We start from the raw sequence: 57,671 nt of genomic DNA, 5'->3' as shown, positions 1-57,671 counted from the left end.
CGCGGTACACACCATCGTGCTGGTCCGCACCCGCATCGCCCCGGCGGCATACATTCAGCGCCAAGCCCGGCGCTGCCCGAAACGCACCGTCGCACGGCGGCCAGGCAAGCTCCTGGAGAACCGGTCAGCCGACGGCCCCTCATCCTCACAAGAGATGCGCCGCCTCCTGTGAGGGGCCGTTCGGCGCGGTCAACCGAGTCCGGAGTGGAGTACACCGTGACCCTGTCCGCGAGTGCCAGCGAGCACTCGCCCGCGCGCAGAGCACGGCCGCTTCGATCGGGTCGCCGACCCTGGTCCCGGTGCCGTGGAGCTCGACGTACTGCACCGCCGCCGGGTCGACTCCGGCGCGGTCGTAGGCCGACCGGGAGCACCTCTTGCAGAGCCTGCCGGTCCGGTGTGGTGAGGGTACGGCCGCCTGCCGTGATCACGCAGTACAGCCGGTCGCCGTCCTCGACCGCTCTGGAGCGCGGCTTGAGGACCACGACGCCGCCGCCTTCGCCGCGAACGTAGCCGTTGGCCCGCGCGTCGAACGTGAAGCAGCGGAAGTCGGGAGACAGCGCTCCGAACGCCGCGACACGGCCCGTATCGTCGGAGGCGACACCGAGGAAGACACCGGTCCGACCGTCGGCCAGAAAGGACGGGCCGAGTGGCGCCGTCGTGGCCGACCACTGCGGTACCGCCGACCCGAGTGCATCGGGCCGCCCGGTGCCCGTGCTCGGCCCGCAGGTCAAGATGCGCCTGCAGCAGCTCACTCCCTGCTGTTGGAGGAGTTCCTCCAGGCCATCGTGTGTCCAGGTCGCGGTGACCGGGTCGGCGAGCCTTCCGAGGAGACACCTGAAGGTGTTCTTCGCGACCGCAGAACCGACCCTCTGCCAGCAAGATCTTTCCACATCTGAAGGTACAAGCTCATCCGGTGGAACGGATCGGGTGGAGCTGCGGGCGCGAGCCATCGGTATGGCCATCGGCGTGAAGGCGACGCATTATGGAACGATGCTGTTCCGTAGGCGGCGCACCCCAGAACGCAGCCAGGACGTGCTGGCTGCTGCCCTCTACGGGCGCAACAGCCGCGCCCGTGAGCGGATCGACCGGTGGTGGGCGGCCGGCGGAGCCGATCGCGACGGGGTCTGGCGCGGCGCGTGGTTCCTGCTGAGTGCGGCGTCCTTCAGGTTCGGCAACCACGAGCGGCCGGAGCGAGTCGTTCCGGTGCTGGAGTTCCTGCTCGAGGCCGACCCCACGTCCCCGTACCGGCCGCGGGTCCGGCTGACAGCCTGTCTCCCGCCGACCGCCGCCCGCCCGCCGGTCGGCGTGTACAGGGGCGATCCGGAGGTTGGACGGCTGGTCGAAGCCGCGCTGGGGTTCCCCGATCCCACATTGCGCCAGCGGTTGGCCGACCTGTTGTCCGTCACCGACCAGCCCGGCCTGCTGGACGCCCTGGAAACCGCCTTCCGGCCGCGTGCGCGGCTGGGCCCGACCTACCTCGGTGCGGCACCGCCCGGCCATGAGACCCGCTGCAACCTGTGGCGCAGCGGCGAGCCGAATGCGTTCCTGAAGATCGTCTGCGCCAACCCCAACCTGCCGCGGCCCCCTGCCCAGACCGGCGACATCGACCTGATGCTGCTCGCGCTCCTGAAGGACCGGCCCGATCTGCTGCCGGCATTCGAACAGGGCGCCTTGGCCGTGCGGCTGCTGGAGTATCTCGGTACCTGGCTGCCCGAACAGGTCCACGACCGGTGCCGCCGCGCGTTGCGTGACCTGTCGGCCCGGGAGGACGTCACGGTGGTGTGCGACCAGGCCATGCTCGGTGACGCCGAGGCGATCGCCGCGGCGCGCGACGCCGGGCACCGGCCGGCCGACCCCGCCTGGACACCCGTCTTCCTGCTGCTCACCCGGCAGTTCGCGGCCTATCGCGAGGCCGATCCGGACGAGCGGGTCCTGCAGTTGATGTGCTCCAGCGACGGGTCGACCATCGGGGAAGACGCCATCCTCGACCGGATCCTGGGAATTCTCGACACGGACCTGCCGGACGACGTGGCCGCAGCCGTGCGGCGGTCCTTGCGCGACCTCGGTCCCTTGGACGGCCCCTCGGTCGAGGACCTCAGACGCCGGTGGCTGCGAAGGACCATTCTGGCCCGCGCAATCAAGCGTGAGCCGGAGGCGGTCGCGGCCGTGGTCGACGCGGGCTATCTGCCCGAAGACGACGACCAGGATCTGCTCCCGCTGCTCTTCCTCACCGAGCAGTTCGAGCGGTACGACCGCGAAGATCCGAACGGCACAGGGCTGCGCGCCGTCCTCGCCGAGAAGCGTTACCGGTACGAGCACCGGCATTTCCGAACCGTCGCGGAACGGGCGGGACGCCCAGATCCCTGGCCGCCCAAAGAGCCGTCGCCGTCGGGCAACCGGATGTCGACCCGGCACGCCACCACGTGGCCGAGCAGCTTCGGCGGCGACGGCTTTGGCGGTCACTTCTGATCACCCGGTGCCAAGAGGCGTCAGTGAATGCTCTCCGGCACCTGCCTTGTCGCCCGGGCCATGAGCAGCAAGGGATGTCGGCCTCCCCGGATCCGTCGCGAAGCACGCGATTGGGCCTCAGAAGGTGATGACGACCTTGCCGAGGAGGCCACCGGCTTCGAAGCTCTCGTGGGCGGTACGGATATCGGCGGTCGGCGATCCGATCGACGTGGGCGTCGGCCCTCTGGAGCACGCCCGCCGCTGAACACCGTCAAACGGTACGCCCGGAACGACAAGCCTCCCAGGCTCGATTTCACACGCCTCCGCTACCCCTGCGACAGAGCCGACCTCAATCGGCCCCCGCCTTCGGGCTCCCTGACGCCCTCAGCCGCAGTGAACGTCGTACAGATCGATTCCGGCGCCGTCGACGCCACCAATGACGTCGATGCAGGCGCCCGGTGCCGAGACATATACCGGACCCGCGTAGTAGGTGGAGTCCCCGTAGTCGTGATCCCACGGGGTGATTCCGGTTGCGGAACGGCGTATGCCGACCGACTTCCAGTTCTCCGTATTGGCCCAGGCGCCGTATCCGTAGGTGAGAGCGCAGTTCTTTTTCGCTCCTGAGCTGTAGTAGACCTCGAGGGTTCCCTTTCTGGTGCCGTTCTCCGGGATGGCGTAGACGCCGACACGGCTGTAGCCGCTTCCACAGGGGCCGGCCGCGCTGGCCGGGGACGCGCCGACCACCAGCGCCGCGGACGCCACCCCGGCAGATGCCAGGATCGCGAGCACACTCCGAGTGTGCATGCCTTGCCCTTCGCTCGATCGTACGGTTCCGTTGACAGCCATGACCGTCCGCATAGAGCGGCGATGTGCAAGGCGGAGCGGCTCACGGCTCGGCCCGGTTCGATCACCTCCCCCGTAGGCCGTCGGGTCGCGTCCGCAACGCTTGCGTGCGTATTCGTTGACGATCCCGCCCAGACGTTGCCTTCTTCGTGTCCAAGCTGACGATTCGGTCGGGGCTGGTGACCGGTGAAGGCGGCGGCCTCGACGGGGGCATTGGCGAAGATCTGATGAGGCCGGTGCTCGTTGCAGAAGGTCTCGAACTCGCGGAGCGCGTGCCGCACGGGGGCGTCACCGCACCATGCCGGTCACCGTCGAGGGACTCGCGCTTGCCTGATCGTCGCCGCGAGACGGCAGACAACGGTCAGGTGCCGCGGCGCTGCTTCTCGCGGTAGCGGCGGGCCTTCACGATGTTGCCGCAGCCGCGCATGCTGCACCAGCGGGCCGTGCGGCTGCGCGACTCGTCGTAGAACAGCCAGCGGCATTCAGGGTTGGCGCAGGACTTCAGTCGTGTCCACGTTCCGGTGAGCACGGCCTGGTGCACTGCGGCCGCCAGCACCGCGATGGCCCCTCCGGCGCCGTCCTCCCGTGGTCGCAGTGAGGCGGCCACACCGCCGTGCAGGACGTCGAGGCGGACCACGGCGGCGTGCCGCGCCGCCAGATCGTTGAACGCCTCGACGGCCTCACGAGGCGCCTCCTCACCCGCGGTGTTGGCCGCGGCCAGCGTGCGCACGGCGCCGCGCAGGTTTCGCAGAGCGTCCAGGCCACCGGCCGTGATCGGCCGATCGTTGCTCAGCACGCCCTCGCCTGCCAGCCACGCGGTGGCGGCCTCGATGTCCGCCAGAGCATCGCGGCCGTTGTAGAGGTCCTCGGTGTCGACGAACCTGCGCACCAGTTCCAGCATGCCGGGCGCCGCGTTGCCGGGGTCGTCGGTCACGTTCACGGCTCTCTCCCCATCACCATCGTCTTCGACTTGATTGTAACGACGCGACCATCTACGGTCACCAGTGTATCGCTTTTGGTGGTGACGGTTCAGAGAAGCTCCTGCTAGGGCGAAGGGAACTCTTCGATGACCCACGACGTGGACACCGTCAAGGAGGCGAGCGCCGAGCGCTCCGCCGCGCTCGGGCTGCTGGCGATCTGCGCCGCGCAGTTCCTGGTATCGCTGGACCTCTCCATCGCGAGCATCGCCGTGCCGCACATGAGCGCCGAACTGGGCCTCGCGCGCGACTCGTCGGGCTGGGTGCTCTCCGCCTTCGCGCCGGCCTTCGCCTCGATGCTGCTGCTGGGCGGACGCGTCGCCGACCTGTACGGGCGCAAGCGGGTCTTCGTCACCAGCCTGCTGGTCCTGGGCACGGCGTCACTGCTGGCCGGCGCCGCCTGGAGCCCGGCCACGCTGATCACGGGACGGGTCCTGCAGGGTCTGGCCGCCGGCTTCATCGCCCCCTCGGCCCTCGGGCTGCTGACCGCCACCATTCCCGAGGGCCCGCAGCGCGAACGGGCCTTGGGGATCTACGGGGCGGTCCTCTCCGCCGGGTTCGTCAGCGGGATGATCGGCGGTGGCCTGCTCACCGAGTTCCTGACCTGGCGCTGGACGATGTACATCAACGTGCCCGTCGTGCTCGCGGCGGTGGCGCTGACCGTGCGCCACCTGCCCGAGAGCCGCGTCAGCGGAGGGGGCCGGCTGGACGTTCCCGGCGGCCTCCTGTCGGCGGGGGCGATGGTGTGCGTCGTCTACGCGCTCGAGGAGGCCGGCGCCGGAACGGCGTGGGCGTCCACGGCGCTGATCCTCGCCGCCGGCGTGGGCCTCATGCTGGCGTTCGTGAGGGCCGAACGCCGGACTCCCTCGCCCATCCTGCCCATGTCGCTGTTCAGGATCGGAGCCGTGGGCGGGGCTAACCTCGTCGGCCTGGTGATGGTCGCCGCCTACGGTGGGATGCTCATCATCCTGACCCTGTACCTGCAGGAGGTTCTGGGCTACGGTGCGCTGCCCGCCGGGCTGGTGTTCGCGGTCTCGGGCGCCATCGCCATCATCACCAGCACGTTCACCGGGAAACTCCTGCAACGCCGGCGCCTGGACCACGTGCTGCTGTTCGGCATCGTCGTCGCCGCGCTCGGCCTGCTGTCGCTGATCTTCCTGCCGGAACGCGGCGGGCTGTGGCTGGTCATCGGGGGCACCTCGGTCAACGCCCTCGGGCACATCATCGTCCTGGTGGTCGTCAGCATCGCCGCCAACAACGGTGTGCCGGCCGACCACAAGTCCGTCGCCGGGGCCGTGCTGAACACCGCACAGCAGCTGGGCATCGCCCTGGGCGTGGCCCTGCTGACCTCGCTGGCCGCCGCCGTAGCCGAGGCCCAGCCGGAGCCCGACTCCGCGGCGGCGCTGGTCACCGGCTGGCGATGGGCGCTGGCGCTGAGCGCGGCACTGGCCCTCTCGACCGTCCCCCTCACCCTGGCACTGCGCAAGAGGCTGCGGATGTGACCCGGTCGCCACGGTGTCGCCGCGCCGATCGCGGGTATCGAGTGTTCTCGATTAGATGGTTACGAAGGCAGGGAGGTTCGAGCATGGCGGATTTCACGACGGCACCGCTCACACCCGAGACGTGGCCGGACTTCGAACAGGTCATGGGCTCGAACGGCGGCGCGCGGGGATGCTGGTGCATGCACTGGCGGCTCTCGTTCAAGGAATGGGAGGCCGGACAAGGGGACGGCAACCGGGACACGCTCCGCAAGCGCGCGGAGCAGCAGCCTCCTCCCGGCCTGGTGTGTTACGTGGACGGCGAGGCCGTGGGCTGGGTCGGGGTGGGCGATCGCTCGGAGTACCCCCGCCTCCAGCGTTCGCCGGTCACCAAGCCCCTCGACGACACCCCGGCCTGGGTGATCAGCTGCCTGTTCGTGCGACGCGGCCACCGCCGGCAGGGACTGCAGGCGAAGATGATCGCCGCTGCCTGCGACTTCGCCGCCGACCACGGCCGGCACACCGTCGAGGGCTTTCCCGTCGCGCCCGCACCAGGACGGACGGCGGGCGCGGACAACGCCATGACCGGAATCGAGTCGGCGTTCTGTGAAGCCGGGTTCACCGAAGTGGCGCGCCGCAAGAAGGACCGCCCGGCGATGCGCCGTACCGTCGCCGACGGCTAGGCGTACCGACCACGGAGGTCGTGGAGTCGGCGGGCCGGTCAGATGCCGCCGGGCGGCCCGCTCGCCTGGAGGCCCGCTCCTGAGCGAGCGCGGCATCGCACCGCCGCGCGGTACCTGGCACTTTCAGGCCCTAGGTCTCCCGGCGCTCGAGCCGCAGTTGGGCGGGCGTCCCGAGCCGCACCGACTCGACCGCCGCCCGCCGGTAATACAGTTGGGCGTCGTTGTCGGACCGCATGCCCGCGGCGCCGTTGATCTGCATGGTCTGCGTCGTGACGGTGCGGGCCAGGTCCGACGCCGCCGCGAGATCGGCCGCCGCGTGCGCGGCCGCGTCGGGGTCGTGCACCAGCATGCGCGTCGCGTCGATGTGCATCGACATCTCGCTGAGGCGGAACGCCAGGCCCTGGAACTTGCCGACCGGCTGGCCGAACTGGCGGCGCGTCTTGGCGTACTCGACGGCGTGATCGAGCGCGGCCTGGGCGAGACCCACCAGAAACGCCGCCTGGCGCACACGCGCTCCGGCCAGCGCCGTCTCCCACTCGGCGGAGGAGTCGGCCCACGCGGTCACGGGGGTGCCCGCGAACTCCACCTCGTACGCCTCGCCGCGGCCCGTTTCCTCCAGCCGCCGCATCGTGATGGACGGGTGGTCGGCGGGCACGAGCGCCAGCCGCAGCCCGGCGGTGTCGACGCCGCCCACGAGAAGGTGGTCCACCTCCGTCGCGAACCCGACGAAGGACCGCCGGGCGGTGATCGCACCGTCCTGGCTGGACCATGGTTCGGCCGCGACCGCCAGCGCCACCGGCGCCTCCCCGACAGCGTCGTCCGGCAGCAGATCCCGCGCGGTGAGCGTGTCGAGCAGCGGCCCCTGGTACAGGACCGACCCGAGCAGCTCGGCGAGCCGCACGGTGTCGGCGGTGTCGAGCGCGCCGAGCCCGACCAGCCCCTGCCACACCATCCCGCGGATCCCGCGACGGTCGTCGTCGTCCCCGCCGCCGGCGCGCGGCCGATCGGCCATCCGCCGCACCAGCGGCGCCAGATCCTCGTCGAAGAACTCCGCGATGGCTGCGGTCATGACGGCAATCCCAACTTCGAGGTGGCGACGAAATAGAGCATGATCTCCGACGAGCCCTGGGCGAGGGTGAGCCCCGGTGCCTCGCGCAGCGCGGCGTCGAAGACGCCCCCGGCGATCGCCTCGGGGTCGCGTGCGTCCAGCAGCGCCCGCGGCCCGAGCAGTTCGACGGCCGCCAGCGACACTTCCTTGGCGGTCTCAGAGGTGTACCACTTAGCGGTCGCCGAGTGGACCTCGTCCGGCCGTCCGTCATGCAGGTTGGCCACGCACCGCCACGCCAGCAGCCGCGCGGCCCGCACCCGCGTCTCCAGTTGAGCCAGCCGCTGCTCGCTCCCGGGCGGCGCGTGCTCCCGCAGCGCGGCCAGCGTGCGCTCCGCCTTGGCGGAATGGTCCAGGCCGGTGCGCTCCAGCGGAAGCACCTTGCCCAGCACCTGCCACCCGTCGTCGACGTCGCCGAGGACGTCCTCGGGCCCGACCCGGATCCCGTCGAGCGTCACCAGGTCGAACCGCTCCTCCGACAGGTTCCACACCGGTTCGATGACCACGCCCAGGCTCCGCAGCGGGACCAGGAACAGCGTGATCCCGAAGAAGTTCACCGGGCCGGTCGACGTGCGGGCCGCGCACAGCGCGAAATCGCTGTGCTGCGCCTTCATGTTGTAGATCTTCCGGCCGTACAGGCGCCAGCCGTCGCCGTCCGGCTCTGCGCGGGTGGTCAGCGACGCCAGGTCCGATCCGACGTCCGGTTCGCTGAACAGCACGTTGGCCGTGGTCTGGCCGCGCGCCAGGCCCGGCAGGAACCGCTCCTTCTGCTCCTGCGTGCCGAACAGGTGGACGGCCATCCCCACGATGTCGATGCCCAGCAGGTGCACGTTGTCGGGCACGCCGTGGCGGATCATCTCCTCGGTGAGGATCGCCTTCTCCACGATCGTGGCGTCGGCTCCGCCGTACCGCTTGGGCCAGTTGATCGCGAGCCAGCCGAGCTCGCCCAGCCGCCGGTGCACGTCGAGCAGGCCGCTCTCCTGCCCGTCCGGCATCCGCCAGGCCTGGGCGATCTCCGCGCGGACCGCGTCTTCGCACAGCAGTGCGCAGACCTCTTTCCGGAAGCCGGCCTGTTCCGGCGTGGAAGCCGGGATCATCGCACGCTCACCTCGCTCAGTCTGTCGCGCATCACGTCCGCCAGCGCCTCGATGTGCGGTGGCCGGAGCATCGTGTAGTGGTCGCCCCGCAGCACGTGGATCTCATCGGCGCAGGCACGCCATCGGTCGAGCTTGCCGGGCTCGGAGTCCTCGGCGCACAGCACCACCACCCGGCCGTCCACGGGCGAGGGCTGGAACATCAGGAGCGCGCGCACGTTCGCGGCGAACACCGGGAACCGTTCGGCCACCTCGGCCTCGCCCGGTTCGGCGCCCATCGCCGCGACGTCGTCGGCGAACCGCGCGCGCAGCTCCTCATCGCCGGGACGGTACGGCGCGTCCGGGATTCCGGTGTCGATCACCAGCGTCACCGCGGCATCACCGTCCTGGCGCGCCATCTCGAACGCCACCGCTCCGCCGACCGACCAGCCGCCCAGGTGCAGCGGCCCCTCGGGCTGGACCTCGCGGACCGCGGCCAGATAGGCGGCGGCGAGGCCGGGCAGCCGCCGCTCCTCCGTCGCGCCGCCGTGCAGGCCCGGATCCTCCAGCGCGTAGACGGGCTGGTCGTCCCCCAGCAGTGCGGCCAGCGCGACGTAGGGCGCCACCGATCCGCCGGCGGCGTGCACGAGGAACAGCGGCGGCTTGGTGCCGTCGGTCCTGAGCGGCACGATCGGAGACGCCGTCTGCTGATCGGCGCCCGGCAGCCGCCCCTCACGTGCGGAGGGAGCGCCCTTGCGCCGTGCGAGGGCCTCCTCCCGTTCGCGTTGCAGCCGGAGCCGCAGCAGCGCACGCCGCTTCTCCTCCAGAGTGGCCGGGGGCGAGCCGTCCATCAGCTCGACTCCCTCAGCAGCCGATCGACTTCCTCTTCGTCCAGCCCGGCGATCTCGGCCTCCAGCCGCGCCACCTCCTCCTCCCCCAGCAGCGCACGCTGCGCCTCGTCGATCTGCGCGGCGAACTGGCTGAGCACCGGGTAGCTGAACAGCCGCCGCGGGTCGAGCGTCACCTGGAAGGCGTCGCGCACGCGCGAGACCATCTGGGTCACCTGGAGCGAGTTGCCGCCGAGGACGAAGAAGTTGTCCAGCGCACCGACGCTGTCGGCGTCCAGGCTCAGCAGGCCCTGCCAGATCTCGGCCAGCCGGCGCTGCGTCTCGGTGGTCAGCTCGGCCTGGGCCACGCCGCCGTCGGGACGCGGGTCGGGCAACCGCGCGTGGTCGATCTTCCCGGTGGAGGTCAGCGGGAGCTGCTCCAGCTTCACGTAATCGGTGGGCACCATGTGCAGGGGCAGCCGCCGGGTCAGGTGCTCGCGCAGCGCGTCCGGCTCGAACTCGCCGACCACGAAGGCGGCCAGCCAGGCCGACGCCGTGTCCGGGTCGCGCACGGTCACGACGCTCTGCCGGACGCCGTCGAACCCCTCGATGGCGTGCTCGATCTCGCCGAGCTCCACGCGCAGCCCGCGCAGCTTCACCTGGCGGTCGACGCGGCCCAGGAACTCCAGCTGGCCGTCGGCGTTCCAGCGCACCAGATCGCCGGTGGCGTACATGCGCTCGCCCGGCGTGAGGGCGAACGGGTCGGGCAGGAACTTCTCGGCGGTCTGGTCGGGCCGGCCGAGGTAGCCGACGGCCAGACCGGCGCCCGCCATGAACAGTTCCCCGGGCACGCCGACCGGCACCGGCCGCAGCCCCTTGTCCAGGACGTAGGCGCGCTGGTTGGCCATCGCCCGGCCGATCGGCGGCGGGCCGTCCAGCGGCTCCGGGGGGCACAGGTAGTCGACGCACGTGACGGTGACCTCGGTGGGCCCGTACCCGTTGTGGAACTCGCGGCCCGGCTTGCGCCACCGGTTGACCAGGTCGGGGCCGAACGGCTCCATGCCGATGAAGCACACCCGCAGATCGTCCACGGTGGACGGATCGAGCAGCCCGAGCACCGCGGGCGGGATGTCCACCAGCGTCACCCGCTCCTCGGCCAGCAGCGCCTGGAGCTTGTCGGGATCGAGCAGCTCCGTGCGGGGCGCGCCCACGATGGTCGCGCCGGCGGTCAGCGTCGAGAACACGTCCGACACGCTCACGTCGAAGGCGGGGTTGGAGAACTGCAGGATCCGGTCGTCCGGGGTCACCGAGAACATCTGCTGGAAGGTGGTGCAGAAGTTCACGGCGGCCCGGTGCGGGACCATGACCCCCTTGGGGGTGCCGGTCGAGCCCGACGTGTAGATGACGTAAGCCGTGTCCTCCTGCGCCACGCGTACCGCAGGCGGCGAAAGAGGCCGCCCGTCGAGCGCGTCGGTGTCCAGCAGGATCCGCCCCACCTCCGCGGGCACGCGGTCGGCGAGATCCGACGTCGTCACCACCGCCGCCACATCGGCGTCACCGAGCTGGTAGGCCAGCCGCTCCGGCGGATACTGCGGGTCGAGCGGCAGCCACGCCCCACCCGCCTTGAGCACGCCGAGTTCGGCGGCCGGCAGGTCGAAGCCGCGCTCGAGCAGGACCGCGACCACGCGCCCGGGCCCCACCTTGAAGTCGTCGACGAGCGCGTGCGCCAGGCGGCTGGACCGCTCGTCCAGCTGCGCGTAGGTCAGGTCCTCCCCCGCGAAGCGCATGGCGACCGCGTCGGGCGCCTCGGCCACGCGCGCCGCGAACAGCTCGTGCAGCAGACGCTCGTCGCGTTCGCCGGGCACGGGATTCCACTCGGTGAGCACGCGCAGGTATTCGCTGCTGGGCATGATGTCCAGCGTGTCCACCCGGGCGTCCGGCCTGGACAGCGCGTCGGCCATGACCGTGGTGAAGTGCCCGACCAGCCCCTCGACCCGCTCGTGGTCGAACAGCTCGGAGGAGTACTCGATCCATACGCCCAGGCCGCCGTCCGGCAGGTCGTTGATCTGGAAGGTGAGGTCGAACCGGGTCGTCTCCGGCTGCGGTGTCAGCATCTCGACGTCCACGCCGGGCAGGCGCCAGCGCGCGATCATCGGCTCCGGCAGCAGCGTGAACAGGTGCGCGACCAGCGGATTGCGCCCGGACAGCCGCTCGGGCTCCAGCTCCTTCACCAGGCGGCCGAACGGCACGTCCTGGCGGGCCATCGACTCCAGGATGGTGGTGTTGGTGGCGTGCGCCAGGTCACGGAAGCCGGGATCGCCCTCGAGGCTGCCGCGGACCACCACCGTGTTGGCGAAGAACCCCATCATGGGTTCGGTCTCCGAGCGCGTCCGCCCCGACAGGACGGACCCGAGCGCGATGTCGTCCTGGCCGGTGTAGCGGTTCAGCACGACCTGGTACCCGGCCATCGTCAGGGCGAGCAGGGAAACGCCCTCGGCCTGGGCCAGATCACGGATCCCCCGTGCGAGATCGTCGGGCAGGCGGGTCTCGTAGATGCGCCCGGCCCCGGTGGGCGCCGACGGGCGCTGCCGGTCGCCGCGCAGTTCCAGCGACTCCATCCCGTCCAGCGCGGAGCGCCAGTAGTCGATCTGCTTGGCCGGTTCCTCGCTGAGCATCCAGAGCCGTTGCCACGCCGCGTAGTCGGCCGGCTGGAGGTCCACCGGGGGGAACTCCGCGCCGCTCGGATCGGTGTAGCGGGCCGTCAGTTCCTCGGCGAACTGGCGCGACGACCATCCGTCGATGACGATGTGGTGCCAGACGATGGACAGCACGTGGTCCTCGGGGCCCAGGCGCAGCAGGGCGAACCTGTGGGGCGGGCCGTTGCGCAGGTCGAACTCCTCGCGCACCTGCCCGTCGATCCAGTCCTGAACCGACTCCTCCGTCCCGTCGGTCACGGGCAGTTCCCACGTCTCGGGCACCGGGTCGACGGCCTGGAAGGGCACGCCGTGCTCGTCGCCGAACCGGGTGCGCAGGCTCTCGTGCCGCGCGACGATCCCGCGCAACGCCTCGGAGAGGGCGGCCACGTCGAGCGGCCCGCGCAGCCGCATCGCGAACGGCACGTTGTAGACCGGTGCCCCGCCGACCATCTGGTGCAGGAACCACAGGAACCGCTGCTGCTCGGCGATCGCCATCTTGCCCGTGCGCGGGACGGCGACGATCCGCTCCCGATCGGCCTTCTCCGCCACGCGCTGGCGGACCTTCATCTCCAGCAGGGCGCGCCTGATCTCGGCGACGTCCCCGGTCTTGGGTGAGGTCATGATCTCCGTCTCCTCCTTCACCGTCGCACGCTCAGCGGGCGCAGGTCGGTCCACACCCGGGCGATGTGCTCCAGGCAGTCGCCCCGGCCGCCCGCGACGCCGGCCTCGCGCCAGCCGGCCGGGATCTCCCGGCCCGCGGGCCAGATCGAATACTGCTCCTCATGGTTGATCACCACGACGAACGTCTCTTCCATGGCTCTCACCTTTCCTGTGCCGCCAGGGCGGGAATGTCGGCCAGCTCGCCGAGGTAGCGATCGAGCGTCTTGAGCCCGTCCGTCGCCGGCCGCGCCAGCGAGACCGCGTGCCGGCTGAACCGCTGGGTGTCGAAATGCCGGGAGCTGTCGGTGAACATGTGGTCGAACTCGGCCGGAGCCGCGTCGCCGCCGCCGGACGGGGGCGGCAGCATCAGGCACAGCCCGGCGAGCCTCGCGTCGGTCTCGGCGCCCCCTTCGTCGGGCTCGGCGCCCTCTTCGTCGGCCCCGGCGAGCCTCGCGCCGGATTCGGCGACGGCCCCCAGGCGGTCGCGAAACTGGGCGTAGCCGACCCGCTCGAGTCCGCACCGGTCCGCGAGCACGTCGAAGGCCTCGGCGAAGCGCAGCCTCGCGGGCCACAGCACGTGCATCGGGCCGTCGGGCACCTCGATGTCGCCGATCGCGGCGCCCGCCACGAACTGGCTGACCGCGTCCACCGGCGTCACGTCGGTCTCGGCCGCGGTCGGGAACACGCATCCGGTACGCGCGCACGCGTACAGCAGGTTGTGGGCCAGCGAATCCGGGTTGGCCACGCCGGTCTCCCGGTGCGGCCAGACCTCGCCGAGGCGGTGCACCACCGAGCTGACGCCCTGCCGCTGCGCGTCGGCCAGCAGGCTTTCGGCGACGTACTTGGATCTGTTGTAGCCGTCCGCGGCGACCCCGTCCGTCTCCGGGATCTGGTCCTCGGCGATGCGCTGGGCGGCCGGCCCGGCGGGCGGGAAGATGCTCAGGGTCGACAGGGTGTGCACGCGGGCGCCGCCCGAAGCGAGCTTGATGAGCTGCTGCACGCCGATCACATTGGCGGGGCGGTGGTCCAGATAGCCCGACAGGAAGTTCACCGCGCCCGCGGCGTTGACGACACCGGACACGGTCGAGGCGATCGTGTCGAACCGCCGCTCCGACAGGCCCAGCAGATCGCTGCCCAGGTCTCCGGGGAGCACCTCGACCCGTCCGGTCTTCAGCGCCATGGGCAGCATCTGCCAGGCGGACGTCAACTGGTACCGCTCCAGGACCTCGGTCAGCCGCCGGGCCCCGTCAGGAGCGTCGGCGCACCGCACCAGGCAGATCAGCCCGGCATGGGAGTTCACCAGCAACTCGGCGAGGATGTGCGCCCCGACGAACCCGGTCGCGCCGGTGAGCAGCAGCGTCTGCGGCGGACGCCACGCCAGGTCGTGCTTGATGTAGGCCAGTTCGGCGCTGTCGTCGTCAACGCCCTTGGACAGCCGTTCCGCCTGTTCGCGCACGGTCGGCGCGACGAGCAGATCCCTGGGCCGCACCGGCCTTCCCAGACGGTGGCCGACCGCGGCCGTGAGCCGGTAGGCGATCAGCGATGTGCCCCCGTAGTCGGAGAACGGCACGGACACCGAGACCAGCTCCCGTCCCAGCACCTCCCGCCACGCCGAACAGACCAGCTCCTCCATCGGGTTGGCGGGCGGCTCGATCCGCTCTGCCGGGCCCGCCTGCCGCGCCGTCTCGGCCGCGATGAGCGCGGCCAGCGCCCTGCGGTCGGCCTTGCCGTTCCGGTTGAGCGGGAGCGCGTCGAGCACCACGATCTGATGCGGGACCTGCTCCGCCGGCAGCTTCTCCGCCGCGTACATGCGCAGCAGCTCCACCGACGGCGCGTTGCCCGCCGATCGCGGCGTGACGCACGCGACCAGCGTTGACTCGGGCCCCTCACCGAGCACGACCGCCATCGCGCTGCCCACCAGCGCATGGTCGGCCAGGGCGGACTCGACATCGCCGAGCTCCACCCGCACCCCGCCGAGCTTGACCTGCTCGTCGCGCCGGCCCATGAAGTACAGCAGCCCGTCATCGCCGACCCGCGCCAGATCGCCCGTCCGGTAGAGCCAGCCGCCCGGGATCTGGGGGAAGGGATTGGCCACGAACACCTGCGCGGTGCGCTCGGGATCGTTGAGATAGCCCGCTCCAATGCACTCCCCGCCGAGGTACACCTCGCCGGTCGCGTTCATCGGGGCGGGCTTGAGGTCGTCGTCGAGCACGATCGCGGCGGTGTTGTCGATGGCGCGCCCGATCGGGATCCGGTCGACGTCGGCGTCGGTGACCTCGTGGAACACCGACCCGATCGAACACTCCGTCGGCCCGAAGGTGTTGGTGACCTTGAGCTCGGGCAGCAGCGCGCGCAGCCGGTGCACCACGCCGGGACCGGACGCCTCCCCGCCGATCAGCATGCGCCGCAGGCTCGACGTCGCCTCGCGCAGGTCCTCGCGCACCTCCAGCAGCGTGACGAACACCGCGAGCACGGACGGCACGAAGTCGGTGATCGTGACTCCGTGGCGGCCGATGGTCATCGCGGTCTCCTCGAGGTCGAGGATCCCGTCGCGGTGCGGCAGCACGACCTGCCCGCCCGACACCAGCGGCCACAGCACCTGCCACATCGAGGAGTCGAACGTGGACCGGCTGTTCTGCAACGTCACGTGATCGGCTCCGTCGCCGAACCGGCGCGACATCGTGGTCAGCCTGTTGACCAGGCCGCGGTGGTCGTTGAGCGCGCACTTGGGCGTGCCGGTCGAGCCCGAGGTGTAGAAGCCGTAGATCAGGTCCTGGGGTGCCGGCCTGCGGTCGGCCGGCGGAGGCGTCGGGCCGGCCGGATCGTGCGGCGGCTCCGCGCAGTCGACGATGACCGTGGGGAGGGCCAATCCCAGGTCGGCGATGGCGTCCGCGGTCGCCGGGGACGCCACGACGGCGGACGGCGCCAGCTCGGACACCACCGTCTTGAGGCGTTCCGCCGGCCAGGCGGGATCCAGCGGAACGAACGCCGAGCCCGTCTTCATCACCCCGAACAGCGCCGCCGGAAATTCGGGCCCGTCCGCTATCAGCACGGGTATCAACTGCCGCGTCGACACACCGCTGCCGATCAGCTGATGGGCCGTCGAGTCGGCCGCGGCATCGAGGTCGGCATAGCTCATCGTGGTGTCCCGATAGCGGATGGCGGGACGGTCCGGCGCGTTCTTCACCTGCTCGCAGAACAGGTCGAGGACCGTGCTGTTCCGGGGGAACGCATGCCGCGGCCCAAGGGACAGTTGAATGGCGCTTCGGGCAGGTTCGCTCAGGTGCGCCTGCTGATGGCTTCGCATCGTGCTCCCGTGGTCTCGACTGGCAAGAGCTGCCTTGTGCGGGGCAGATCACTAGTCAGGTCGGTGAGTGTCAGGTAGCCAGGGCCGACCTTCCGCAAGCATGACGAGGGCGTCGAAGAAGTGTGCGCCGCGTGTGACGGCCGTGGATGGGCAGGCGCGGCTCACACAGAATGGTCAGGCTCCGGTGAGTGAACCTTCTTCATCCCGTCTTCCGGTCGAACAGGACGTGGGATGGCCATGGGGACGAGCCTGCCGGAGCGCGGTTTCCGGCTGGTTCTCAGGTGGTTCTCATGCAGTTCTTGCCGCGAGAACCACCTGAGAACCGCCTGAGAACCGCGCAGAAACCGCGTTTTGCCACGCTCGGCCCCGTGATCGTTCAGACAGGAGCTCAGGGTTCACTGAGTGCCGGATCGCGCCCGCCCGACAGCGCAGGGAGAATTCGTGGGGCCTTCCAAGAATGACGAACGCATCGGACTCCTCCAGTCGGGCGGGCTTTCCTCCCTGGCCGTCGGAGTCTGGCTTCATGAACTGCCCGCCCCGGCCAGGCATTACATAGCCGACATCGGCCAGTCGGACCGCGCGGAGATGGACGCGCTCGCCGCTTCGTTGCGAAGATTCGGCGACGAGGTCTCCGTGATCGACCTGAGATCGTCCATGGCCGCGGTGGCGTCGGATCTGCTCCGGTATCGCGCCCGTCACGACGGCGGCTACTGGAACACCACCGGTGCCGCGCGCTTCGTGCTCGTCAGCGAGGTCACGCCGCTGATGCGGGCCGACGGATGCCGGCGGTTCGCCCACGGCTGTGTCGGCGGGGGCAACGACCAGCGCCGCTTCGCGCGCTACGGCGCCCAGATCGCCCCGGAGCTGCCCATCATCGAGCCGTGGACGGACCCGCAGGCGCTCGAGCGGTTCCCCGATCGCCGGACCATGCTCGAGGCCGTCGTCGAGCACGGGCTGGATCTCGACCCGGGCAGCGGCGCCGAGCGGTCCACCGACGCCAACCTCGCCGGGATCTCGCACGAGTCGGCCGAGCTGGAAGACCTCGAAACGCCGGTCACCCGGCTCGATCCGCGGTGGAGCAGATGGCCCGGGCAGACCCCGGACGAGCCCGAGACCGTCACCGTCGTCTTCCGCGACGGACGGGTCGCCGACGTCGACGGCAGCGGGCCCGACCCGGTCGAGTGGATGGCGCGGGCCAACCAGGTCGGTGCGAGGCACGGCATCTGGCTGCGCGATGTGGTCGAGCGCCGCATCATCGGCACGGTCTGCCGGGGCATCTACGAGGCGCCCGGCCTGGAGCTGCTGGACCGCGCGTGGACCCGCGTCCTGCAGGCCGGCCTCGACCCCGCGGGGCGCGATCTCTACGATCGGCTGGCCTCGACCCTGGGCGACGCGATGTACGAGGCGCGCTGGCTCGAGCCGGCAGCGCACGCGGCGCGGGACGCGATCGACCGGCTCGTCGGCGAGCTCGACGGCAAGGTGACCCTGTCCGTCCACCGGGGCATCGCCCGGGTCGATCGGATGAAGGTCGTCGCCCGCGTGCCCCAGCAGACCCGGTTCGGCTCGGGCGGCAACCGCTGGAGCCGGATGGCCGCCGTTTAGGCATGGAAGGAGACAGCGATGCGCGAGCGTCGATTCGGCCGGTTGGACTGGACGGTCAGCGAGATCGGCCACGGCATGTGGGGCATAGCCGGCGGCGAGGGCGGATGGTCAGGAGCCGAGGACGAGGCCGGCAACCATGCGCTCGACGAGGCGGTGCGGCTCGGGTGCACCTTCTTCGACACCGCCTGGATCTACGGCCGCGGGCACAGCGAAGAGATGCTCGGTCATCTGCTCAGAAGGCACCCGGAACACCGGCCGTACATCGCGACCAAGCCCCCGCCCAAAGACCTCAAGTGGCCCTCCACCCGCGACTCCGAACTGTCTGACGTATACCCGCCGGATCATCTCTGGGAATACCTGCACCGCAGCCTCAAGGGGCTCGACGTGCCATGCGTCGACCTGTTCCAGTTCCATGTCTGGGAGGACGCCTGGGCGGACGACAAGGCCTGGCAGGACCCCATCATCGAGATGAAGGAACGCGGGCTGATCAAGGGGGTCGGCATCAGCGTCAATCGCTGGGAGCCCTGGAACGTCCTGCAAACCCTGAACACCGGCCTGATCGACACGGTCCAGGTCATCTACAACATCTTCGACCAGGCCCCCGAAGACGAACTGTTCCCGGCCTGCCGAGAACTGGACATCGCGGTGATCGCACGGGTTCCCTTCGACGAAGGCACGCTCACCGGCACCCTCACCCGTGACACCCGCTGGCCCGAAGGCGACTGGCGCAACTCCTACTTCGTGCCGGAGAACCTCGCCGCGAGCGTGGAGCACGCCGAACGACTGGCGCGGATCGTACCCGAAGGAATGACCATGCCCGAACTCGCGCTGCGCTTCATCCTTCAGAACCCTGACGTCGCCACGGTCATCCCCGGCATGAGCAAGGTCGCCCATGTCCGTGCCAACATCGCCACCAGCGACGCCGAACCTCTGAGCGAAGAACTGATGGCGCGGTTGCGCGAACACCGCTGGGACCGCCAACCCACCGCGTGGTCGCAATGAGCGCCGCGCCGAAGCCCATCGTGTTGTGGGCCGTGCCCCGATCGCGGTCGACGGCGTTCCTGCGCATCATGCTGGAGCGCGGCGATCTCGAGGTCGTCCACGAACCGTTCTCGTACCTGCAGATGGACGGCCACTTCGATGTGGCGGGCAGGCGGGTCACGTCGACGACCGAATTGCTCGACGTGATGTTCGAGGTCAACGCCAACAAGCGCCGGGTGTTCGTCAAGGACACCTCCGACTACGACTACACGCCGCTGCTCGAGGACGAGCGCCTGTTCGGCGACGTCGTCAACACGTTCATGATCCGGGAGCCGGCGGGCGCGATATCGTCGCACTACGCGATGAACCCCAAGGCCACCCTGGACGAGTACGGATTCGAATACCTGCACACCATCTTCGAGGCCGTGCGAACGACCACCGGCGAGGTCCCCCTGGTGGTCGACGGCGACGATCTCGTGGCCGATCCGGAGGCGACGGTCCGGGCTTATTGTGAGCGGGTCGGGCTCGAATTCATGCCCGAGGCGATGCGCTGGGATCCCGGTGAACGAACGAACTGGCAGCGCAAGGCCGCGTGGCACTCGGAGGTCGCCGAGAGCAGCGGGCTGGTGGCCAAGGCACCTCCCAAGCAACGCGAAACGCCCGACACCAACGAACACCTGCGCCGCGTCGCCGAGCACCACCGACCATTCCACGACGCCCTCGCCCGCCACCGCCTCGCCGGCTAGTGGCCGCGTTCACCTCCGTGCCTTCGCTCGCGCGGCGGCTGAGGCAGAAGGCCATGCGTCCCGCTAGTCCCCCAGGCGCATCTAGGGGGCTAGTCGGGTGAGTATGGTGGCCGGAGGATCCAACGCAGGATCGTTGACGAGAATCGCCTGTTCCAGCTCGCGAAGCTCCGGGCCCACGTCCAGGCCCAATTCCTCGACAAGAACACGGCGGCCTGTTCGATAGACCTCGAGCGCTTCGGCCTTGCGGCCCAGCTGGTAAAGCGCGAGCATGAGCTGGGCCCGCAGCCGCTCCCGGAAGGGGTTTTCGGCGACGAACCTGTAGAGGTCGCCGATGATGTCCGCATGGCAGCCCCGGGCCAGCTCGACCTGCATCAGCTCTTCCACGACCGCCAGACGCTGCTCGGTCAGCCGCGCGGACTCGTCGCGCGGGGTCGGCAGATGTTCTTGACCTACATACGCCGCACTTTGCCACAGGGTCAGCGCCTTTCGGAACTTCTCGGCGCCTTCCGCGGCATGCCCGGCGCTGACCTTCGCGCGCCCATGCTCCACGAGCTCCTTGAAGTGGAGCGCGTCCAGTTCTCCGGAATTCACGGCGAGGACGTAACCCGGCGGGCGGTGTTCGATCCGCCGTATTCCGTCCAGCCTACGGCGCAGACTGTGAATCTTGACCTGCAGGACTTTGCCGGCGGTCCGGGGAGGACGCCCTCCCCACAGCTCCTCGATCAGGCGATCGGCCGGTACGACGACATTCGGTGTGCACAGCAGAACGGCCAGCAGGTCACGCATGTGGGGTGACAGCCGGATGGCGCGCTCTCCATTCCACACCTCCATCACCCCGAGAATGCGAAACTGCATCTTCACCTCACCCTCCATGAGTCCACGATGTCACCCCGCGACCTCGACCGGCAGTCGTCGATGGCGGCACAGCCCCAGGCTCCGCGGCGATCCGTACTCCGTCGACGAGGAGGGAGTCCCGCCGCTGGGCGATGCGGCCGAATTCGTCGATCCGACACGCACAGTCATCCGTGCGACCTTCCGTCGAGACCTCAAACGACAGAGAGTTACAACGGAAGTATCGGCGACGCTACGCGCCTCCATCTCCCGAAAATCACGGGAACACTCCCCAGCCATGAACGACCCAAACTTGTTGGTCAACATGATGTCAACTTGATTCACCTAGACCGACTCCCCCATGCCTTTCCTTGTGCCATCACCCCTGGTCAGACTGCTCCAAGAGAAGTGGATCTTCCACCCGCCAAGCGACGGCCCGCCCAGAAGCCGACTCGGCGTCCTGGACGATGGCAAGAGAGATCACCGTGACGCAGTGACTCACCTTCCAAAAGTGATCATTCAGTTTTCACCTAGGGTGATGTCTGCACGCCAGGCCCACGCCGCAGGTGATCCCGAGTTTCGCAACCGTCCGCAATTACCGCGTCACGCACCGCACACCCGCAAGACGAATGCCTATTTTGCCCACCTCCCTCTGAGATTCGGCAGGCTCGATGCACGGAACCGACGACCTAAACAAGATGAACGACTCCTTTAAAACGCGACGAATAGACAGTGAACCCATTGCATCCCTCGGCGGTCCGGTCGATTTCACGCAGGCTGCGACCACATTCGTGCGGTGTCGCGCCGCGTTGCGTCACGCTCTCCCAGTCAGGCCCAGCGGCGAGGACGCGGATCGCGAGCCAGTTGTCGCCGTGCGGGTCCACCGGGGCCACGACGCCCTGCACGAGGAGGATCACGGCGTGCCGGGTGTCGACGAAGCTGGTGCATGTCAGGGCCAGGTCGCACTCCCCCGCCCAGCGGAGGGGCTGAGCGGTTTCCGCCGCGAAGACCATCACCATGGCGAGGCCGATCCGCAGCGCCGGGCTAGATCCTGTCCCGCGACGGTCAGCATCGGGGACTGAGCACAGCGTCTTCACCGGTTGCCAGTCGGTTCCGGCCAGGCGGGTGATCGCCGCGTACCAGGCGTTGGAGCCGCCCGGGCCATTCGCCGAAGCTCACACTCTGCCACCAGCTGATGAAGTACAGCGCCCCGGCGACCCGGAGCCGCCCGGGCGGCGGCGTACGTGAGGAGCAGCCGGCGTCGTCGGACCACAGCTAAAGCGATCGATCACAGAGTTCTTCACGTCCGCCTACTTGCTCAGCGCGCGGCGTCACAAGGAACCTGCGGACAGCCGTTGCCACTGAGAATGATCTCGGTGTCCTGAACCCACGATCTGGGCGGACGGTTTGTTCGTCGTGGTCCTGGAGCATGCGCATGACGGTTGCGGGTGAGGAGTGCCATCCCCTCTCCTTGCCGGTGGTGATGACGAACCGGGCGGCCATGTCGAGCAGACTTGGCTTCTGATCGCGCACGTGGAGGGCGTGAGAGGGCACGCGGCGACCGGGCGCTTCCACCGCTCTGCAGCGACGCCTGACGGCAACTACTTCTTTCAGCTCCCCAAACTGCCCAGCGGACTCGGGCCACCCCACCCCGCGTGAGTGCGCTTCAAGATCGTCTCCCCCAGACGGGGGCAGGTGGAAAGATCCACGCATGAACGTCCCATTGCGTTACGCCGCTCTCGGCAGTTCGTTCGCCGCCGGCCCGGCCATCGCTCCGGTTGTGGACCCCAACGCCATGCGGTCGGGCAGGAACTATCCGCATCTACTGGCAGGGCGTCTCGGCGCGGAGCTGACCGATCTGACCACATCCGGCGCGAGCACGGCGACGATTCTGGACCAGTCGCAGGTGACCATAACGGGTGCGGAGTATCCGCCCCAGCTGTGGTCAGTGCCGGAGTCGGTGGATCTCGTCACGGTCACCGCCGGCGGCAACGACCTGAACTATGCAGGGTCGATGCTGTTCACGGCGTGGCAGCGCGTTCAGCCGGACGGCCCGTTCACGACAATGATGGCCGCCGGTTTCGCGGACGGTATTCCGGTGCCGACGGCGGACGATGTGGAGCGGACGGCGGCGGGGCTGGCGCAGATCGTCGAGCGGGTCCGTGTTCGCGCGCCACGGGCGCGGGTGCTGCTGGTCGACTATCTGACCGTGATCGGCGGCGACACGGCGCCAAGCGATGAGGTGCCGTTCGAGCCGGGGGAGATCGAGGCATTCCGGGTGATCCAGTCGGCGTTGGAGGCGGCGTACACGGCGGCGGCCGACCGGACCGGGGCAGAGCTGGTCGCGGTGTCGCAGGCCAGTCGCGATCACGCATTGGGTACGGCCGAACCATGGGTCGCGTCCTTCGCACCGGACTTGATGGAGACCGCCGGGTCGTTCCATCCGAACGCGGCAGGCATGGCGGCGGTCGCCGACCTGCTTGGAGAAAGACTCCATTAAGAGGACATAACAAAATGCGTGCGTAGCGCTACGCGCCGTGATGGCTGGTGTGTTGTCGGGGCATGGGCATGGGCGGGCGCGTGCCGCCGGGTTGAATAGCGCATTGGCGAATCTGGTGAGCGCGGAGGCCGGGATCAGCGCGGGCACGGTGGTGGAGCAGGCGACGGCTGGGCCCTGACGGCCGTCATCGCCACCGACCGGTGTCGCGCTGCAGCTGGTGAGCCGTGACCGGACCGGCGGCGAGGCGGTGCCGGCCCACATCCTGACCCTGCTCACCGCCGACGCCCGCTGACGCTTCCCCAACGGATCCGAGCGCGATCGATGACGCGGAGCCAGGCGTTAGGCAAGTTCGCCTGCGGGGTCCGGCGCGGCGACGAGGCAGGGACGCGCCGGTGGTGACCCGGCTGACGGACGGCACGGTGTGCGGCGATCGGGTCGAGGTCAGCAGCCAATTCCTGGCCTTGCCGGAAAACGCCGTCGACCTCCAGCAGCGCCCGCCGTTCCAAGGCCGAGCCCCTGGAAGCAGGGGGCTACTGCCAACTCATCGATCCTGATCAGCCCCTCCGCCACCCGATCCGGCCCGACCCGGGCTGTGGCATCGGGATAGCACCGATCGGACGGGAAAGGCGCCTGCGTCGTCCATGCCGTTCCGGAACGGTCAACGCCGTCCGTCCCGCTGAAGGCTCCGGGCACACCACCCGGGTCCTGCTGGACGTTCCCGGCTTACCGCCGAGCTGGCGGTGTTCGTCGATCCGCACACCGCGCAGGTACGCGGAAAGCTGGAGAGCTACGGCAACTCAGGGGGCACTGCTCGTGCGAGCCTGGATCTCCAACCTGCACCGCCACCTGCACCTGGGCGAGACGGGGCGCTTCTACAGCGAACTGGTGGCCTGCTGCTGTGGCTGGGCCCGACGCCGCCGCGCCGGCCGCAAGCTCCGCGGCCTCCTGACCCCCGAGCGCGGCACGCCTGGGCGGCGACGGCCGTGTCCGGGCACGGCGCCATCGGTCTCCACCGGCCTGACCTGGTCCAAGCACGCGGGCACCAACGTCGAGGACCTGCGCTGGTCGACGCCGGAGCCCACGTCGACCACGCGGCCTCCGACGTCGGGATGGAGAAGGTCGCAGGCCGCCGCGGGCAAGAACCTGTGGCAACCGCGCAAGATCACCTGGCCGGACGGACCGGGCGGCGACTACGTCGTCATGAAGATCGACAAATAGTGGCCCCAGCGCCTCCCGCAGGGCAGGGACCGCCGAACCCGCCGCAGCTCCCCCACAGAACAAAAGACCCAGCCCGCAGGCACCGGCAGCTGACACGGCCCGGCCGCTGGACGATTCTCGCAACGTCTCCAGCGGCCGTTCGGGACACGATCCGCACCACGGCACACGACGGGTGTCGGGGCGACGGGCATGTTTGGCCGCCTTCTGTGCCATCGCTGTGCCGGTGCGGTCCCAGGCCATGCTGCCGACAGCCGGGCCCGGCGACTCACCATTGTCCGGCAGTTCTTCCGCTCCGCTCGAACCCACAAGATCGTGCTCGTCATCGTGCAGAACAGCACCCTCGACCATCAGCGGCGCTGTTCCGGCATCGCTGCCGTCGACCGGACGGTCCAGCTCGGGCGGCGGCCGCCCCGGGTGCCACTGGACCCGGCGAGCCGGATGATCCTGCGGTAATGCCTGCCAGGTCGCCAAGGGCACCAAGGCCGACCGATCCCCTTCACCGCCTAGTACTACAGTCGCGTTCATGACGCGCGTGTCCGCGTCGCTGGTACGCACGACCGTCTTCCACGACGGCCCCTGCAAGACGATCGCAGACGTCGAGTACGCGATGTCCGGTCGACCGGCGCAACAACCAGCGCCTGGGACTTCAGATGCCACCCACCGTGTGGTGACTGCTCAGATCTGGTTCGCGCCTCCGTCAACGTAGAAGTTCGCGCCGACGACGTAGCTGCTCTGTTCCGAGGCCAGGAAGGCCACGACTGCGGCGGCCTCCTCAGGCTGACCCATGCGGCCCCTGGCCACGGTCGCGGCGACATTCTCCTTGACGGCCCTAGCGGTCTCCTCGTCGCCGAAAGCGGCGGTGCCCCCGGGAGTCTCGATCCATGCCGGCGAGACCACGTTGACCCGGATGCCACGGCCCTTGAGCTCGTTGGACCACGTCCGTGCGAAGGACCGGACGGCCGCCTTCGACGCCGCGTACGCGCCGAACGCCTCTACTCCGCGGTCGCCGGCGGTCGAACCGACCAGGACGATCGAGGCTCCGTCGTTGAGCAGCGGCAGGGCCTTCTGCACGGTGAACAGCGTGCCTCGGACGTTGACCGCGAAGGTCTGGTCGAAGTGCTCCTCGGTGGTCTGCTCCAGCGTCACGAACGCACCGACCGCCGCGTTCGCCACAAGCACGTCCAAACCCTTGCCTCGCGCCCGGACCGCCTCGTAGAGCCGGTCCAGGTCCTCCGGCTTCGAGATGTCACCGACGACCGCGGTGGCCCGGTCCGCTCCGATGGTCTTGACGGCGGCCTCCAGTTCGGCCTCGCGCCGGCCGGTGACGAACACGTACGCGCCCTCGTCCGCCAGCCGTACGGCGGTGGCCAGACCGATCCCGCTGCTTCCTCCGGTGACCACCGACGTCTTGCCATTCAGCTGTCCCATGGGGGTGTCTCCATCACTCTCTCGATGCCGATCCGTGCGACATCGATACTGCGGGAGATCGGGGATACTATCCATAATGCAGCGTCCGGCGTTCTTTACGTATCGTCCAGGAGGTGTCGTCGGTGCTCGGCTTTGGGGATCCAGTGGCTGACGCGATCGGCCTGCTCAGGCCCCGCACGGTGATCGGGCCCAGCCTCCGGGCCGTGGGTGAGTGGGCGTTGCGCTTCGACACGTTCTTGCACGTGCGGGTCGGCGGCCTCGTGCGCGGCACGTGCTGGTTGATCCTCGAAGGGCACGAGCCGGTGCTCCTGCAGGCGGGTGACACCTTCATGCTGGGCAACCCGCCGCCTTACGTGCTGGCCGGCACGCTCGACGCAAGCCCGCGCCCCGCGGAGCCGGTGTGGGCGGGCGCCGAAGACGGGTTCGTGCGGATCGGCCCGGAGTCCGAGGACGACCTCTACCTCTGCGTCGGGCACATCGCGTTCGACGACGGGAACGCGGCCCTCCTGACCGATCTTCTGCCGCCGCTCGTGGTCGTCCGCGTGGCCGATCCTCACGGCAGGCGGCTCGCGCAGCTGATCGATCTCCTGGCCACCGAGGTCGGGGCCGCCGCCGTCGGCGGCCCGCTGGTGCAGAACCACCTCGCACAGATCCTGCTCGTGCACATGCTGCGCGCTCACGCCGGTCAGACAGACCGGCCCACAGGCTGGCTGGGCGCCCTGAACGAGGACGGCATCGGTGCCGCCCTGCGCGCCATGCACGCGGACGTGGCCCACTCCTGGAGCCTCAAGGAGCTCGCCGAGATCGGCCACATGTCGCGTTCCGCGTTCGCCCAGGCCTTCAAGAGCCACGTCGGGGTCCCGCCCCTGGAGTACCTGATCCAATGGCGCATGAGCCTCGCGCGCGACGCCCTCGCCCGCGACACTCTGTCGATCTCCGAGCTCGCACGGGCCACGGGCTACCTGTCCGAGAGCGCGTTCAGCACCGCGTTCCGCCGCGTGGTCGGCTCATCGCCCGCACAGTTCCGGAACCGGGCACGGCAGCCACCGCGTTCGGCCGCGAACGGAAGCTGAAGGAGGCGTCCTGTGCTCAGCAGTGAGCTCGCCGGGCTGGCCGGCGTGACCGTGCCGTTCGGCCGCCATACCTGCGATTAGTTCCGGCGCTCCATCGGGTCTCTACTCTGGACGACCGCTACGACCAAAGAGGAGTCTCATGGGCAAGGTCATCTACTGGATGAACACCTCGATCGACGGCTACATCGCGGATCCTGACGGCGGCATGGACTTCATGGAACCGGCCGAGGACTTTCGCCTGGCGGCCAACGACCATGTCCGCCGGATCACGGCGTTCCTGTTCGGGCGGCGGCTGTTCGAGGCGATGGAGAAGCCCTGGACTCAAGACCTCGGCCAGGAAGGCGCCCCGGCCATCGAGCGGGAGTTCGCCCAGCTCTACAAGGAGACGCCGCGGTACGTCTTCTCCGACACCCTCCAGACCGTCCCCGAAGGGGTCACGATCGTCCGTCGGAAGGACGCCGTGTCCGCGGTGACGCGCCTCAAGCAGGAGATCGACGGCACCCTCCAGCTCGGCGGCCCAGAGCTGGCCGCCTCCCTGGTGGACCTGATCGACGAGTTCTGGGTGTACACGTTCCCCGTGATCATCGGGGAGGGCAGGCCATACCTGCCCGTAGGGAAGAAACTGCTGCTGCGCCCGGTCGAGCACCGTTCCTTCGCCTCGGGAACCACGTTCCGGCGCTACGTACGGTCCTGACCGCCCAGGAGCGGACCCCGCACGGGCGTACAACACAGCGGCTGTACGCCCGTGCGTGCTCCTGGACGAAGTGGCGCGCGCGTCACTGAACCAGCTCGTTGGAGACGATGACCAGACTCCTCACGCTCGGTGAGACCTGGAACAGCAGCCGGGGGCGCCCCTGCCGAGACGGTCATGATCTTCCGCTAGCCGTACCAGCAGCGGCAACGGGTGCAAGCGCCGTGTCGTCGGGCCAGGGGTACGGCTCGCCGCGGGTGTCTCGGTAGCGGTCGACCGTGGTCATGTCGGGTCGGCGCTGAGCCGCGGCGGCGACCGGTGGGGTTCATAGGCCGCTTCTGGCGATCGGGTGCGAGGGCGGCGTGGCGTGGACAGGCTCATCGATGGTGGCGATGCCCAGGCCGCGGGTCTCCGGGAAGACCCAGGCCCACAGGGCCACACCGGCGTACAGGACGGTGGCGGCGAGGAAGATCGGCGTGTAGCCGGAGCGGTCGATGACCGCTCCGGCGATGATCGGCGGGAGGGCGGAGGTGCCGCGCGCGATCTGCAGGGCCGAGGAGACCCCGGTCGAGCGGAACGCCGTGGGGAAGACCTCGGTGAACAGGGTGCCGAAGATGGTGGGGGCGTTCGACCCGAAGTACAGGACGAAGAACGGCACCAGGATCCACGCCGTGTCGAGCAGCGTGGCCCCTCCCAGGTAGACGATCAGTCCGCCGGTCGCGGCCAGCGCCATGATCAGGGAGAGGGTGGGGCGGCGGCCCCATCGGTCGCAGGCCCAGGAGCCGAACAGGCAGCCGACCAGCCCGGCGAACGCGGTGAAGAAGATCCACCAGGATGCGTCGGACATGCTGAACCCGCTCGAGACCAGGTAGTCCGGGAGCAGGGTGGTGACGCCGTAGTAGGCCCAGAAGTACATGATCGCCGCGATCAGGCACTTGAGGAGCGGGACGACGAAGGAGCGGCGGGCGTACTCGCGGGGGGCCGGACGGGCCGCCGCGGCCGTTCGTTCCCAGGCGGGCGACTCCGGTGTGTGCGCCCTCAGGTAGATGACGAGCAGGACGGGCAGGCCGGAGATCGCGAACGTCCATCGCCAGCCGACCGCGGGCAGCACGTGCCCGCCGACGACCGAGGCGAGCATGATCGAGAGGAAGGCGCCGCCGTAGAACAGGCCGCCCCACCAGCCGCGCCGCTTGGGGCCGATCGCCTCGGAGATCAGCGACTGGCCGACACCGTACTCGCCGCCCAGGCCCATCCCGGCGATGGCGGTGAGCACCAGCAGGACCTCGTAGTTCGGGCTGAGCGCGCGGGCGAACGTCGCCAGCGTGAACATCAGCACGGTGATCACCAGGACGCGGCGGCGGCCGATCCGGTCGGCGAGCACCCCGAAGAGCACCCCGCCGACCGCCATGAAGATCAGCGAGGTGGAGACGATCCACGCGCCCTGAGCCCCGGAGAGCCCGAACTCCTTCTTGATCGGGATGAGCATGAAGGTCAGCAGGAACACTTCGTAGTAGTCGAAGAGCCAGCCGAGGAAGGCCCCGAGGAACGCGCCGCGCTCCTTCTTGCCGAGGCGCAGCCTGCCTTCGCTAGTGTCCGGCATCGCGGCCTCCTGTCACAGGCCGGGTGAGGATGAGCGTTCCGGCGGCGGCGGGACGGGCCCGCCAGCCGGATCGGACGAGGATGGTCGTGTCGTCCTGCGTCACGATCGCCGGGCCCGCCAGCTCCCCCGTGACGCCGGCCCGGGACAGCACCGGAACGGTCGCGAAGCCGCCGGTCTCGGGCAGATAGACCTGCCGCTCGGTCCGTGTGGGTGCGCCGCCGTGCCCGCCGACCCGGTGGTCGGTGCCCGGCGCGGCCGCGGTGGCGCGGACCGCGGTGATCTCCACGCGGCCGTGCGGGTCGTCCTGCCCGTAGAGGCGGCGGTGCAGGTCGGCGAAGTCGGTCTCCAGGCGGCCCACCATGTCGGCGCCGCCGGTCACCGGTACGGTCAGCTCGTGCGACTGGCCGACGTATCGGGCGTCCACGGCGAGCCGGACGGTGATGGCGGACGGGTCGGCGCCGGCCCGCTCGATGTCGCTGCGGGCCGCCGCGGCGATCTCGTCGAGCCGGGCGCGCAGGTCGGCCGGGTCGAGATCGGCGGTGCCGTGCTGGAAGGTGCGCCAGCGCGGCACCTTGACCTCGGCGGTCAGCAGCCCGTACGCCGACAGGACGCCGGGGTGCGGGGGGACGAGGATCTCGGCGATGCCCAGGTCGGCGGCGATGGTGCAGGCGTGCATCGCGCCCGCTCCGCCGGAGGCGACCAGGGCGAAGTTGCGCGGGTCGTGGCCGCGGCCGACCGACACGACCCGGACGGCGGCGGCCATCGCGGCGCAGGCGATGCGATGGACGCCCCAGGCGGTGGCCACCTCGGTCATGTCCAGCCGTTCGGCGACCTGCCGGATCGCCTTGGCCGCGAGGTCGCGGGACAGCCGCAGGCTGCCGCCGGCCAGTCCTTCTTCGCCGAGGAACCCGAGCAGCAGGTTGGCGTCGGTCACCGTGGGCTCGGTGCCGCCCCAGCCGTAGGCGGCGGGCCCGGGGGCGGAGCCGGCGCTGCGCGGGCCGACGCACAGGCTGCCGGCGGCGTCCACGTAGGCGACGCTGCCGCCGCCGGCGCCGATGGTGTGCACGTCCACGGTGGGGAGCCGCAGCGGCTGGCCGCCGATCTCGCCCTCGTCGTGGGTGAGGGCCTGCCCGTCCACGATCATCGCGACATCGGTGCTGGTCCCGCCCATGTCGAAGCCGAGCACGTCGGGACGGCCGGCGGCGCGGCCGATGGCCGCGGCGCCGGCGGCGCCGCCGGCCAGGCCGGACAGCAGCGTGCCGACGGCGCGCTCCTCGATCAGCTCGCTGGCGACGATGCCGCCGTGCGACTCCATGACCTGGAGCGGCACCCGTACGCCGGTGTCGGCGAGCCGGGTGCGCAGGCCGGCGATGTAGCGGCCGATGAGCGGGCGGATGTAGGCGTCCATCGCGGTGACCACGAGCCGTTCGAACTCGCGGAACCGCGGGTCGATCCGGGACGACAGGCTGACGATCACGCCCGGGTGGCGCTCCTCGATGATCTCCCTGGCGCGCTGCTCGTGCCGCGTGTCGACGAACGAGAACAGGAAGGAGACGGCGATCGCGGTGACGCCGTGCCGCAGGACGAGCTCGTCGGCGGCACTGGCGACGGCGTCGGTGTCGAGCGGTTCGATCTGGGTGCCGTCCGGGGCGATCCGTCCGGGGACGCCGTACACGCGCTCGGGCGGGCAGAGGAAGTCGGGCGTGTCGGAGCCGGTGAACAGGTCGTACATCTGCCGCCGCTTGCCGCGGCCGATGTGGAGGGTGTCCTGGAAGCCCTCCGTGGTGATGATCCCGATGCGGGCGCCGTCGTGCTGGAGGACCGCGTTCGTGCCGACCGTGGTGCCGTGCACGATCGAGGTCACCTCCGCCGGGGAGGCGCCGGCGGCGTCCAGGGCCTGGCACAGGCCCTCGATCAGGCCCACGCCCGGGTCGTGCGCCGTGGTCGGGACCTTGGCGATGGTCGCGGCGCCGCCGTCGTCCGGGCAGACGATGATGTCGGTGAAGGTACCGCCGATGTCGATTCCAACCGAGACGGTCACGCGTCGCGCTCCTTGTCCTCGAGGTCCTCACGGTCGTGCCGGGCCGCGGACGAGCGGGCCCGCTCGGTCGCCGCGGCGTCCACGTCGCCGTCGCCGGTGACGACGACGCCGTACAGGTCGCGCGCGGCGTCCCGGGTGACCCGGCGGTCGCGCACGTCCCGGGCCACGTCCTCGGCCGGACGGGTGTGCGGGTCCCCGTAGCCGCCCCCGCCGGACAGGCGGACCCGCAGCCGGTCGCCCTCGCGGAGGTGCACCATCGTCTTGGACGGCAGCGACTCGGCCGTGCCGTCGGCACGTTCCACATCGCCGTGGCTGAACGGGGCGCCGAGGCCGCCTCGCAGGCCCCAGGCGTGCGTGGTGTGCCGCTCGCCCCGGTAGTTGGCGCTGGCCGAGCCGGCGGTCAGGGTGAACACCTTCTCCGTGCCGCAGCCGCCGCGCCAGCGCCCGGCGCCGCCGGAGTCGGCCCAGATCCGCCAGCTCAGCACCCGTACCGGCGACTCCATCTCGATCGCCTCGGCCGGAACGTTCATGCAGTTCGAGGCGCTGGCCTCGACCGCGTCCACCCCGTCGAGGCCGGGCCTGGCGGCCATCCCGCCCATCCCGATCTCGCTGGTCACGTACGTCCTGCCGGTCGCCGGGTCGGTGCCGCCGAAGTTCATGACCAGGAGCTGGCCGCTCTGCGCGGCGGGCATCCGGTCCGGTACGGCCTGGGCGAAGCAGCCGAACAGCGCGTCGCACAGCCGCAGCACCGTCGCGGTGCGCGAGTTGACCGGTGCCGGCTCGTGCGGGTTGACCAGGCTGCCGGGCGGCAGCGTGATCTTGACGCCGCGGTAGCAGCCGCTGTTGTTCGGGATGTCGGGGCCGGTGACGGCGCGCAGCACGTAGTAGACGGCGGCGATGGACGAGGCCGGGACGCAGTTGTAGGGGCCCTTGGCCTGCGGTGCCGTCCCGGTGAAGTCGACGTGCAGGTCCGAACCGGCCACGGTGACGGTCGCGCGGATCTCCACGGGGCGGCCGATGTCCACGCCGTCGTCGTCCATGAAGTCGGTGAAGGTGTACGCGCCGTCGGGGATCTCGGCGACGCGGGCCCGGGTCAGCCGTTCGGAACGGTCCAGCAGCGCGGCCATGACCTCCTCCAGCACGGTGAGGCCGACCTCGTCCACCAGCTCGCGCATCCGGTCCTCGGCGAGGTGGCAGGCGGCGAGTTGGGCGCGCAGGTCCCCGAGCACCACGTCCGGGGTGCGGACGTTCGCCCTGATCATGTCGAAGATCGGGGTGACCGGCTCGCCCGCGTCGAACAGCTTCATCGGCGGCAGCCGCAGGCCCTCCTGGTACAGCTCGGTGGCGTTGGGCGGCAGGCTGCCGGGCACCATGCCGCCGATCTCCTGATGGTGCGACATCGTGGCGGCGATGCCCACCATGTCCGCACCGTGGAACAGCGGCCGCAGCACCGCGATGTCGGGCAGATGGGTGCCGCCCGCGTACGGGTCGTTGAGGATGAAGACGTCCCCCGGTCGCATGGTCTCCGCGGGCCAGCGTTCCAGCACCGACCGCACGGACGGGATCATGCAGCCCAGGTGGATCGGGATCGCCGCCGCCTGGGCGACGTTGTCGCCCGACCGGTCGAAGACCGCGGCCGAGGCGTCCAGTCCCTCCTTGACGATGGCCGAGTAGGCGGCGCGCAGCAGCGCCGTCTCCATCTCGTCGGCGATCGCCGACAGCCGGTATCTGACGACTTCCTGGGTGACGGGGTCCACATGCACTCCTGTCGGATCGCGAACCGGGGAATCGGCCTGGCGGGCGCGGCCACGTGTTCTTGACGGTCGATACTCACGGTGGGTCCCCGAGCCCAGCAAGATGCAGAACGTGCAACGGGCACCGCCCCGACTACACGTTCTGCCGCGCCATCGTTCAGCCCATCCGGCCGCGGGTGCGGCGGCGGAAGTCCCGGCCGCGCAGCGCGACCAGCAGCCGCAGCCGGGTGTCGGTGTCGTCCAGCGGGCCGTTGACCAGATCCGCGAGGCGTTCCAGCCGGTAGTAGAGGGTGCGCCGCTCGATGTTCAGCGCCCGCGCCACCTCGGCCTTGCGCCCGCCGTGCTCCAGGTACGCCGCCAGCGTCGGCAGCAGCGGGGAGCCCGCGGTCGCGTCGTGGTCGAGCAGCCGGCCCAGTTCCCGCGCCACGTGCCGGGCCAGCGCGGGGCCCTGGTCCAGGTCCATCAGAAGGCGGTCGATGCCGAGGTCGTCCGGGGACAGCACGCCCCGCCCGTGCCCGGTGCGCAGTCCGTACCGGACCGCCTCGCACGCCTCGCCGTAGGCGCGGGGCAGGCCGTCCATCCCGACCGGGTCGCCCAGGCCGACGAGCAGGTCGACGCCGTGCCGGGCCGCGCACTGCTCGACGACCTCGGCGGTCCGCTCCCGGGGCTCGCCGCCGGGGGCCGGCAGGACGGCGATGAGCTGGCCGCCGTCATAACCGATCAGCGGCCTGGGCTGGACGCCGAACACCCGCCCGGTCACGGTCGTCACCGCCCGCAGCGGGCGGCCCAGGCGGTCCCCGCGGCCCTCCTCCGGCAGCTCGGTCGCCAGCGGGCGCATGACCAGCACGAGCAGCGGCCCGGACAGGTCGGCGCCGAAGGTGCTCGCCTTCAGCCGCATCTCCCGGACGTCCTCGTACCGGCCGCCGAGCAGGTCGTGCACGAAGGTGCTGCGCGCGTCCAGCCGCTGCCGCTCCAGGTCCGACACCGACGCGAAGGCCAGCCCGATCGCCGCGGCGGCCCGGTCCAGCGCCAGCCGGTCCACATCGTCGATCGGACGGGGACGGGCCAGCATGTGGATGGTCCCCCACAGCTCGCCGCGCGCGACGATCGGCACCCATGCGCAGGCCAGCCCGGCGGACTCGGCGGCGACCGGGGAGCCGTCCGGCGGGCTGGGATGGCCGACCCGCGCGTGCGCGGACCACCCGTCCACCCAGCCGCGCAGCTCCGGGGTGTCGGGCGCGTACGCGATCACCTCGTGCGCCTCGTCCGACAGGACCACCGGATGATCGACCGCACGGGCCAGCTCGGCGATCATCTGGGGCAGCCCGGCGCCCTCCATCGCCAGCCGGGAGAACCGGCGGCTGATGCCCTCCGCGCGCTGCAGCATCCCGTAGTGCGCGTTGACGATCACCGAGTGCACGGCCTGCGTCATGTCCATGAAGTACGCCGGCGTCCGCAGCGCGATCAACGGCAGCCCCGCCTCGTCCGCCGCCTCGACCAGGGCGTGCGGCACCGCGGCGAAGGTCACCCCGACCTCGATCGCCACGCCGGCCAGGCCGGTCCGGGCCAGCGCCCGCACCCACGCGCGCTGCGCGTCCGCGTCCCGGCTGATCCCCATGCCCTGCGTCAGCAGCAGCTCGCCGCCGGTGAACAACCGCGCCGAGTCCGGCATCTCGGAGATGTGCACCCACCGCACGGCGCGGTCCAGACCGTCCTCACCGGCCAGGACGCGGGCCCCGGCACGGCGGAACGGTTCGTAGCGCAGCACGTCCCTGAGGATCAGGCTCATCGCCTCAAGGTACACATTCCGCGAAATAGAACGACGTTCCGCGTCATAGTCCGCTCATTGCCGCCCGTCCGGACCGCAACGAAGATCGCAGAGCCACCTCGAAAGCACACGGACGGAACGAACTCATGCACCTGGCACGGCAGGACGCCGGAGCCGCCGTCATCATCGGCGGCGGGATCATCGGCGCCGCGGTCGCGTACGAGCTGGTCCGGTACGGCCTCACCGCGACGCTCGTCGAAAGGGACGCGATCGGCCGTGGGCAGTCCGGCCGCAACTGGGGATTCGTGCGCCAGCAGGGCCGCAGCCCGGCCGAGCTGCCGCTGATGCGCGCCGCGACCCGGCGGTGGGGCGAACTGGAAGAGGAACTGGACGCCTCGTTCGACTGGGTGCGCGGCGGGAACCTCGCGCTGGCCACCGACGACGACGGCGCCGAACGGTACCGGACCTGGGCCGGGATCGGCCGCGAGCACGGCGTCGACACCGCCTTGATCGGCGCCGCCGAGGTGCAGCGGATCGTCCCCGGGCTGCGGCTGCCGTACACCGCCGCACTCTACGCGGCCGGGGACGGGCACGCCGACCCGTTGTCGGCCACCCGCGCGTACGCCTCGGCCGCCGAGCGCGGCGGGGTGCGGGTGCTCTGCGGGCACACCGCGCGCGCGATCGTCCAGCGGGGCGGACGGGTGCGCGGTGTGGTCACCGACGGGGGCACGCTGGACGCCGACGTCGTGGTGTGCGCGGCTGGATCCGCGTCCCGGCGGCTGCTGCGTACCGCGGGGCTGTCGCTGCCGCAGAACCTCGTCCGCGGAACGGTCGCGATGACCGAACCCGTGGAGCCGCTGACCAGGGCGAGCGTCTGGGCACCCGGCCTGGCGTTCCGGCAGCGCCCGGACGGACGCCTGGTGGTGTCCACCGGGGGCGGCGGCGAGGTGGACCTCACCCTGGAGACCATGATCCAGGCGCGCCGCTTCCTGCCCGCGTTCCGGCACAACGCCCGCCGCCTGCGCCTGCGCGTCAACGGCGCGGCGCTGCACGACCTGCGCCGCCGGTTCGGCGCCGAACTGCCGGACCCGGAACCGCGCCCGACGTACGGCCGCGTCCGCGACAGCATGCTGCGGCTGCGCGAGGCCGTCCCGGCGCTCTCCTCGGTCCGCTGCGAGCGGGCCTGGGCCGGCCAGATCGACTCCACTCCCGACGCGCTGCCCGTCGTCGACCGGTTGCCGGACCCCGCCGGCCTGGTGGTGGCGACCGGCTTCAGCGGTCACGGGTTCGGCCTGGCCCCCGCGATCGCCGAGTCCGTCGCCGATCTGGTCGTCGGCGCGCCCCCGCGGCACGAGACCGGCACGTTCCGGTTCAGCCGCTTCGCCGAGGGCGACTTCAAGGCCCCGGACGCCATCCTCTGAGCCCGCCGGCGGACCCCGCTCGGCTGTGCGGCCAACCTGAATCCGCCGTCGGCCAGACGATGCGGACTGGCCCGGTGTGGGCGGCGGCGGGCGACCCCATGCACAGGGCGCGGATTCCGGACTCCTCGGCGGCCGGTGATGCTCGCGACGGCCCCGCCCATGCTCATGCCGAGCATGCCGATGCGCTCGGAATCGGCGAAAGGCGAGCGTCCGCACGGAGGCTGTCCGTGTCATGTCGCCCGGTCTGTTCCCTCAAGGGGGAAGCAACTTTCCGCAGGTCGCTGCTCTGGTAGCCCTCCCTCCGATCGTCCCCGCGAGCGAACCGCGCGAAGCGCGTTGTGATTGCGCGTTGCGGGGGGCGGCGGGACGCGGACGGTTTCGGCTGTGGCCGATGCCCGAAGGTTGCCGGAAGGGGGAAGCGGATGCAGCCGATCACGACTGACGATCCCGTCGGCATGGGGGCGTATCGGGTGCTGGCGCGGCTGGGAGCCGGCGGCATGGGCCGGGTCTATCTGGCGCGTTCCCCGGGTGGACGCTTTGTCGCCCTGAAGGTCATCCGACCGGAGTTCGCCGGGGACGCGGAGTTCCGTGCCCGGTTCCACCGCGAGGTGGCGGCGGCCCGGCTGGTCAGTGGGGCGTTCACCACGCCGGTGCTGGACGCCGACACCGAAGGCCCGGTGCCATGGCTGGCGACCGCCTACGTCGCGGGCCCGTCCCTGCAGGAGGCGATCGACGGGTACGGGCCGCTGACCGAGGCGGGGACCCGTGCGCTGGGTGCGGGGCTGGCCGAGGCTCTCGTGGCGGTGCACGACGCGGGGCTGGTGCACCGGGACCTGAAGCCGTCCAATGTGCTGTTGACCGCCGGCGGTCCCCGGGTGATCGACTTCGGGATCAGCCGCGTCCTGGACGGAACGGCGGTGACGCAGGCCGGTTCGGTCCTGGGGACGCCCGCCTACATGTCGCCCGAGCATGTGAACGGCGGGGTGTCCGCCGCGAGCGATGTGTTCTCGCTGGGCGGCGTGCTGGTCTTCGCGGCGACGGGAAAGGGGCCGTTCGGTTCGGGCCCGGCGGACGCGCTGCTGTACCGGGTCGTCCGGTCGGAGCCGGTTCTGGACGGCGTCCCGCACGCCCTGCGCCCGTTGGTGGCCGCGTGCCTGGCCAAGGACCCGGGCGGGCGGCCGGGGCCGTGGGATCTGCTCGACGCGCTTGCCCGGGGCGCGTCGGCCGACGCGTCCAGCTGGCTGTCGGCCGGGATCCGCGCGGATCTGGCGCTGCGGGAGCGCCGGCTGGCCGATCTGGAGACCTCGCCGCCCGTCCCACTCCCTGAACCCTCGCGGGCTGGGCAGGAGACCCGGCCGGCCCTCCGCACCGGGATAAGGCGGCGCCGTGTGATCGCGCTGGCGGGCGGGGCCGCGCTGCTCTCCCTGGCCGGCGCGGGCGCCGCCGCCTGGCGCTCGAGCATGTCGGGCCACGACCCCGACGCGCCGGGGACGGGGAACCCGGGGTCGCTGGTGGGAGCCAGACAGGGCCCCGCCCCCACGTGGACCTTCGCCTCCGAGCAGCCGTACACGTTCGCGCAACTGGTCATCGGTGAGGGGACCGTCTATCTGGCGGGCCCCGTACTGGAAGCGATCGATCCTTCGACCGGTCGGCGGAAATGGTCCGTGCGGACCGCCTCGTCGAGAATGCTCCTGTCGGGGTCCCAGATCTTCACCGCCAGCCCCAAGCAACGGCTCAGCGTGCTCGACGCCGCCACCGGCCGGCAGCGGCGCCAGGTGGAGAGCGGCGAACTGTACACCGCCCTCTCAGGGGCCGTGGAGTTCATCGGAAGTTCCGGGGACCTGCTCGTACTGGGAGCCTTCGGTGGTTTCCTGACCGTCTTCGACACCCGGACGGGGCGCATGGCCTGGAGGAAGAACCCGGCCGTCGACACCCGGCAGATCGCCGTCGACGAGGACGCCTGTTACGTCCGCACCGACCGGGACCTGTACGCGCTCGCCCTCGACAACGGACGGGAGTTGTGGCGCACGCCGCTCAACCCGGCCACCGGGATGCCGAACCTGGTTCGGTCCGGCGGCTCGCTCATCACCTCCACGGCGGAGGGCGCGGTCGCCCTGGATCTCGCCGGACGGCGGCTGTGGGCGAGCGCCCTCCAGGATCCCAGGGAAATCCGGCTGTACGCGCGGATCACAGTGAACACGGACACGGTGTTCTGCTTCATGGTCGACACCATCGTCGCGCTGGACCCGAGGACCGGCGCGCATCGCTGGCGCGCCCAGGCTCCCGCGCCGCTCGACTCGCTCCAGGGGCAGGGGCCCGCCGTGTCGCCGGCGGTCATGGCCGTGCCCCTCGACCAACAACGCACCTCGGCGGGCTTCAGCGTGCTGGACGCCCGGACGGGAGCATCCCGGTGGAGGGTCCAGACACCGGGCGACCGCTCCACCCACTGGATATTGGCGGTGGACGCCGGAACCGTCTTCGCCTTCGACGGGACGCGACTGCACGCGTTCCGCGGCTGACGTGGCCGACACACCCCTCAGGAGCTCACACATTGCACCCCCTTGAACCGGGAGATCCCGACAAGATAGGCCCGTACCGCCCGCTCGCCCGATTGGGCGCGGGCGGCGTGGGGATCGTGTTCCTCGCCCGGTCCCGCGGGGGCCGGGCGGTCGCCGTCAAGGTGATCCGTCCGGAGCTGGCCGACCAGTCCGGCTTCCGCGACAGGTTCGCCCGGGAGATCGCCGCGGTCCGCCGGGTCGGCGGCGCGTTCACCTGCGCGGTGCTCGACGCCGACGCCGACGCGCCCCGGCCGTGGCTGGCCACCGAGTTCGTCGCGGGGCCGTCGCTGCACCAGGCCGTCGCGTCCCATGGCCCGCTGCCCCCGGCCGCCCTGCAGCGCCTGGCGGCCGGTCTGGCCGAGGCGCTGTCGTCCATTCACGCCGCCGGGGTCGTGCACCGCGACCTCAAGCCGTCCAACGTGCTGCTCGCCGGTGACGGCCCCAGGGTGATCGACTTCGGCATCGCCCGCCCCGCGGACGAGTCCGCGCTGACCGCCACGGGGGTCTTCGTCGGCTCGGCCGGGTACATGGCGCCCGAACTGGTCCTCGGCACCGAGATCGGCCCGGCGGGCGACGTCTTCTCCCTGGGCGCCGTGCTGGCCTTCGCCGCGACCGGGCAGGGGCCGTTCGGGACGGGCCCCGCCCCGGTGCTGCTGCATCGCGTCGTGCACGAAGCTCCGGACCTGGCGGCGGTGCCCACCGAGGTGCTCCGTGCCCTCATCGCCGCCTGCCTCGACAAGGACGCGCGCCGCCGTCCCCTTCCCCGGGACGTGGCCGCCGCACCGGTTCCCGTTCCCGTTCCCGGCGCGGCGACCTGGCCTTCCGGACCGCTGACCGGCGACATCCGCGACCGTGAGACCGAGCTGACGACCATGCTCCGCCGGGGGCCCTCCGCCCCCGGACGCCGCCGGTTCCTCGTCGCGGGCCTGGCGGGCGCGGGCCTCGCGGTCGCCGGAGGCGCCGCCGCGTGGACGACGTGGCGGCTCGGCGGGGCAGGCGAGAAGCAGATCAAGCACCTGTGGACCGTGCGCGCGAAGAGCCGTGACGCCGAACCGCGCATCAGGCTGGGCAACACCTTCCTGTACCTGGAAGATCAGACGCTGCAGGCGCTCGAAGCCGCGAGCGGCGAACGCCTGTGGCAGCACTCCGCCGGCCTGGGTTCGACCAGGCCGGCGGTCGCGGCCGGTCCGTCATCGATCCTGCTCTGCGAGCTCGACCTCACGGAACTCGATCTGACCACGGGAGAGGGAAGGACCATCTTCCGATAGGAACCGCTGGCCGAGCATACGCCCAGGGAGGTTCTCGGCCTGCGAAACGGCGTGGTGTTCCTCCGGCAGGACAACGCCTCCGACGCCGAGGACTCGATCAGCACCAGAACACTGGCCGACATGGCCCAACAGTGGTCACTGCCCGTCGACTTCAACGGGGATTCCACTTTCATCCTCTCCGGCGACCGCATCTACTTCATGGACGGGCGGAACCGTCTGCTGGCCATCAACGCGACCAACGGTTCGATCGCATGGGAACACCAGGCCGGCCTCAGTTCCGGCCCCGTCCTGGCATCGGGGAACACGGCCTATATCCAGCACGGGTCCCGGATCCTGGCCCTCGACGCCGCGACCGGCCGGACGCGATGGGACTACAGCGCCCGGGGCAAACCCTCCGGCCTCTCACTGTCCCAAGGATCCCTCTACGCCCTCGACCCCGGCGGCATGGCATTCTCGATCGACGCCGCCACCGGCCGGACGCGTTGGACGAGCCGCAGCAAGGTCGGGAGCCCATCGGGCGATTCGGTGATCTGTTCCGGGATCCTCTTCGCGGGAGCCAAGCCTGCCTCTCGGACGGACGAGTCCGACACTGGCCTGTTCGGCTGGGACGTGGCCACCGGAGAACTCGTCTGGCGATTCCCGCACAAGCCCCGCGAGGACGGCCTGGGCTGGAAGCTGATCGCCGGGGGCGACATGTTCTTCGCCGCCTACAACGCCGACCTGCTCGCCTTCAGAGCCGCCTGACGGGCGCGTCACAGACGGCGACCAACAACATCTTGGTGGACGTTCGCCGAGATGGCGGGCATAGAAGATGTCTGGAGCACGTTCCGGCCGACCGGGCAGGGGCGGTCCGTCAGGAAATCCGCTCGACCGACACCCATCTCTGCACTGACAGCCGCCATGTGAAACCGCCCCGGTGGCCGAAACTTCCACGTTCGACCACCGTCGCATCGAAAACGACCGCGAACCGGGCGCCCTTGTTGCGTCCGCGCGCCACCCGATCGTCCTCGATCAGGTCGGGCCACGGCACCTCCTCCGACTCGACCTGGCACCAGGTAACTCGTCGCCGCCATCGCGAACGCCGCACGATCTTGAGCCCGTTCCACTCCCAGTGCGAGTAATACACACCCTCGAACCGGCCTGAAGCGCCCACTTCCAACACGCCCATTTTCGACTGATCGGAATCGGCCATGGCCTGATTCAACCAGGGCGACCACTCTGAGACACTCCCCCCGATCGCCTGTCGGCAGCGAGTGGCCTTGGGGCATGAAACGGACGCCGCACAGTGTGCGACCTGAACAGGCCAGGCGCCGGTCAGGTCACCGCAGGCGGTTCCTGGTGCCGCCCGTCCCCGCCCTATCCAGTCGCCCGAGATGGTTCGTGCCTGCGGTCTGATCCGCATGCCGCGGAGCGCCCACCGCACCGAGAGCTCGGCTACCGCCACATGATCGGCGCCCGGTTCAACGAACGGCGCGCACATGCGTTTGTCCGCCATTGAGGCACGCATTATATTGCCGACGTGCTCCTTTTCTCACGCACGTGGACTGCATTGCGCGCGGCGGTCGCCGAACTGCCGGACGAGGACTTCGCTCAGCCGTCCGGCTGTGCCGGCTGGCTCGTGCGGGACCTGGCGTGCCACCTGGTCATCGACGCTCAGGATGTCCTGATCACCCTCGTGACCCCCGCCGGAACAGAACCGACCTGCGACGCGGTGACCTACTGGAACGTCTCCGACAGACCGCCGACCGGCGACGACCCGCTCGACGCGCTGATCGTCCGGCTGGCGGCCGCGTACGAGGAGCCGCGGCTGCTCAAGTTCCACCTCGACGACGTCGGCTCCGCCGCCGGCCGCGCCGCCGAACTCGCCGACACGGACCTGCGGGTCAGCACCCAGGACAAGGTCCTCACCGCGGGCGACTACCTCTCCGCGTACGTCATCGAGTGGACGCTGCACCACCTCGACCTCATCGCGCACCTCCCGGACGCGGCGAAGCCACCCGCGGAAGGGCTCGCCCGGTCCCGCGAGATGCTGGAGAAGATCGCCGGGACCGCGTTTCCCGCGTCGTTCTCCGACGAGGACGCGCTGTTGGTGGGCACCGGACGGCGTGCCCCGACCGAGGTGGAGAAGACCGCGCTGGGTGAACTGGCGGTGAAGCTCCCGTTCGTCCTGGGGTAATGATCCACGAGGACGGAACCTTCAGCGCGGGCTGACGACGATGACGTGGAAAGGCTCCGCCGCCTGCGTGCCTGCAGACGACTCCGGGTCTGGCCGCTGATCGGATGGCAGGTCGCCGGCCGGGACGCTGTGGCTCGGGAACATCGGCATCGAACGCGGACGAGATCAGCGCACGAGGAGGAAGGGCACGGTCGTGGCGAATATCGCGACGGGCGGGCCGGCCATGACCTGGAGCACAGAATGATGTGTCAGGGTCGTCCGGGACCATCCGATCAGCACGACAATGACCGCCAGTCCTAGCATGCCGGGGCCCCAGACGAGGGAAAGAATCGCCACGGCGGCACCTGCGATCCCGGTGTGAAAACTGATCTTCCACAGGGCGGTGATCGGCCCCATGACAAAAAGCACCCCGAGCATCGCCGCCTGGACCGCGACCACATCCGACGGTGCGCCGACGACCTGAAGCACGCCGATTCCGATGACTATCAGAACGGCCGAGATCAGGAGCGGTATGACGCGGTGCTCTCGGGTCGTCAGGTGATGGTCGGTGTACCGCCCCGCGACGACCCCTCCGATGATCACTGCCATGGGCCCGATCACGGTGATCGCCGCCCCCAGAAGACCCCAGGCCAGCCCGGTAGGACCGGATCGCCAGCCCACAGCCAGGAAGAGGGCCATGGCCAATGCCCATGGGGCGAAGATCTCGGTGATGACCTTGGCCAGGCGGAACCGCCATGTCGTCGGCGTAGCGATTTCATCGCCCTCAACGGACTCAGCGGCATCTGGTGCAGACATATACCATCCCCTGTTCCTGATCGCATACTCGGCCCTGAGGGGTCCTGAGCCATGAGACGCGAAGTGCCCGCCATGAACCCCTGGACGAGATCTCGGCCTCCACTCTTCTCCTTTTCATGAGACCTTGAACTCACACTCTTTGCGTGACGCGATATGAGACCTTACTGCATCTGCGTCACTCTCAAATCCAAAGCTCTGAGCGAGACAGATACTCGCCAGCGATGCGCCATTACCTGCCATCCACGAGCAGTCCAAACGTTCCGGGGCGCCCCCTGTGGGCATGAGCGTCAGACGAACGTCAGCGATGCGCCAGCGAGCCACATGCGCACCGCGCTACCGTCGCGATCACACCGACCCACCAGGAAAGGGACGGTGTAACACATCGCTGCCATCGGCGTGCACCTCAGCCGCCGCCCGTCAGCGTGCCGGGCGATCCCCTACCAGCGCGGATTGCCAGGACAGCCCTGCGGCCGATCTCATCACCTTGCGCAGAACTGGGTCAGGACGGTGTCGTCCTCCAGTTTCTGCTCGCCCCAGTCAGCGTTCCGGTTCATGGTGAGGACGTGCCGGCCGTCGGCGGTGGCCACCGTCCGGGAGGCCGAGCCGGGGATCATGCCGCCGTGGCCCCAGACCGAGCAGCCCTTCTTGAGTTTGAATTCGCGGATGCCGAGTCCGTATCCGTCGTTGGGGCCACCGTGTCCCTTGTCCCCGTTGACGTGGACGGTGCTGGTCAGTGCCCGCTGCTGCTCGGCGGGTAGGAGCTCGCCGCCCAGCAGTTTGGACAGGAAGGTGGTCACGTCGCCGACGGTCGAGATCAGTGCCCCCGCCGAGAAGGCCACCGTGGGACTGAATTCTGTGACGTCGTACACCTTGGCGGCCGGTTCTTCCGCGAAGAGCGTTGAGTAGTGCCTGGAATGCGGTCGGGGCAGCTTCGGCGACGTCTCGGGAACGCTGGTGCCGCGTAGCTTGAGCGGCTTGATGATGAGCCGCTCGACCGCTTCCTTGTAGGTGCCGCCGGTGACCTTCTCGATGATCATCCCGGCGAGGATGTAGTTGGTGTCGGAGTAGTCCCATTCTCCCCGCTCATCGGGCTTGCTGCCGTCCTCGGGCTGGAAGTTGGGCGGGTGGGCGAGTCCGATGTTCACCAGCTCGCGGGGTGTCCACCGCCGGTGGCGGTTCTTGTCGAACTCCTCCCCGGCGTACTTGGCGCGGAATCCCTCGTCCATGTTGTAGTCGAAGATGCCGCTGGTGTGGTTGAGCAGGTGCCGGACGGTGATGTTCTCGGCGTGGTAGTCCTTGCCGCGCACCACCCCGGGCAGCCACTTCTCGACACTGTCGTTGAGCGACAGCCTGCCCTGGGCTTCGAGTTTGAGGAGCACGGTCGCGGTGAACGGCTTGGTCATGCTGGCGATGCGGAACCTGTCGTCAGTGCCGCGCGGCTGGTCGCGCCCGGTCTCGCGGACGCCGGCCCGGCCGTTCCATCTTCCGCGGGCGTCTTTCACCTGGGCGATGACTCCGGGAGTGCCCTGCTTGACGATCTCGTCCAGCGCGGCCTGGGTCCCGGCGTGTGGCCGAGGGGCGGTGCTCGGCGAGGCGGCGATCGCGAGGCCGGCGGCGGTCGTGGCGGTGAGCGCGCCCACCGCGGTGAGGACGACGAGTGCGCGGCGCGATGGCTGGAAAGCGTTCATACGAACGATTCAACCGATCGCCGGAACAACGCACCATCGGGGATGTCCCTGAGATCATTCAGGGACGAATATCAGGGATATCAAAGGGACGATACCGACAACCTTCGGGGCCATCTTCTTGAGGTGATCCACAAGGCAATGCGGCACACGCTCGCTGATCATTGACTTTCAGCCGTGCTGGGATGCGTGCGACTGGGCGGGCATGTCCCGATCGGGTTACCGGAACGGCCTTCCAGGCGCTCTGTGCGTCACCTTTCAGGACTGGCTGCGACGCTCGCGGCGGCGAAGAACAGCGCGCGACGGCATGTGGGCCGCCGACTCCTGAAGTGTGCGCCTTCACATGGTCCGATGGCTCTACGCCTGCCGGGGAAAGCGATTCCCACATCGGTCACCGTCATCTGGCTGGAGTTTGGCTGACGCGGTAGTCCCTGCGGCAACGTGGAATCCTGTGGAAGGTTCAGTGCCTTCGACTCGCTGACCGGGAGCGGGTGTGATGGTCGAGATTCACGTTCGTTTCGTCGCTGCCCGGGTGAGCGGGATCGAATCCGTATCGGCCGATGTGGGAGCCGCTTCGTCGCCTCGTCCCAGCACCCGGGTCCACATCCATGCCGGGCGGACGCCGAGGAGGATGCTGACCACGCCCGCGCAGGCGACCGCGTTCGCTGGTCCGATCAGGTCGGCCATCGCACCCGCGGCGAGTACGCCCAGGCCCTGCACCGTGACGAGGCCCGAGGAAAGGACGCCTAATCCCCCGGCCCGGACGGGCTCCGGAAGCAGTCGTACGAACGATGCGCTGAGCTGGATGTGATAGCCGGTCGCCAGCGCACCGGAGACGGCGAACAGGAGCGTGGACGCGGCGAGGCCGGGGCGGAACGCGCACAGCGCGAGGGGTACTCCGGTGAGCAGCGCCAGCGGTGCCAGGGCGCGGGCACGGAGGGCCTCGGACAGCAGGCGCCCGAACACGACCGCACCGACGACGCTCCCGACCGAGGTTCCTGCCATGATCAGCCCCACTGCCGCGGCGGAGTCGCTGCCGAGCGCGCTCGCGTACGGGGCCGCGAGGCCCTCGGGGGCGATGTGACAGCCGGCCAGCCAGCTGAGGCCGAGGAGCGATCGCAGCCCGGGATGGCGCAGGACCGGCATCAACCCGCCCGACGCCGGCCGGGATCGGCTGGTGTCCGCGGCCGGAGCGTCCCGCCGGCGTACGCCGAAGTGCACGAGCAGCGCGGAGACCGCGAAGCTGATGGCGTTCAGGCCGAGCCCGGCGCTCGGACTCACGGCCTGGGTCAGTGCGCCCCCGGTGAGAAACCCGGCGACCTGGGCGGTCTGGATCGTCATCTGCCTGATGGACAGGCCGAGCACATAGCGGTCGCGGTCCAGGACGTCCGCGAGCAGTGCGAGCTGGGCCGCCTTGAACGGCCCGCTGAGCGTGGTCATGCCCGCGAGCAGCACGCAGAGCACGGGCAGCGGCAGGCCGGGCACCGCCATCAGGCCGACGAGCGCCGCCCGGAGCAGGTCGGTGACGACGATGACCCGGCGGCGCGGGTACCGGTCGGCGAGGCCCCCGAGCAGCACGCCGCCCAGCAGCGAGGGCAGATAGGTGAGGGCGTAGGTCAGCCCGGTGAGCAGGGCCGAGGACGTCCGCTCGTACACCAGCACGGACAGCGCCACCCGAGCGAACTGATCGCCCAGTTGGGAAAGCAGTTCCGCGGCCCACAGGGCGCGGAACTCGCCGACCGCGAAGACCTCTCGGAAGGTCGCCGGCGTCGGCCGTGGCCTCACCGGGGGCGCCCTGAGTCGTCCGGGCTGGTGCCGCGGCAGGATTCTCCGGCGACATCGCGCAACTCGATCCTCCTGTTCGCGGGTTCAGCGGTCCTGAGCGAGGCGGACGGGTGAGTGCGCAGGCGCGACGCCCACCCGTACCGCGTCGCGTGTACGAGGCCGAGCTCACCTCGGTCTCGTCGGGGGGTGGATCTGGCTTAGTACTCGACGCCGCGCATGAACTTCACCTCCTTCTCTGAGGGCTTTGAGCAGACAAGAGGGAAGGAAGGCTCCACCTCCGCTGCGGCGGTCTCTGAGTTAACCGGGGGGCGCTGGCGTCTCGCTGACGAGTCGCTTACGTGCCGGAGACGGCCCTTCAGGGGTCGGTGAGGTGGGTGGGTCCTGGTAGGGGGTGTTGCTCTCTTCGGCGCGAGCGCGCTCGTGCGCGAAGAGACGTACAAGGTCAGGCAGGCGGTAGCGGATCTCCGCCACGGTGCCGGGGACGGCCACGTCCAGGAGTCTGGCGTCGACGAGTCGTTCCAGTGCCGCCTCGGTGTCGGTGTCGCTCAGGTCGGCGATGGCGGCGGCAGACTGTACGCCGAAGTCCGGTTCGGGGAGCAGGGCGATCCGGTGGAACACCATCTTGGTGCGGTCGTCCAGAGCGCGGTGGCTGAGCGCGAGAGGCGCCCGGATGTCCAGCCCGCCGTGCACGAGTTCGTCCAGGCGTGCGGACTCCTCGCGCAGCCGGGCGACGAGGCGCACCAAGGGCCAGTGCGGCTTGGTCACGAGCCTGGCCGCGGCGATACGCACCGCGAGCGGCAGGCCGCCGCAGAGTCGGGCCAGCTCTTCGGCCGCGGGCTGCTCCCCCGCGACCCGTCGGCGCCCGAGCACGTGCCGTAGCAGTTCGAGCGCCTGGTCTGGGGGCAGCACGTCGAGTTCCAGGGACCGAGCGACATCGAGCCCACCGAGGCGCCGCCGGCTGGTCGCCAGGACCGCGCAACTGGAGCTTCCGGGTAGCAGCGGCCGGACCTGCGCCTCATCGGTGGCGTTGTCGAGCACGACCAGAACCCGTCGGCCGTTCACGATGCTGCGGAACATGCCGACGCGGTCGTCGAGGTCGTCAGGGGTCTGCCGGTGGTCCACGCCCAGGCTCGAAAGCAGCCGCATCAGCGCGTGCGCCGGATCGAGCCGCTGCGCGCCGGCCCTGTTCAGGTCGAGGTACAGCTGGCCGTCGGGATAGTTCTCGGCCAGCAAGTGCGCGACGTACACCGCGAGGACGGTCTTGCCCACGCCGGCCCTTCCAGTGATCAGCGCGATGGGGACCGCCCTGGAGGCTGCGGTTCCGATGCCGGGACGAAGCGTCGCCAGCAATGCGCCGACTTCCCGGTCGCGGCCGACGACCGCGCCGACGCCCGGGGGCAGTTGCCGGGGGATCGCCGGATGCGCCGCGGGCGCGGCGTACGCAGGCGCGGCAGGCGCGGCGGGCTCGGCGATGGCGGGCCCGATGGTCTCGGACACCAGGTCGAGCCCGGTCCGGCCGGAGAGGATCGCCGTCTCGAGCTGCCGCAGATGTTCGCCGGGATCCAGGCCCAGTTCCTGCGCCAGCCGCTGCCGGGCATGCCGGTACGCGGCCAGCGCCTCGGCCGTACGGCCGGCGCCGTGCAGGGCGATCACCTGCTGGGCCCAGAACCGCTCACGCAGCGGATGCTCGGCGGTCAGTTCACGCAGTTCCGCCACGACGCCGCGGTAGCGCCCCAGCCGCAGCTCCGCATCGATCAGGCGTTCGTGCGCGTTCAGCCGCTCCTCGGTGATCAGCGGCACCTCCTCACGGTGCAGCGTCTCGGACGCCACGTCGGCGAGAACTGGGCCGCGCCACAGGGTCATCGCCTCACGCAGCCGCGCCGCCTCACCGGCGACATCATCGTCACGGCCGCACCGCGCAGCCGCGCTGGTCAGCACACGGAACCGCGACAGATCGAGTTGGACACCGCCGCCTCCGGGCCCGGCGTCGGGGTCGGCGTCGACGTCGAGCCGGTAGCCGCCCGGCACGCTACGGATGGAGTGCGCCCGCTCAGAGCCGAATGCCAGCCGGATTCTGCGCACGTGCGAGTGCAGCGTCGCCCGCGCGGTCGCCGGCGGCCACTGCCCCCATACGCAATCCACCAGCCGGTGGTACGGCACCGGCCTCCCGGCGCTCAACGCGAGCGTGGCCAGCAGTGCGCGCTGCTTGGCCGCCCCCAGGCCGATGGCTTGTCCGTCCACGGTGACCAGCAGCGGCCCCAGCACTCCGCAGTGCAGATACGAATCCGCCGCCCTGGCGCCGCGTCCGCCGCTCACCCGAACTCCGCCGGCCCGACCGGGCTCAGTCGACCGCCTGCGCGTCCATGGTCTACACGGCCTGAACGCTGCATCCGTTGAGTTCTGCTGTGGCCCTTCACGCTTGTCCCTCCGATCGGGCGGTCGGCGCATGGCCGGACGAGCCCGGCGGCAGAGCCGAGAGTCGTGGCCATGCACCTCGGTCGGGGTGCACTGGGGAGCCCGGAGATTTCGGGGGCGTTCTACGGGCAGCGGTTGATCTGGCCGGCGTGCCGAGGTTCCGCGGTGAGCTGGATTCCAAGGACGGACTCGACATCGCGCAGTGAGTCGTCTTCGAGATAGCGGTGGAGGTAGGGGACGCGGGCCAGTGAAAGGACGGCGAAGCGTCGGACGATGGCGTCGATCATCGCCGCGCCGGTGTGCAGCTCGTGGTGGTGCTCGCGCCAGCGCTCCAGCGATTCCGGCTCGTCGTAGAAGCGGTCGGCGATCGCGGCGTCGGCGCGCTCGTGGGCGAACTCGTCCACGATGAGCCGCCCGCCGGGGGCGAGGAGGGCCGACGCCCGGTCGATCGCCTTGTCCAGTTCGCACATGTGATGCAGGGACAGCGAGAAGATGATCGCGTCGAAGCGCTCGTCGTCGTACGAGCAGATGTCGGCCACCCGTACGGTCGGGCTCGCGTGCTCCGGGTCGATGTCGATCGCGGTGACCTCATAGCCGGCGTCCCGCAACCGGTCCGCCAGCTCGCCGCCGCCGCAGCCGGCGTCGAGCACCCGGGCCGGTGGCGGCGGGAGGTGGGCGGTGATGAATTCCATGCGTTCTACGGTCGGGCCACGGCGGCATAAGGACAACTGCGGGTTTCGCAGCCCAGGTATAAGCTGCGCGCATGCTTGATGCGTGGGCGCTGCGCATTCTGGTGGAGGTCGGAGAGCGGGGCTCGTTCTCCGCGGCGGCCGAGGCGTTGACCATGACTCAGCCCGCGGTCTCCCGCCAGATCGCCTCGCTGGAGCGCGCCCTGGGGGTCGACCTGTTCCGCCGGGCACCGCGCGGAGTCCTGCCCACGGCCGCCGGGGCGCTGGCGATCGACGAGGCACGGGAGATCCTCGACCGGATGAACGGGCTGCGGGCCCGGATGGACGCCTTCGCCGAGTTGCGGACCGGGCATCTGCGGATGGCGGCGTTCCCCAGCGCCAACACCGCCTTCGTCCCGGACGCGATCCGGCGCTTCCGCGACGCGTACCCGGGGATCGACGTCAGCCTGGTCCGGGCCGGCACGGACGAGATCCGGGCTGGCAGACTCGACCTCGCCCTGGTCACCGACTGGGACTCGGTCGATCCGGGTGTGCAACTGACGCCGCTGCTGGACGAGGTGCACCGGGTGGCGCTCCCGTCCCGGCATCCGCTGGCGCGGCGTACCACGGTCCCGCTGCGCGAACTGCGGGACGAGACATGGATCGAGGGCGCCCACCCCGACTGCCTCGGCCCGCTCGACCTCCTCACCGAGGCGCTCGGCGGCCCGCCGCGCATCGGGTTCACCTGTGACGACTGGACCGGAAAGCAGGCACTGGTCGCCGGTGGCCTGGGCATCACGATCATGTCCACGCTCGCCTCGTCCGCGGTGCGGCCCGACATCAGGCTCCGCCCGACGGTGCCGCCGCTCCCGGCACGCAAGGTGCTCGCCGCGGTCCCGCCGGTCCGGCTCCGCACCCCGGCCACCAGTGCGATGCTGACCCTGCTCATCGGCCTCGCCGCCGAATACCGCTGATCGCCCACCGTGGGCGTCGGCTCAGGCGCGCCTCACGCCGGCCAGGCCGGAGGCGCGATAGAAGGCGGTCAGCCCATGCCCGAGCTTTTCCGCGGGTCTTCGGGTGGTGTTCGCCCGAACCCATCTGGAGGAGCACGGCGCCGCCCACGACGGCGACGAGCGCGGTCGCCTTGGCGGGGTCGACGGGTTCCCCGAAGACGGTGATGCTGACCACGGCCACCACCGCGGTGCTCAGGCCGAACAACGCGTAGGCGACGCCCGCCTCCACATGCTGCAGGGCCACGGCGAACAGCAGCAGTTCGAGGAAGAACGCGACCACCGCCGCGACGGCCGGGACGGGACGGCGGAACCCGTCCGAGCCGTCGAGCAGGAACACGCTCCCCGCGTCGGTGGCGATCGCCGCGTACAGGGCGGCGCGGCCGAGCGCTGATCGGCCGTCGTTCATGCCGCTCCCGTCCCGAGCCGCAACGCCACCACGCCGACGACGATGCAGGTCATGCCCGCTATCTTGCGCGCGTTGGCGCGTTCGTCCAGGAAGAGCACACCGGTGAGCGCGACGGCCAGCGTCCCCACCGCGGCGAACGACGCGTCCGCGACGCTGGTGGGAATGGTCCGCAGCGCGACCGCGAAGGTCCACAGGGCCAGGCCGTACGCGCCGACCGCCGCGACGCCGAACCATGGGCGTCGCAGGCCCTGGGAACGTTTGAGCGCGTAGGTGCCGGCCGCGTCCCCGGCCACGGCGATCGCCAGATAGAGCCACCCCATGGTTCGGCGTTCACTGGGGCTCGTCGGCCGTGTAGGGCGGCGCCGGCTCGTACTGCATGGAGCGCATGACGGCGCGGGCGTGGTCGCGGCCGTGGAGGCGGCCGACCAGCCACAGCGCCATGTCGATGCCGGCGGACACGCCCTGGCTGCTGACCAGGTCGCCGTCCACCACGTATCGGGCGTCGCGGACCACCGTGATGTCGCCGCGCGCCTCCAGGGCGTCTTCGAGGTCCCTTTCGGTCGCCACGCGCCGGCCGCGCGCCGGACCGGCCGCGTGCATCAGGAACGCGCCGGTGCACACGCTGGTGGCCCATACGGCGCTGTCGGCCGTTCGTTTGATCCAGTCCATGAGCACCGGGTCGGCCATCGCGGACTCGATACGCTTGTGGGCTCCTCCGGGGACGAGCAGCACGTCCAGCGGCGGATGGTCGTCGAGGGTGTGGTCGGGCAGGACGCGCAGGCCCTTGTTGCAGCGTACGGGGCCGGAACGCTCGGCGACGAGGACGCAGGTGTCGGCGTGGCCGCGGCGCATCGAGGAGGTGGTGAACGCCTGCCAGGGGCCGACGAAGTCCAGTTCCTCGACCCCGTCGAAGATGAACAGCCCGTAGGTGGTCATCGCGCTACTCCTTCATGAAAGGACGGGCAGCCCCGGCGCTGGGTGCGGCCGAGGCAGGATGAACGCAGGGGCGAACGGCGGCGCCGGGACGCGGGCGCGATGCCGGTCATGAGACCGACGTCTCCACGGGGCAGCGATCCTGGGGGCAGGCGAGGTAGTCGCAGAGCCTGCAGATCCGGTCCGCGTGCTCCCGGTCCACCGACAGGCCGGCCAGCACCGGCTCGCTGAGCGCGGCCAGTGCCCGCCGCTGCGCGTCGGTCAACGGCTCCAACGCCCGGCGGAGGACCTCCCGCCGCTCGGCGACGATCGCCTCGGCCGCCCTCTCACCGGCCTCGGTGAGCCACAGCGAGACGCTGCGCCGGTCCTGGCCGGGACGCCGCTCGACCAGGCCGTCGGCGACGAGCCTGTCGACCAGCCGCACGGTTCCCGAACCGGTGATCCCCAGGACCCGGCTCAAGGCGTCGATGCGCTCCCCGGGCACGAAATGGATCGTCGCCAGCGCCGACGCGCCGCTGGTCCCGTGGACGCCGGCGCGTCGCGTGGTCTCCTCCAGCGCGTCGGCCAGAGCGACCACGAGGGCCGAGACGAGGTTCGCCGATCTGTCATCCACGCCACCGAGATTAGATGACTGACTCAGTCATGTAAATAGGGCCCAGGTGCGGATCGGGCGGCGGTGCCGGCGGACGCCGTGACCGTCAGCGAGCCGTCAGCGGACCGCAAGCGGCTCCGCATAGCGTCACCCCCGTACTCACAGCACCGAGGTCAAAGGAGTGACGCCATGCCTCAGTCGGTCGGGTTGATCGAGCCGTTCGACGGCTTCGGCACCGACGCGGCCTTCCGCCCGCCCACGACCGCACCTGCGTAGGCCGTGGCCGGGACGCGGTTCCAGTGTTCGTGCTGTGCTCACCGTGGTGGTCGTTGACACGCAACCATGCGCCTACCTGGCTTGAACAGCCCCAGGACCGGGCGTCGCCTGGCACCGGTCGACCTCGACCGGTCGGTCAACGCACGCGCTGGCCGCTGGATCGCTGAGTACAACGGCGCGCGCGCCCGTAAGCACTCGCAAACGTGAAAGCAGGACTGGGGAAAGGCCGCATGGCAAGCTCGGAAATCGAGTACACCACCTACATCCACGCCTCGCCTGAGCAACTGTGGCGGGCGCTGACCGACCCGGCGTTCACCTGGCGTTACTGGGGGGTCGCCTACGAGTCGGACTGGCGGGTGGGGTCACCGGTGAAGGTGCAGGTCACCCCCGATGGGGACTTCAGCGATCTGGGCTCGGTCGTCCTGGAGTCCGAGCCGTATCGGCGCCTGTCCTTCAGCAACGGCACGGCCCCTCCCGAACACCTCGAGCAGTACGGGAGGAGCGCGGACGACCAGGCCGACGAGCCGCGCCGGTCGACGACCACGTTCGACATCGAGCCGATGGGGGCGACGGTCAAGTTGACCTTGGTCCATGCCGGCCTGCAGCCGACGAGCGAGGACTTCGACGCGTACGCGGAAGGCTGGCCGCAGGTCCTGTCGAGTCTGAAGACCCTGCTCGAAACCGGCGAGACGCTCCCCCTGCCGACCGAATAGGGCCGATCGGGACCTTGGGTCATCGTCGAAACCGATGGCGCTCGCCGAGCGGGAGATGCGGCCGGCCGCCGGAATCCGGGTGTGCAGGCAGCTGGGAACGAGATCGCGGTGGTCCGCTCGCGTCCCGGACGGGCGCTCCCTACCGGTCCTGGTGATTCCGGGCCGAGGGTGCCTCGGTGCTGCCCTATCGCGCCTTCCGGAAACAGGCCGCTCGACGTGCTCATGGTCGAGCATCGGGGCGTCGGGCCGTCACGCAAGGACACGACGGGAACCGACCTAGCCGCAATGCCGGGTAGTTAAGGGCTTGGGGTGGGCGTCAACTCAGGTGGGTGGAGGATGTCGATGGTGAGGGTCGCCCGGTGGTTGGTGCGGTCGACCTGGCCTTTTGCCCGGTGTTTGGAGATCGCTCGTTTGACGATGCGGGGGCAGCTGCGGTCTCGGCGGGCGGGCAGCGGGTTGTCCAGGACCGCCCGGCCGATCTGTCCGACCAGGTCGATGACGGTGCCGGCGATGACCCCGGCGGCGTGGACGACCTGGTCGCGGGCGGCCAGCAGCGCGACGGTGAAGCTGGCCCGGTCGGCGGGGAGGCCGCCGCCGGCCGTGGCGTCGGCCATCGCCAGCCGCAACGCCTGGTAGACGGCCAGCAGAGCGTAGATCTCCTGGTCGGCGCCCTGCGGGGTACGCGAGCGCAGGACACGGCCGCCCAGCATGGTGGACTTCAGCTCCAGATAGGTCGTCTCGATCTCCCACCGCTGGTGGTAGAGCCTCACGATCTCCGCAGCCGGGTGGAGGCGCGGATCCAGCAGGGTGGTGATCAACCGGTAATGGCCGGTGCGGTGCCCGCCGCCCGACAGGGTGAGGGTGATCTGGGCGTCGATCACCCGGATCGGCACCCCGCCCAGCACCGAACGCCACGATCGGTCGGCCAGGGTCTCAAGACGGGGCAGCGGCCGGTTGCTCTTGCAGCGGATCAGCAGGTCCGCGCCGGTGCCCTGCGGACCGGCGATCGCCGCCACCAGGGCTTTGACGGCGAAATTGCGGTCGGCCAGCAGCAGCATGCCCGCCTTGAGGCAGCCGAACAACTCGGGCGCGTAGGCCGTCTCACCGGTCGCGAACCGGCCGAACCCGGCCCCCAGCACGGTGCGGGTGCCGCAGGCGACCACCGCGACCAGCCGGACCAGCGGATAGCCCGACCCGCCATGACTGCCGCTCTGATGACCATAGGCCGCCAGATTGGCCGGGCTGTCGGGGACACTCATCGTGGTGCCGTCCATCGCGCACACCAGCAGCCCCCGCCACCGCACCGCCCCCGCGGGCGGACCGGCCAGCAGATCGAACAACGCCCGCAGCGGCGCGACCCCCACCCGGCGGCGGGCCTGGGCCAGCACCGACGACGAGGGCACCCACCCCGGCCCCTCCAGGCCCGACACCAGCCGCGCCCACACCTGCCCAAGGCCCTGCCCCTCGAACAACCCCGCCGCCAGCAGCAGATACACCACCACCCGCGACGGCAACCGCCGCACCCGCCGCTGCGCCGACCGCGTCTCGGCCAGCACCTCGTCCACCATCTCGAACGGCACGATCCGGGTCAGTTCCCCCAGATGCCCGGGCGCGAACACCCCGCCCGCCCAACGGTCGACCGAACCCATGGCACAGGCCCCAGCAGACCTGGCAGACTCAACACCCAACGGAGATCCAGTAGGTCAGACGGACGATGGTAGAAGATCACCCGTTCTACTGGATCTCCGTTCCCACGTCTCCAAGATCCACCAAACCCCTGGACAACCAGCCCACAGGCCTAACTACCCGGCATTGGACCTAGCCGCCGTCCTTGATGCCGCCCGCAGCGACCAGGCGGTCGTTTACGGCGCGACATACGGCAGCTATCTGGCCCAGGTGTTCGGAGTGTGGCACCCGGACCGGGTCGCCGGAATGGTGCTCAACTCACCAATGCAGTCGGCCGACGACGTCGAGGCCGTCCGCGCCCACCGTCGGGAGCTTCTCTTGACGGGGCCGGGCCATGCGGCGACGGCTGCGGAGGCGGGCCGCGGGTGAATCATGATCTCGGATGTCAATGGAGGCGAGATGTTGATCAAGGCCGCTGGGGGTGGGCTGGTCCGAGCTTTCACCGGGGTTCTGGTGCTGCTCGCGGCGGTCTTGACGGGATGCGGGCCGGGCGGAGATCCGCCTTCGCAGCGCCCTGCCCCGACGAGTTGGTGGAAACCCGAACCCGGGCAGTTCTCGAACTGGGATTGGCAGATCGACGAGCCCTACGATCTGAGTGCGCGCCGCGACATGTACGACCTGGACCTCTTCGATCTGGCCCCGGCGGGCTCGCAACTCCGCTATCGCGACGGTGAGGCGATCGACCTTCCGCCGGGGCCGCTGGCCGGAATGATCGACGTGCTGCACGCCCGGGTCCCCCGGCCGGTGGTGATCTGTTATCTCGACACCGGCGCGTACGAGCACTACCGGCCTGACGCGCCGAGGTTTCCCGGGCACCGTGCACACGCCACGGAGATACCGGACCGGCCGGAGCCACCGAAACCGGGTTCGGTCATCGGCTGGAACACCGGCTGGGAGGAGGAACGGTGGCTCGACATCCGGAAGGCCTCACGCGGAGCCTTCGCCGAGATCATCTGGGCCCGGCTGGACCTGGCCAGACGGATCGGCTGTGACGGCGTGGAGCCGGATCAGAACAACCTGCTCGGCAACGCCCCCGGGTTCGCCGTCACATTGGCCGACCAGCTGTCCTGGTACCGCGAGGTCGCCGCCCAGGCACACAGGCGGGGCCTGTCGGTCGGGATGAAGAACGGTCATGACCAGCGTGGAGCCGCCGCCGCGCTGGTCGATGTCTTCGACTGGGCCCTGCCCGAAGAATGCGCCGAGCACGGCGAGTGCGCGGAACTCGAGGTGTTCATCAAACGGGGCAAGGCGGTCTTCGCCGTCGACTACGAAGGCTCGGTCGATCCGGCGACGGCCTGCCGGGCGCACCGCCGCCACGGTTTCGATGGGCTCATCAAGGACGAGCCGCCCACCGCCCGCCACCGCCGGCAATGCAGCCGCTGACCACAGAACTGATCTTGTACCGCGATCTCCAAGTCGTCGAAAGACTTGCCGAAGAACACCCTGCACTTCCCGGGGTCATATGCATGTCCGGAACGACTTCGGAACCTGGCCGAGTGCGCCTGCAACTCTGCCACTGCGGGATGGCCGGGCCAGTAGGCGATGGGATCTCGGCGTTCTCGGCCGTCCTGTCAAACCGTGGGAGCGGCTGCGCTCTGGACGGGGCCATCACTCGACCCATTCCGAGCCCCGGCACGAAGCCGGAAGGCTTCGATTCCTGCTGTGAGGGCGCGGACCGCTGGCTTCCCGCTGAGTATGGGTTCGCGACGGCGCAGCCGGGCGATGGCGATCACCTCGGCCGCGATGTGGTTCCGCCGAGCTCGCTCAAGCGGGGCGTCCATGCGGGAGAGTTCGGCTGTGCGAGCGCGCCGACGGCGGCATCACGGTCTCCTCGACCTACCCACGGGCCGTCGTCGCCGCCCAGGGCTCCTTCGGAGCCCGTCCCCCGTCGACCAGACGAGTGGTCACTGATGCTCCTGGGATCTGTGGCACGCCCGCCCGCTTGAGTATCTCTAGTGGGACTCGTAGGCACGTTCAAGGGTGGTTGGGAGTCTCGCCGAGCACGTCCCGCGCGGCGTGTGCGAACGCGTCAACTCGGGCGTTGGATTTGCTGGTAAGCCACGCCAACGCCGTCTGCGAGCGCGGGATTCCTTCGATCGGCACGAAGGCCACACCGGGATAGCGGTAATGCTCGGCGAAAGAAGTGATGGTGATGTGCACGACCTTACCGAGCGCGACGAGCGGGAGAAGTTCACTCATCGTGTGGACGGCTCGCCGCGGAATGAGTCGGCCGGCGGGTGTGCGCGGAGGAATGAACGCGTCCATCAGTTCGGCGGGTATTCGCGGCATGACCGTCACCGTGACGCCGGCGAGGTCCTCCGCCGTCACATCGGTGCGGCGCGCGAAGGGGTGGTCGACGGCCACGGCGAGCAGCCGGGCCTCGTCGGTGATCACTGGTCCGATGGTCAGGTCGGGCGCGGAGTTCGGCAGCCTCAGCACGACCGCGTCGCCCTGGCCGGACCGCAGCCATTCGAGCTGCGATTCGATGGCGACCTCACGGACCACCACGCGGCAAGCCGGATGGCGGGCCTCGAATGTGCGGACGATGTCGGTCAGATGGGGGCCACTGTAAGTGGGCGGGTCGAGCATGCCCAGGTGGAATGTTCCTGCCACGCCGCGGGTCGCATCCTGCGCCGCGCGTAAGGCGGACACGAGCGCTTCGTGCGCGGGGTGAAGCGAATCCCGCAACTGGATGCCCAGCGGGGTGAGGCCGACTCGCCGACTGGTGCGGTCGAACAGCTGCCCGCCAAGCCGGGACTCCAGCGCGCGAATGGACTGGCTGACGCGTGAAGGAGTGAGCCCCACCTTTTCCGCGGCACGCCCGAAATGCAGTTCCTCGGCTACGGCGAGGAACGTGCGGATCTCACGCAACTCGATCCCGTCGACCATGTAGCGACTCTACATGGTGCCGGAAGGAATGTGTTCTTGATAGGCCTGTCCGCGCCCGGTGA

The 57,671-nt window shown here is 70.2% G+C and carries 46 protein-coding genes and 2 pseudogenes; 19 read left to right on the top strand and 29 right to left on the bottom strand.

From position 1 onward, the window contains the following. Positions 1-145: 145 nt before the first annotated feature. Both ACZ466_RS40925 and ACZ466_RS40920 read right to left on the bottom strand, forming a co-directional pair. Positions 146-334: pseudogene (locus tag ACZ466_RS40925) on the bottom strand (hypothetical protein); the annotation flags it as partial. Between the two features lie 181 nt (positions 335-515). Next, a pseudogene (locus ACZ466_RS40920) lies at positions 516-950 on the bottom strand (hypothetical protein); the annotation flags it as partial. On the opposite strand from ACZ466_RS40920, the gene ACZ466_RS40915 reads away from it, so the two are divergent. Next, positions 841-2,469 carry a hypothetical protein gene (locus tag ACZ466_RS40915; RefSeq protein WP_378285901.1) on the top strand — a complete coding sequence of 543 codons (1,629 nt, stop codon included), beginning with the start codon at positions 841-843 and terminating at the stop codon, positions 2,467-2,469. The pseudogene ACZ466_RS40920 and the gene ACZ466_RS40915 overlap by 110 nt on opposite strands. 363 nt (positions 2,470-2,832) lie before the next feature. Here the strand turns inward: ACZ466_RS40915 and ACZ466_RS40910 are convergent, their stop codons facing one another. Both ACZ466_RS40910 and ACZ466_RS40905 read right to left on the bottom strand, forming a co-directional pair. Beyond that, positions 2,833-3,237, bottom strand: coding sequence for a hypothetical protein (locus ACZ466_RS40910; RefSeq protein WP_378285900.1), 405 nt, complete (start codon positions 3,235-3,237; stop codon positions 2,833-2,835). 415 nt (positions 3,238-3,652) lie between these two features. Next, on the bottom strand, positions 3,653-4,231 hold the full coding sequence (locus ACZ466_RS40905) for a CGNR zinc finger domain-containing protein (protein WP_378285899.1): 579 nt from the start codon (positions 4,229-4,231) through the stop codon (positions 3,653-3,655). 126 nt (positions 4,232-4,357) lie between these two features. Between ACZ466_RS40905 and ACZ466_RS40900 the strand changes: the two genes are divergently transcribed. Beyond that, positions 4,358-5,770, top strand: coding sequence for an MFS transporter (locus ACZ466_RS40900; RefSeq protein WP_378285898.1), 1,413 nt, complete (start codon positions 4,358-4,360; stop codon positions 5,768-5,770). 83 nt (positions 5,771-5,853) lie between these two features. Beyond that, positions 5,854-6,429: a GNAT family N-acetyltransferase gene (locus ACZ466_RS40895; RefSeq protein ID WP_378285897.1), complete on the top strand. Its 576-nt coding sequence runs from the start codon at positions 5,854-5,856 to the stop codon at positions 6,427-6,429. 130 nt (positions 6,430-6,559) lie between these two features. Here the strand turns inward: ACZ466_RS40895 and ACZ466_RS40890 are convergent, their stop codons facing one another. Genes ACZ466_RS40890 through ACZ466_RS40865 form a run of 6 tightly spaced genes read right to left on the bottom strand, consistent with a single transcriptional unit; the run spans position 6,560 to position 16,097 of the window. Further along, entirely contained in the window at positions 6,560-7,498 is a 939-nt protein-coding gene (locus ACZ466_RS40890; RefSeq protein WP_378285896.1) for an acyl-CoA dehydrogenase family protein, read from the bottom strand. Then, on the bottom strand, positions 7,495-8,631 hold the full coding sequence (locus tag ACZ466_RS40885) for an acyl-CoA dehydrogenase family protein (RefSeq protein ID WP_378285895.1): 1,137 nt from the start codon (positions 8,629-8,631) through the stop codon (positions 7,495-7,497). The genes ACZ466_RS40890 and ACZ466_RS40885 overlap by 4 nt, the downstream gene beginning before the upstream one ends. After that, positions 8,628-9,458, bottom strand: coding sequence for a thioesterase domain-containing protein (locus tag ACZ466_RS40880; RefSeq protein ID WP_378285894.1), 831 nt, complete (start codon positions 9,456-9,458; stop codon positions 8,628-8,630). The genes ACZ466_RS40885 and ACZ466_RS40880 overlap by 4 nt, the downstream gene beginning before the upstream one ends. Then, positions 9,458-12,751, bottom strand: a complete 3,294-nt coding sequence (locus tag ACZ466_RS40875) for a non-ribosomal peptide synthetase (protein ID WP_378285893.1) — start codon at positions 12,749-12,751, stop codon at positions 9,458-9,460. Before ACZ466_RS40875 ends, ACZ466_RS40880 begins: the two co-directional genes overlap by 1 nt. 17 nt (positions 12,752-12,768) lie before the next feature. Beyond that, the gene (locus ACZ466_RS40870) at positions 12,769-12,945 is read right to left on the bottom strand and encodes an MbtH family protein (protein ID WP_378285891.1); all 177 of its coding nucleotides are present in this window, start codon (positions 12,943-12,945) and stop codon (positions 12,769-12,771) included. Positions 12,946-12,950: 5 nt separating this feature from the next. After that, complete coding sequence (locus ACZ466_RS40865) at positions 12,951-16,097, bottom strand: non-ribosomal peptide synthetase (RefSeq protein ID WP_464041876.1); 3,147 nt, start codon at positions 16,095-16,097, stop codon at positions 12,951-12,953. Between the two features lie 441 nt (positions 16,098-16,538). Between ACZ466_RS40865 and ACZ466_RS40860 the strand changes: the two genes are divergently transcribed. From ACZ466_RS40860 to ACZ466_RS40850, 3 genes are read left to right on the top strand one after another with little or no spacing between them, the layout of a single operon-like run. Next, on the top strand, positions 16,539-17,699 hold the full coding sequence (locus ACZ466_RS40860) for an argininosuccinate synthase domain-containing protein (RefSeq protein ID WP_378285889.1): 1,161 nt from the start codon (positions 16,539-16,541) through the stop codon (positions 17,697-17,699). An 18-nt stretch (positions 17,700-17,717) separates the two neighbouring features. Then, positions 17,718-18,701 carry an aldo/keto reductase gene (locus ACZ466_RS40855; RefSeq protein ID WP_378285888.1) on the top strand — a complete coding sequence of 328 codons (984 nt, stop codon included), beginning with the start codon at positions 17,718-17,720 and terminating at the stop codon, positions 18,699-18,701. Further along, positions 18,698-19,426: a sulfotransferase-like domain-containing protein gene (locus ACZ466_RS40850; RefSeq protein ID WP_378285887.1), complete on the top strand. Its 729-nt coding sequence runs from the start codon at positions 18,698-18,700 to the stop codon at positions 19,424-19,426. Before ACZ466_RS40855 ends, ACZ466_RS40850 begins: the two co-directional genes overlap by 4 nt. 81 nt (positions 19,427-19,507) lie before the next feature. Here the strand turns inward: ACZ466_RS40850 and ACZ466_RS40845 are convergent, their stop codons facing one another. Then, positions 19,508-20,299, bottom strand: a complete 792-nt coding sequence (locus ACZ466_RS40845) for an AfsR/SARP family transcriptional regulator (protein ID WP_378285886.1) — start codon at positions 20,297-20,299, stop codon at positions 19,508-19,510. A 647-nt stretch (positions 20,300-20,946) separates the two neighbouring features. Next, positions 20,947-21,354 carry a hypothetical protein gene (locus ACZ466_RS40840; protein WP_378285885.1) on the bottom strand — a complete coding sequence of 136 codons (408 nt, stop codon included), beginning with the start codon at positions 21,352-21,354 and terminating at the stop codon, positions 20,947-20,949. A gap of 614 nt (positions 21,355-21,968) precedes the next feature. On the opposite strand from ACZ466_RS40840, the gene ACZ466_RS40835 reads away from it, so the two are divergent. The 3 genes from ACZ466_RS40835 (at position 21,969) to ACZ466_RS40825 (ending at position 24,428) form a co-directional block, all read left to right on the top strand. Continuing rightward, on the top strand, positions 21,969-22,757 hold the full coding sequence (locus ACZ466_RS40835) for an SGNH/GDSL hydrolase family protein (RefSeq protein WP_378285884.1): 789 nt from the start codon (positions 21,969-21,971) through the stop codon (positions 22,755-22,757). Between the two features lie 813 nt (positions 22,758-23,570). Continuing rightward, a complete protein-coding gene (locus ACZ466_RS40830; protein WP_378285883.1) occupies positions 23,571-23,975 on the top strand; it encodes a hypothetical protein in 405 nt (134 codons plus the stop codon). A 312-nt stretch (positions 23,976-24,287) separates the two neighbouring features. Then, a complete protein-coding gene (locus tag ACZ466_RS40825; protein ID WP_464041875.1) occupies positions 24,288-24,428 on the top strand; it encodes a hypothetical protein in 141 nt (46 codons plus the stop codon). Between the two features lie 222 nt (positions 24,429-24,650). On the opposite strand, the gene ACZ466_RS40820 is transcribed toward ACZ466_RS40825, so the two are convergent. Next, positions 24,651-25,403 carry an SDR family NAD(P)-dependent oxidoreductase gene (locus ACZ466_RS40820; RefSeq protein ID WP_378285882.1) on the bottom strand — a complete coding sequence of 251 codons (753 nt, stop codon included), beginning with the start codon at positions 25,401-25,403 and terminating at the stop codon, positions 24,651-24,653. Positions 25,404-25,546: 143 nt separating this feature from the next. Here ACZ466_RS40820 and ACZ466_RS40815 point away from each other — a divergent pair, with 143 nt between their 5' ends. Further along, entirely contained in the window at positions 25,547-26,476 is a 930-nt protein-coding gene (locus tag ACZ466_RS40815) for an AraC family transcriptional regulator (protein ID WP_378285881.1), read from the top strand. A gap of 139 nt (positions 26,477-26,615) precedes the next feature. Continuing rightward, on the top strand, positions 26,616-27,170 hold the full coding sequence (locus tag ACZ466_RS40810) for a dihydrofolate reductase family protein (protein WP_378285880.1): 555 nt from the start codon (positions 26,616-26,618) through the stop codon (positions 27,168-27,170). 322 nt (positions 27,171-27,492) lie between these two features. On the opposite strand, the gene ACZ466_RS40805 is transcribed toward ACZ466_RS40810, so the two are convergent. From ACZ466_RS40805 to ACZ466_RS40790, 4 genes are all read right to left on the bottom strand, one after another. Continuing rightward, entirely contained in the window at positions 27,493-28,767 is a 1,275-nt protein-coding gene (locus tag ACZ466_RS40805) for an MFS transporter (RefSeq protein WP_378285879.1), read from the bottom strand. Next, positions 28,754-30,808: a hydantoinase/oxoprolinase family protein gene (locus ACZ466_RS40800; protein ID WP_378285878.1), complete on the bottom strand. Its 2,055-nt coding sequence runs from the start codon at positions 30,806-30,808 to the stop codon at positions 28,754-28,756. Before ACZ466_RS40800 ends, ACZ466_RS40805 begins: the two co-directional genes overlap by 14 nt. Then, a complete protein-coding gene (locus ACZ466_RS40795; protein ID WP_378285876.1) occupies positions 30,805-32,565 on the bottom strand; it encodes a hydantoinase B/oxoprolinase family protein in 1,761 nt (586 codons plus the stop codon). The genes ACZ466_RS40800 and ACZ466_RS40795 overlap by 4 nt, the downstream gene beginning before the upstream one ends. A gap of 154 nt (positions 32,566-32,719) precedes the next feature. Beyond that, entirely contained in the window at positions 32,720-34,351 is a 1,632-nt protein-coding gene (locus ACZ466_RS40790; RefSeq protein WP_378285874.1) for a PucR family transcriptional regulator, read from the bottom strand. A gap of 125 nt (positions 34,352-34,476) precedes the next feature. Between ACZ466_RS40790 and ACZ466_RS40785 the strand changes: the two genes are divergently transcribed. From ACZ466_RS40785 to ACZ466_RS40770, 4 genes are all read left to right on the top strand, one after another. Continuing rightward, positions 34,477-35,751: an NAD(P)/FAD-dependent oxidoreductase gene (locus ACZ466_RS40785; RefSeq protein ID WP_378285872.1), complete on the top strand. Its 1,275-nt coding sequence runs from the start codon at positions 34,477-34,479 to the stop codon at positions 35,749-35,751. 422 nt (positions 35,752-36,173) lie between these two features. After that, on the top strand, positions 36,174-38,270 hold the full coding sequence (locus ACZ466_RS40780; protein WP_378285871.1) for a protein kinase domain-containing protein: 2,097 nt from the start codon (positions 36,174-36,176) through the stop codon (positions 38,268-38,270). Then, the gene (locus ACZ466_RS40775; RefSeq protein ID WP_464041874.1) at positions 38,162-39,577 is read left to right on the top strand and encodes a serine/threonine-protein kinase; all 1,416 of its coding nucleotides are present in this window, start codon (positions 38,162-38,164) and stop codon (positions 39,575-39,577) included. The genes ACZ466_RS40780 and ACZ466_RS40775 overlap by 109 nt, the downstream gene beginning before the upstream one ends. Before the next feature lie 51 nt (positions 39,578-39,628). Continuing rightward, positions 39,629-40,321, top strand: coding sequence for an outer membrane protein assembly factor BamB family protein (locus ACZ466_RS40770; RefSeq protein WP_378285869.1), 693 nt, complete (start codon positions 39,629-39,631; stop codon positions 40,319-40,321). 109 nt (positions 40,322-40,430) lie between these two features. Here ACZ466_RS40770 and ACZ466_RS40765 read toward each other — a convergent pair whose 3' ends face one another. Further along, on the bottom strand, positions 40,431-40,769 hold the full coding sequence (locus ACZ466_RS40765; protein ID WP_378285868.1) for a hypothetical protein: 339 nt from the start codon (positions 40,767-40,769) through the stop codon (positions 40,431-40,433). Positions 40,770-41,096: 327 nt separating this feature from the next. On the opposite strand from ACZ466_RS40765, the gene ACZ466_RS40760 reads away from it, so the two are divergent. Beyond that, positions 41,097-41,753, top strand: a complete 657-nt coding sequence (locus tag ACZ466_RS40760) for a maleylpyruvate isomerase N-terminal domain-containing protein (protein ID WP_378285867.1) — start codon at positions 41,097-41,099, stop codon at positions 41,751-41,753. 165 nt (positions 41,754-41,918) lie between these two features. On the opposite strand, the gene ACZ466_RS40755 is transcribed toward ACZ466_RS40760, so the two are convergent. The 5 genes from ACZ466_RS40755 to ACZ466_RS40735 all read right to left on the bottom strand — a co-directional run bounded on the left by ACZ466_RS40755 (position 41,919) and on the right by ACZ466_RS40735 (position 49,125). Then, positions 41,919-42,548 carry a hypothetical protein gene (locus tag ACZ466_RS40755; RefSeq protein WP_378285866.1) on the bottom strand — a complete coding sequence of 210 codons (630 nt, stop codon included), beginning with the start codon at positions 42,546-42,548 and terminating at the stop codon, positions 41,919-41,921. Between the two features lie 479 nt (positions 42,549-43,027). Next, positions 43,028-44,236, bottom strand: coding sequence for a serine hydrolase domain-containing protein (locus ACZ466_RS40750; RefSeq protein WP_378285865.1), 1,209 nt, complete (start codon positions 44,234-44,236; stop codon positions 43,028-43,030). 504 nt (positions 44,237-44,740) lie between these two features. Further along, positions 44,741-46,018 (bottom strand): MFS transporter, encoded by a 1,278-nt coding sequence (locus ACZ466_RS40745; protein WP_378285864.1) that lies wholly within the window; start codon positions 46,016-46,018, stop codon positions 44,741-44,743. 297 nt (positions 46,019-46,315) lie between these two features. Beyond that, entirely contained in the window at positions 46,316-48,334 is a 2,019-nt protein-coding gene (locus tag ACZ466_RS40740) for an AfsR/SARP family transcriptional regulator (RefSeq protein ID WP_378285863.1), read from the bottom strand. 221 nt (positions 48,335-48,555) lie between these two features. Further along, positions 48,556-49,125, bottom strand: coding sequence for a class I SAM-dependent methyltransferase (locus tag ACZ466_RS40735; protein ID WP_378285862.1), 570 nt, complete (start codon positions 49,123-49,125; stop codon positions 48,556-48,558). A 71-nt stretch (positions 49,126-49,196) separates the two neighbouring features. Between ACZ466_RS40735 and ACZ466_RS40730 the strand changes: the two genes are divergently transcribed. Further along, positions 49,197-50,075, top strand: a complete 879-nt coding sequence (locus ACZ466_RS40730) for a LysR family transcriptional regulator (RefSeq protein ID WP_378285861.1) — start codon at positions 49,197-49,199, stop codon at positions 50,073-50,075. Here the strand turns inward: ACZ466_RS40730 and ACZ466_RS40725 are convergent. The 4 genes from ACZ466_RS40725 to ACZ466_RS40710 form a co-directional block, all read right to left on the bottom strand. Beyond that, complete coding sequence (locus ACZ466_RS40725) at positions 50,047-50,520, bottom strand: DMT family transporter (RefSeq protein WP_378285860.1); 474 nt, start codon at positions 50,518-50,520, stop codon at positions 50,047-50,049. The two genes, ACZ466_RS40730 and ACZ466_RS40725, sit on opposite strands and share 29 nt — an antisense overlap. Further along, positions 50,517-50,840 (bottom strand): DMT family transporter, encoded by a 324-nt coding sequence (locus ACZ466_RS40720; RefSeq protein ID WP_378285859.1) that lies wholly within the window; start codon positions 50,838-50,840, stop codon positions 50,517-50,519. The genes ACZ466_RS40725 and ACZ466_RS40720 overlap by 4 nt, the downstream gene beginning before the upstream one ends. Before the next feature lie 10 nt (positions 50,841-50,850). Continuing rightward, positions 50,851-51,456, bottom strand: coding sequence for a DJ-1/PfpI family protein (locus tag ACZ466_RS40715; protein ID WP_378285858.1), 606 nt, complete (start codon positions 51,454-51,456; stop codon positions 50,851-50,853). Between the two features lie 106 nt (positions 51,457-51,562). Then, positions 51,563-52,066 carry a MarR family winged helix-turn-helix transcriptional regulator gene (locus ACZ466_RS40710; RefSeq protein WP_378285857.1) on the bottom strand — a complete coding sequence of 168 codons (504 nt, stop codon included), beginning with the start codon at positions 52,064-52,066 and terminating at the stop codon, positions 51,563-51,565. Between the two features lie 485 nt (positions 52,067-52,551). Between ACZ466_RS40710 and ACZ466_RS40705 the strand changes: the two genes are divergently transcribed. Then, positions 52,552-53,034: an SRPBCC family protein gene (locus tag ACZ466_RS40705; RefSeq protein WP_378285856.1), complete on the top strand. Its 483-nt coding sequence runs from the start codon at positions 52,552-52,554 to the stop codon at positions 53,032-53,034. Between the two features lie 296 nt (positions 53,035-53,330). On the opposite strand, the gene ACZ466_RS40700 is transcribed toward ACZ466_RS40705, so the two are convergent. After that, positions 53,331-54,683: an IS4 family transposase gene (locus tag ACZ466_RS40700; protein ID WP_378293554.1), complete on the bottom strand. Its 1,353-nt coding sequence runs from the start codon at positions 54,681-54,683 to the stop codon at positions 53,331-53,333. A 436-nt stretch (positions 54,684-55,119) separates the two neighbouring features. Between ACZ466_RS40700 and ACZ466_RS40695 the strand changes: the two genes are divergently transcribed. Beyond that, complete coding sequence (locus ACZ466_RS40695; RefSeq protein ID WP_378292447.1) at positions 55,120-56,103, top strand: endo alpha-1,4 polygalactosaminidase; 984 nt, start codon at positions 55,120-55,122, stop codon at positions 56,101-56,103. A gap of 591 nt (positions 56,104-56,694) precedes the next feature. Here the strand turns inward: ACZ466_RS40695 and ACZ466_RS40690 are convergent. Then, the gene (locus ACZ466_RS40690) at positions 56,695-57,609 is read right to left on the bottom strand and encodes a LysR family transcriptional regulator (protein WP_378292449.1); all 915 of its coding nucleotides are present in this window, start codon (positions 57,607-57,609) and stop codon (positions 56,695-56,697) included. Positions 57,610-57,671: the final 62 nt, after the last annotated feature.

This window comes from Actinomadura rugatobispora, from assembly GCF_055379765.1.
The sequence above is the reverse complement of the archived record's forward strand: the minus strand, read 5'-3'. Positions and strand labels throughout refer to the sequence as shown.

What these genes read in the sequence shown, in the direction of transcription:
- ACZ466_RS40900 (WP_378285898.1), top strand. Translation starts at nt 4,358, where the DNA reads ATGACCCACGACGTGGACACCGTCAAGGAGGCGAGCGCCGAGCGCTCC.
- ACZ466_RS40895 (WP_378285897.1), top strand. Translation starts at nt 5,854, where the DNA reads ATGGCGGATTTCACGACGGCACCGCTCACACCCGAGACGTGGCCGGAC.
- ACZ466_RS40890 (WP_378285896.1), bottom strand. Translation starts at nt 7,498, where the DNA reads ATGACCGCAGCCATCGCGGAGTTCTTCGACGAGGATCTGGCGCCGCTG.
- ACZ466_RS40885 (WP_378285895.1), bottom strand. Translation starts at nt 8,631, where the DNA reads ATGATCCCGGCTTCCACGCCGGAACAGGCCGGCTTCCGGAAAGAGGTC.
- ACZ466_RS40880 (WP_378285894.1), bottom strand. Translation starts at nt 9,458, where the DNA reads ATGGACGGCTCGCCCCCGGCCACTCTGGAGGAGAAGCGGCGTGCGCTG.
- ACZ466_RS40875 (WP_378285893.1), bottom strand. Translation starts at nt 12,751, where the DNA reads ATGACCTCACCCAAGACCGGGGACGTCGCCGAGATCAGGCGCGCCCTG.
- ACZ466_RS40870 (WP_378285891.1), bottom strand. Translation starts at nt 12,945, where the DNA reads ATGGAAGAGACGTTCGTCGTGGTGATCAACCATGAGGAGCAGTATTCG.
- ACZ466_RS40865 (WP_464041876.1), bottom strand. Translation starts at nt 16,097, where the DNA reads ATGCGAAGCCATCAGCAGGCGCACCTGAGCGAACCTGCCCGAAGCGCC.
- ACZ466_RS40855 (WP_378285888.1), top strand. Translation starts at nt 17,718, where the DNA reads ATGCGCGAGCGTCGATTCGGCCGGTTGGACTGGACGGTCAGCGAGATC.
- ACZ466_RS40850 (WP_378285887.1), top strand. Translation starts at nt 18,698, where the DNA reads ATGAGCGCCGCGCCGAAGCCCATCGTGTTGTGGGCCGTGCCCCGATCG.
- ACZ466_RS40845 (WP_378285886.1), bottom strand. Translation starts at nt 20,299, where the DNA reads ATGGAGGGTGAGGTGAAGATGCAGTTTCGCATTCTCGGGGTGATGGAG.
- ACZ466_RS40835 (WP_378285884.1), top strand. Translation starts at nt 21,969, where the DNA reads ATGAACGTCCCATTGCGTTACGCCGCTCTCGGCAGTTCGTTCGCCGCC.
- ACZ466_RS40820 (WP_378285882.1), bottom strand. Translation starts at nt 25,403, where the DNA reads ATGGGACAGCTGAATGGCAAGACGTCGGTGGTCACCGGAGGAAGCAGC.
- ACZ466_RS40810 (WP_378285880.1), top strand. Translation starts at nt 26,616, where the DNA reads ATGGGCAAGGTCATCTACTGGATGAACACCTCGATCGACGGCTACATC.
- ACZ466_RS40805 (WP_378285879.1), bottom strand. Translation starts at nt 28,767, where the DNA reads ATGCCGGACACTAGCGAAGGCAGGCTGCGCCTCGGCAAGAAGGAGCGC.
- ACZ466_RS40790 (WP_378285874.1), bottom strand. Translation starts at nt 34,351, where the DNA reads ATGAGCCTGATCCTCAGGGACGTGCTGCGCTACGAACCGTTCCGCCGT.
- ACZ466_RS40785 (WP_378285872.1), top strand. Translation starts at nt 34,477, where the DNA reads ATGCACCTGGCACGGCAGGACGCCGGAGCCGCCGTCATCATCGGCGGC.
- ACZ466_RS40780 (WP_378285871.1), top strand. Translation starts at nt 36,174, where the DNA reads ATGCAGCCGATCACGACTGACGATCCCGTCGGCATGGGGGCGTATCGG.
- ACZ466_RS40765 (WP_378285868.1), bottom strand. Translation starts at nt 40,769, where the DNA reads ATGGCCGATTCCGATCAGTCGAAAATGGGCGTGTTGGAAGTGGGCGCT.
- ACZ466_RS40755 (WP_378285866.1), bottom strand. Translation starts at nt 42,548, where the DNA reads ATGTCTGCACCAGATGCCGCTGAGTCCGTTGAGGGCGATGAAATCGCT.
- ACZ466_RS40750 (WP_378285865.1), bottom strand. Translation starts at nt 44,236, where the DNA reads ATGAACGCTTTCCAGCCATCGCGCCGCGCACTCGTCGTCCTCACCGCG.
- ACZ466_RS40735 (WP_378285862.1), bottom strand. Translation starts at nt 49,125, where the DNA reads ATGGAATTCATCACCGCCCACCTCCCGCCGCCACCGGCCCGGGTGCTC.
- ACZ466_RS40730 (WP_378285861.1), top strand. Translation starts at nt 49,197, where the DNA reads ATGCTTGATGCGTGGGCGCTGCGCATTCTGGTGGAGGTCGGAGAGCGG.
- ACZ466_RS40725 (WP_378285860.1), bottom strand. Translation starts at nt 50,520, where the DNA reads ATGAACGACGGCCGATCAGCGCTCGGCCGCGCCGCCCTGTACGCGGCG.
- ACZ466_RS40720 (WP_378285859.1), bottom strand. Translation starts at nt 50,840, where the DNA reads ATGGGGTGGCTCTATCTGGCGATCGCCGTGGCCGGGGACGCGGCCGGC.
- ACZ466_RS40715 (WP_378285858.1), bottom strand. Translation starts at nt 51,456, where the DNA reads ATGACCACCTACGGGCTGTTCATCTTCGACGGGGTCGAGGAACTGGAC.
- ACZ466_RS40705 (WP_378285856.1), top strand. Translation starts at nt 52,552, where the DNA reads ATGGCAAGCTCGGAAATCGAGTACACCACCTACATCCACGCCTCGCCT.
- ACZ466_RS40700 (WP_378293554.1), bottom strand. Translation starts at nt 54,683, where the DNA reads ATGGGTTCGGTCGACCGTTGGGCGGGCGGGGTGTTCGCGCCCGGGCAT.
- ACZ466_RS40695 (WP_378292447.1), top strand. Translation starts at nt 55,120, where the DNA reads ATGTTGATCAAGGCCGCTGGGGGTGGGCTGGTCCGAGCTTTCACCGGG.
- ACZ466_RS40690 (WP_378292449.1), bottom strand. Translation starts at nt 57,609, where the DNA reads ATGGTCGACGGGATCGAGTTGCGTGAGATCCGCACGTTCCTCGCCGTA.